This is a genomic window from Bradyrhizobium agreste, from assembly GCF_016031625.1.
Taxonomy (GTDB): Bacteria; Pseudomonadota; Alphaproteobacteria; order Rhizobiales; family Xanthobacteraceae; genus Bradyrhizobium; species Bradyrhizobium agreste.
On record NZ_JACCHP010000003.1, the window covers coordinates 393,845 to 441,604 of the forward strand.

The following is a 47,760-nucleotide window of genomic DNA, read 5'->3' on the forward strand; positions in this document are numbered from 1 at the left end:
GCTCGACTGCGTCCCGTTGTCGATGCCGCCATGGCCGGGATCGATCACCACCACCGGGCGACCATCAGCCTTCTGCTGCCCGGCATCCGGGGCTGGCGCGCTGGGAACCGTGGCAGGCGGCGCTTCTGCGATCGCGGGCCGCAGCTCGGGACGGTTCTCGGGGGCAAGCGAGGACACGAAGGCGGTGCGGTCGACCTCCTCCAGTTCGAGCACGAGCCGCGCCGGCTGGCCGTTGGCCGCCTCCAGCACATAGGAATTGGCGATCTTCGCCGGCCCGGTCAGGTCGAACACGATTCGCGAGCCGCCCGGCATGACGAGCCCGTAGCGGAACGCCTTGACCAGCCCCCGCCCCCCAGTTCCAGTCCCGGCGGGCAGCTGAAAATTCACCTGCGGCACGTCCACCACCACACGATAGGGGTCGGCCAGCGTGACGGCGCGGAAGGTGACGGTCTGGTCGAGGTCGAGGATGAAGCGGGTCTGCTTGCCGTCGCCGGCCAGCCGCGCGGCCGAGGCGACCGGAAAATTCGCCGCGACGGCAGCAGGTTGCGGCCGGCTTTCCGCAGCGATCAGGCGCGAGGAATCAGCACACGGCAATGCCGCGATGCACAGCAACACGCCCCCCAGCAAAATCCGTCGATTTGTGCGGCTCGCCACCGATTCCGTGCCTCCGAGCAGCTCTCTTAACGCAATAGAACCACAGGGTTAATCGATCCTAAATGACAGAAGCGCGAAACTCGCCGACTGTGACCGCCGTGCGACGCTCCCTTGCACGAATGGCTCATTCCTCGTATGTACGGAATGCTGACGGCCGATATTTCCGGTTGTGTCGCATTCAGCCTCCCGGTGCAGCGCCGGAACTCTCAACGTTTGAGAATTCCAGCGTTTTCCGTTTCCCTCTAAGACCAGCGCGGTGCGCGGCAGCGAGGTGAAGCGGGTCAAGCCCCGACGGCGGACGGTCTCGGGTTACCACTCATGTTGCCGGGACGGTTCTGACAGCGGCGTAACCAATTACCCGCGCCCTTGATCCCAAGGGGGCGGTTCGTGATCCCAAGGCGAGCGCGCTCGCGCCGTGCCTGGCCAGCAGCAACTGATTGAAGGGCGGCCTCGCCGCCCAGTGTTTCATACGGGCCGACGCTTGATGCGCCAGACTATGCCGACGAAATCTGAAGGAGCATTCGCGACGCTGCGGAGTGACAATCCCGCGCGTCGCAATGGTCCTGAAGCTTCCGGTTCGGCAAGGCGCGAGAGACGGCGCTTCGGCCTTCCTCTCACCCCCGAATCAGGTGGACCGTCGCGTCACCCGGCGGCGCGGTACGCGCCCACGGCTTATCGCGTCCGCCGCCGCCAAGAGTTAAGACATGCCCAACAAGATGTTGATCGATGCCACCCACCCGGAAGAGACCCGGGTCGTCGTGGTCCGCGGCAATCGCGTCGAAGAGTTTGATTTCGAGACCGCGCAACGCAAGCAGCTGCGCGGGAATATCTACCTCGCCAAGGTCACAAGGGTCGAACCCTCGCTCCAGGCCGCCTTCGTCGAATATGGCGGCAATCGCCACGGCTTCCTCGCCTTCAGCGAAATCCATCCCGACTACTACCAGATCCCGGTCGCCGACCGGCAGGCGCTGATCGAGGCCGAGGAACAGGCCCATCGCGAGGCCGAGGAAGAGAGCGAGAATCGCTCGCACGGGCGTCGCCGCTCGCGCCACCGCAACGCCCGCCGACGCGGTCATGGCGAGCGCGTGCGCAGCGACATCGTCGAGGGCCTTGAGGCCGGCGCCGATCCCGCCGCCCAGCCGGTCGAAGGTGCCGCGCTGCCGGAGCATGCCGAGGGCACCCTGCACGAGGGCGAGCATCTGCATACCGATGCGGAGCATCACGGCGAGCACGAGGGCCACGATCACGATCATGGCGACCATGATCATGACGAACATCGTCATGCCCACGATGACGAGAACCATCACGCTCACGATGATGCCCACGGCCGCGCGGACGAGCGCGATCATCACGATCATGATCACGCCGACGAGACGCCCGCGCCCGTCGCGGCGGTCGGCGCCGAGCCCGCGGTCGAGACCGTTGCCGAGCCGCAGCCGGCGCCAACCTTCGAGACTCCCGCTCCCGAAGCTCAGCCCACGGAAGCGCAGGCGGAGCCTCTGGCCGAAGCCGTGGCATCGGCCGAGCCGGCCGATGCCGTCTACGCCGCCGGCGAAAGCACTGAAGCCCCGCATGCGGACGCCGTGGAGGCAGCCGACGAGGACGACGATGAGGACGAGGACGGCGAGGATGCCGAAGAGGAAGTCGTCGAATCCGTCGGCGGCGACGACGTGCTGGAGGAGGTGCCGGAGCGCACCTTCCGCCCGCGCCGTCAATACAAGATCCAGGAAGTCATCAAGCGCCGCCAGGTGATGCTGGTTCAGGTCGTCAAGGAAGAGCGCGGCAACAAGGGCGCGGCGCTGACGACCTACCTGTCGCTCGCCGGCCGCTACGCCGTCCTGATGCCGAACACCGCGCGCGGCGGCGGCATCAGCCGCAAGATCACCAGCGCGCAGGACCGCTCGCGCCTGAAGGAAGTGGTGCAGGACCTCGACGTGCCCGAGGGCATGGGCATCATCCTGCGCACCGCGGGCGCCGCCCGCACCAAGCCCGAGATCAAGCGCGACTTCGAATATCTGATCCGGATGTGGGAGACGGTGCGCGACCTCACGCTGAAATCGCAGGCCCCGACCCTCGTCTACGAGGAAGGTTCGCTGATCAAGCGCTCGCTGCGCGACCTCTACAACAAGGAGATCGACGAGATTCTGGTCGCCGGCGAAGCCGGATACCGCGAAGCGCGCGACTTCATGAAGATGCTGATGCCCGCCAATGTCGGCGCGGTGAAGCAATATCGCGACGGCCAGCCGCTGTTCTCGCGCATGGGCGTCGAGAGCCAGCTCGATGCGATGTTCTCGCCGACCGTCCAGCTGCGCTCCGGCGGCTACATCGTCATCAACCAGACCGAGGCGCTGGTCTCGATCGACGTCAACTCGGGACGATCGACGCGCGAGCACCATATCGAGGACACCGCGCTCAAGACCAACATGGAAGCGGCCGAAGAGGTCGCCCGCCAGCTCCGCTTGCGCGACCTCGCCGGCCTGATCGTCATCGATTTCATCGACATGGACGAGAAGCGCAACAACCGGGCGGTGGAGCGCAAGCTGTCCGACTGCCTCAGGCAGGATCGCGCGCGCATCCAGGTCGGCCGCATCTCGCATTTCGGCCTGCTCGAGATGTCGCGCCAGCGCATCCGCGCCAGCGTGCTGGAATCTTCGACCGATCCGTGCCCGCATTGCGGCGGCACCGGCCACGTCCGCTCGGTGTCTTCGGTGGCGCTGCAGCTCTTGCGCGGCCTCGAAGAGATCCTGATGAAGGGCGCGACCCACAATCTCGTGGTCCGCACCCGCACCGACGTCGCGCTCTATGTGCTGAACCACAAGCGCGGCCATCTGCGCGATCTCGAGAACGGCTTCAAGGTCACGCTGTCGGTGATCGCCGACGCAAGCGTCAGCGGCCCGCAGGCCTATGTGATCGACCGCGGCGAGCAGGTGCATACGCTCGAAGCCGCCAAGGCGCTGCTCGCAGCCCAAGCCGCTGCGAGCCCGCCGCCGCTGGCCGAAGAGGCCTATGACGACGAGGACAGCTTCGACCTGGAGACCGAATCCGAGGTCGAAACCGAGGAGACCGAAGGCCTTGCCGACGAGCAGGCTGGCGGCGAGGCAGCCTCGGAGCAGGACGGCCAGCGCCGCAAGCGCCGTCGCCGCCGGCGCGGCCGCGGCGGCCAGCGCGAAGGTGAGCTGCGCGAGGATACGGTGCCGACCCTGCCCGAGCCGGCGATGATCGCCGGCGAAGCCGAGGATGAGACCCAGTCCGAGCAGGACGGTGAGGAAGGCGAGGAACAGGCGGCCCGTGGCGAGCAGCAAGGCGGCGGTGAGCGCCGACGCCGGCGCGGTCGCCGCGGCGGACGCCGCCGTCGCGGGGGCGGCGAGGAAGGTCTTGCCGGCTCCATCAGCGACGAGCTCGGCACCGGCCAGCCGCCGGAAGCTGCCGACGCAGTGGCCGATTTCGACGGCTTCGGCAGCCAGGCTTCGCCCTCGATCGCAGAGGCCGAGCCGACCGGCGAGCCGCAAGTTGCGCAGCCTGAGCCGCACGCGGAGATACAGACCGAGGCGCCGGCCCAGCCGGAGCCCGCTCCTGCGGCGACGACCGCAACGCCGGACGAAGAGCCTGCCGCCGACAAGGCCGCGCGGCGCCGCTCCACCGTGCGCGAAAAGGTGAGCTTCCTGCTGAACAGCCAGCCCGAGCCCGCAACGCCGGCGGCGCAGGCGACCGAGCCGGTTGCTGCGCCCGCGCCGGCACCTGAGCCCGCGCCGGAGGCGGCAAGCGAAACCCCGGCCGCCCCGCGCCGCGCCGGCTGGTGGTCACGCCGTTTCGGCGGCGGCGAGTAAAGGGACAAATGGAATTGAAACCGCCCGGCCCAACCGGGCGGTTTTGATTTGATGAGGTCAGTTGCGATGCAAAGCGCGATCATTCTCGGCGGCGGCATGGTAGGCGTGGGCGCGGCGCTGCATCTGCAGCAGCGCAGCTGGTCGGTAACGCTGGTCGATCGCCGGGAGCCGGGCCGCGAGACCAGCTACGGCAATGCCGGAATGATCCAGGCCGAAGCGGTACGCCCCTATCCGATGCCGCGCGACCTCGCTTCGCTCTTGAAGATCGCGACCGGCCGCACCAACGACGTGCGCTACAGCCTCTCCTCGCTGCATCTCCACATCGAGCCCCTGCTCCGCTATTGGTGGCATTCGGCGCCGAAGCGGCATCGCGAGGCGATCGAGGCGTGGGCACGGCTGATCGCCTACGCAACGGCCGAGCACGACATCCTGATCCGCGAGGCGCATGCCGACAATCTCATCCGCCGCGCCGGCTACCGAGCGCTATTTCGCGATCGCGCTTCGTTGGATCTGTCGATCAAGGCCGCCGAGGAAGATCAGCGCGAATTCGGCGTGAACTATCGCGTGTTGTCGGGCAGCGAGCTTGCCAGGGCCGAGCCGATCCTGCGCGACGATCTCCCGGGAGCGATCCATTGGCTCGACACCTGGACCGTGTCCGACCCCGGCGCGCTGGTCACCGCCTATGCCGAGCTGTTCGCGCGGCTCGGCGGCAGGATCGCGCTCGGTGATGCGCAGTCGCTGCAACAGACCGCGACCGGCTGGTCGGTCGACACCGACCAGGGCCACATCGATGCTCCCCACGCCGTCGTGACGCTCGGGCCGTGGTCGCCCGATCTGTTGTACAAATTCGGCTATCGCATCCCTCTGGTGCGCAAGCGCGGCTACCACATGCATTACAGCGGCGGCGCTTCGCTGGACCTGCCGCTGGTCGACAAGGCCCGTGGCTACGCCATGGGGCCGATGGCCAGGGGCATCCGCATCACCACCGGCGCCGAATTGACGGGCGCGGACGCGCTCGCAACACCGGTGCAGCTCGCCAGCGCCGAAGCCTCCGCACGCGAGCTGATCGACCTCGGCAAACGCATCGAGCCGGATCCGTGGTTCGGCACGAGGCCCTGCACGCCCGACATGCTGCCGGTGCTCGGCCCCGCCCCGCGCCACCCGGGCCTCTGGATGAATTTCGGCCATGGCCATCAGGGCTTCACACTGGGCCCGGCGACCGGACGCCTGCTCGCGGAGATGATGAGCGGCGAAACGCCGGCGGTCGATCCCACGCCGTACCGGCCCGAGCGGTTCTAGCCCTGAAAAAGGGCTGATCGAGGATCTCGACCAGCCCTTTTCTTCAAGGCCTGACAGCGCAGCTTGCGCTGCCGGATCAGTCCGTCGTGATCGCCGTCTCCATGTCGGTCGGATCGATCTGCTTGGTGAGGTTGGTGTTGAGCTTGTCGCGGTCGAGCTCGCCTTCCCACCAGGCGACGATCACGCAGGCGACGCCGTTGCCGCACAGGTTGGTCAGCGCGCGGCACTCGCTCATGAACTTGTCGATGCCGAGCACGATCGCCATGCCCGGCACGAGGCGCGGGTCGACCACCGCGAGCGTCGCCGCCAGCGTGATGAAGCCCGCGCCAGTGATGCCGGAGGCGCCCTTCGAGGTCAGCATCGCCACCACCAGGATGGTCATCTGCTGGCCGAAGGAGAGATCGACGCCGAGCGCCTGCGCGATGAACAGCGTCGCCAGCGTCATGTAGATGTTGGTGCCGTCGAGGTTGAACGAGTAGCCCGTGGGCACGACGAGGCCGACCACCGACTTGGAGCAGCCGAGCCGCTCCAGCTTCTCCATCAAGGACGGCAGCGCGCTTTCCGAGGACGAGGTGCCAAGCACGATCAAGAGCTCGTCCTTGATGTAGGCGAGGAACTTGAAGATCGAGAACCCGGCCATGCGCGCGATGAGGCCGAGCACGACGAACACGAACAGCGCCGCGGTGACGTAGAACGTCGCGATCAAGCCGAGCAGATTGAGGATCGCGCCGGTGCCGAACTTGCCGATCGTATAAGCCATCGCACCGAAGGCGCCGATCGGCGCCGCGCGCATCACGATCGAGATGACGCCGAACACCGCGTGCGCGGCATCGTCGATGAAGCTGCGGATGGTGTGGCCGCGCTCACCGAGGCTCATCAAGGCGAAGCCGAACAGCACCGCGAACAGCAGCACCTGAAGGATCTCGCCTTGCGCGAAGGCGCCGACCACGGTGTCGGGAATGATGTGCAGCACGAAGTCGACGGACTTCTGCGCCTTGGCTTGGTCGGCAAATTTGGCAACCGCCTCCGCGCTAGCCGCGGCGTTACCGAAACCGGAGCCCGGCTTGACGAGATTGCCGACGACGAGACCGATCACCAGCGCGAAGGTCGAGACGACCTCGAAATAGACCAGCGCCTTGACGCCGATGCGTCCGACCTTCTTGGCGTCCTGGATGTGGGCGATGCCGGAGACGACGGTGCAGAAGATGATCGGGGCGATCACCATCTTGATCAGCTTGATGAAGCCGTCGCCGAGCGCCTTGATCCATTCGTTGGTGGCGACGGTTGGCCACAGCCATCCGACGATGGCGCCGAGCACGATGGCGATCAGCACCTGGACGTAGAGGATTTTGTACCACGGCTTGGCGACAGGCTGCGCGACCGGCGCCCCCGCCATCGTTGTCGTCGTCATCGGTTTCACTCCCCCTCACAACATGTGGCCAGCCAAGATCAACTTGGCCAGCCCTGTCAATTGGAACCGCGCGCGTTGGCGCCTTTTACCCGCGGCGCTCGACGAGCCGGCGCGCTGCCGGCACCAGGGTCGCGCCGAGCGCATTCTTGACCAGCGAGGCCGCAATGAACGGCACGATGCCGACCTGCCAGGCCTTGGCGGCGCCGAGACCGAGGCCGAATGCCAGCCAGCCGAACCCGGTCGCGAGAATGACGACGTGGCCCGCAGCCATCGCCGCAAACAACAGCATCACGCTGCGATCCCAGCTGCGCTCGGTGAGCCAGCCGGTGACGAACGCAGCCAGCACGAAGCCGAACAGATAGCCCGCGGTCGGGCCGACCAGCGGTGCGATCCCACCCACGGGCCCGGCGAACACCGGCAACCCGATCGCGCCCTCGGCGAGGTAAGCGATCATGGTTGCGCTGCCAAGGCGCCAGCCATAGGCGGCGCCGATCATCAGCACCACCAGCGTCTGCAGCGTCATCGGCACGTAGGGCAGCGGCAGATTCACCTTGGCTGACAGCGCCATCAACGCGGTGCCGAGCGCGATCAGCACGATGGCACGCAGCGTGCCGACGGCTTCGCCCGGTCGGGTCGGCCACATCAATGCAGCGAGAGAAGAATGTGGCGCAGTGGTGGACGGGGCGGAACGGTCAGGCACGTCGAACTCCGGAAGGCTGTCGAAAAACTGGCGGCTATTTAAGCCAGTGAGCGATCCGGTCAACTGCCTCCCGCATCTCATCGAGCGAGCGTGCATAGGAAAAGCGGATGAATGAACGGCCATGGACAGGGTCGAAGTCGACGCCGGGCGTTGCCGCCACGCGCGCCTGCTCCAGCATCTGCTTGGCGAACTCGAAACTGTCCGAGGTGAAGTCCGAGACGTCGGCATAAAGATAGAAGGCGCCGTCAGCCGGCAGGAATCTCGTCAGTCCGGCCTTGGGCAAACCTTCGATCAGGACACGCCGGTTTTCCTGATAGCCGTGCTTGATCGCCTCCATCTCCGCCGCGCCGTCAAAGGCAGCCTCCGCCGCGATCTGCGACAGCGAGGGCACCGAGATCGAGAGGTTCTGCTGCAGCCGCTCGATCGGCCGCACCAGGATCTCGGGCACCACCATCCAGCCGACGCGCCAACCGGTCATGCAAAAATATTTCGAGAAAGAGTTGATCACGAGCGCGTGCTCGGACAGCGCCGCCGCCGTCACGGCCGGAAACGCGTAATCGAGCCCGTGATAGATCTCATCGGAGATGAAGCGGATGCCGGCCTCTTCCGCCGCCGCGATCAGGCCGGTGAGCGCTTCGCGGGACATCATCGTGCCCGTCGGATTGGCGGGGCTGCCGACCAGAACACCCTTCAGCGGCGCCTTGCGATGGGCCGCGAGCAGCGCCTCGCCGGTCAGCGCGTGACGCGTCTCGTTCGTGGTCTCGATCAGCACCGGCTCGCAGCCGAGCGCGGTCAGGATGTGTCGATACGGCGGATAGCCCGGCACCGTCACGGCAACGCGATCGCCGGGCTCGAACATCGACAGGAAAGCCAGGATGAAGCCGCCCGACGAGCCCGTCGTCACCACGATCCGCTCGGGGCTGACCTCGCAGCCATAGGTGTCGCGATAATGGCGCGCGATGCGCGCGCGCAAGGAGGGGATGCCGAGCGCCGAGGTGTAGTCGATTCGTCCAGCCTCGAGCGCCGCATGGGCGGCCGCGATCGCGGTCTTGGGCGCGCCGGCCGCGGGCTGGCCGACCTCCATATGGATCACATGACCGCCGGCAGCCTCGATTCGGGCCGCCGCGGCCATGACGTCCATCACCATGAACGGGGGAACATCGCTGCGGCGGGAGGGCTCGAGCCATTGCCCCAACCGGTTCCTCAATGTCGCGTCGTGCATCGATTTCTGCTATTGGCTGGCGAACCGGTCCATCCGGTCCGAAAATGGGGCGCTTGCGCCCCAGACTGGCCGCATTGTACGGCTCATAAGGGCACCGTTCACTAGGGCATATCGCGTATCCGGTCCGCCGCCAATCACCAAAACCAATCACGAAACTGCTTGACCAAGACCACTTGACCGAGCCCCTTTTGACCAAGACCGCTTGATGTCGCCCCAGATCGCATTGCGCAAGAAGGCCTCCGCCCTCACCGCCCTCGTCACGGCCACGGCGATCGCGCTGACGCCGTTCTCGGCCGCGCGCGCGCAGGCCAAGGGGCCGCCGGTCCTGCGCGACACCGAGACCGAGCAGCTGTTGCGCGAATACACGCGCCCGATCCTGCGCGTTGCGGGCCTGGAGAAGCAGAACATCCAGATGGTGATCATCAACGACGGCTCGTTCAACGCGTTCGTCGCGGACGGCCGCCGTATCTTCGTCAATTGGGGCGCGATCCTGCAATCGGAGACGCCGAACCAGATCATCGGTGTGCTCGCGCACGAGACCGGACATCTGGCCGGCGGCCATCTGTCCAAGCTGCGCGAGCAGCTCGCCGCCGCCCAGACCCAGATGATCATCGCGATGCTGCTCGGCGCCGGCGCGATCGCCGCGGGCAGCACCCAGCGCAGCAGCACAGGCAACAACGGACTCGCCAATGCCGGCGCCGCCGCGATCGCCGCTCCGCAGGAGGTGATCCGCCGCTCGCTGCTGTCCTACCAGCGCCAGCAGGAGGAGAACGCCGACCGTGCCGGCGTGAAATTCCTGGCTGCGACCCAGCAATCGCCCAAGGGCATGTACGAGACGTTCAAGCGCTTCACCAGCGAGAGCCTGTTCGCCGCGCGCGGTGCCGATCCCTACCTGCAGTCGCATCCGATGCCGGCCGAGCGCGTCGCCGCGCTCCAGGAGTTCGCAAGCTCCAGCCCCTACTGGAACAAGAAGGACGATCCCGCGCTCCAGCTCCGGCACGACATGGTCCGCGCCAAGATCTCCGCCTTCATGGAGCGGCCGGAGACGGTGTACCGCCGCTATCCCCAGACCAACGACAGCCTGCCGGCGCGTTATGCCCGCGCCATCAGCACCTACCTGCACGGCGATCTGCGCAGCGCCCTCGCCCAGATCGACGCGCTGATCCAGGTGCAGCCGAACAACCCGTATTTCTACGAGGTGCGCGGCCAGGCGCTGCTCGAAAGCGGCAAGGCGGCCGAAGCAATCGCTCCCCTGCGCAAGGCCGTCGCCCTCTCGAACAACGCCCCCCTCATCGAGATGTTACTTGGGCAGGCTCTGGTCGGAACCGATAATAAGGCCTACACCGACGAGGCCGTTCGGATTCTCCGCGCCGCGGTGGCCCGGGAGCCTGAGGCGGCGCTCGGTTATACCCAGCTCGCGATGGCCTATGGCCGGAAGGGAGATTATGCGGAGGCAGATCTCGCCTCGGCCCAAGCCGCATATTTGCGCGGCGACAACAAGACCGCCCGCGAGCTTGCCACGCGCGCGAAAACCCGTTTCGCCATCGGCACGCCCGGATGGGTCAAGGCCGACGACATCGTCGCGGCGAAGCCGCCGCGCAACTGACGCAACTCGAACGATGCCCGACCACGACGTCACGACACCGGGCTTAAAACGGTCGAGACGTTTCTCGAAACCTGCTTTTGCTTTGGATAAGAGGATTTGACTATGCCTTCGCTGCGCCTGCTCGCTCCTGCCTTGTTCGCGCTCGCCCTGTTCGGCGCAGCCGCGCCCGCCTCGGCCGACAGCTTCTCCGACAGCCAGCGCACCGAGATCGAGAGGATCATCAAGAACTATCTCGTCAGCCATCCCGAGGTGCTCGAGGAGGCCATGGCCGAGCTCAGCAAGCGCCAGGCCGCCGCCGAAACGCAGAAGCACGAAGCCAGCATCGCGCAGAACGCCGAGGCGATCTTCAACTCGCCGCGCCAGGTCGTGCTCGGCAACAGGGACGGCGACGTCACCTTCGTCGAGTTCTTCGACTACAATTGCGGCTATTGCAAACGCGCGATGGACGACATGCTGACCCTCATGAAGGGCGATCCGAAGCTGAAGGTCGTGCTCAAGGAGTTTCCGGTGCTGAGCCAGGGCTCGGTCGAAGCGGCGCAGGTCGCGGTCGCCGTGCGCATGCAGGACCCCTCCGGCAAGAAATATCTCGACTTCCACCAGAAGCTGCTCGGCGGCCGCGGCGCCGCCGACAAGGCTCGCGCGATGCAGGCCGCCAAGGAAGCCGGTCTCGACACGGCTCGCATCGAGAAGGACATCGCCAGCCCCGAGGTGCGCGCCACCATCGAGGAGAATTTCAAGCTCGCTGAAGCGATGGGCATGAACGGCACGCCGAGCTACGTGATCGGCAAGCAGATCGTGATCGGCGCTGTTGGCGTCGAAAGCCTCAGGGAAAAGATCGGCATTGCCCGCTGCGGCAAAGCGACCTGCTGAGCGACACGACATTGCGTCGAAAGAGGCCGGCCCACAGCCGGCTTCTTTTTTGCGCGGTTCGGACCGTCGCGGTTTGTCGCGGTGCGGGCGGGACCGTTCATCCGGCGTTCAACAAACAAAGCTCGTCGGAACCTCCTGGATTTCGGAACGACCGCGCTCTCCTTTCGTTGTCGGCGCGGGCAATGACGCGAAGAAACACGTGAGGAGAGGTTCAAATGACTAATCGCTTTTTGGTCTCGGTTGCAGCCTTGGCGCTGATCGCTGGCACCGGTTTCGCCAATGCGCAAGGAACCGGAACCAAGGACTACGGAAGTGGCCAGCAGACTCAGCACAGCACGCAGCCTTCTGGCGAGCGCAGCGGCTCCATGGGCAAGCAAGAGTCCATGGACAAGCAAGATAAGCATGACAAGGGAACGGTCGGTCAGGCCGGCGGCATGAAGGACCAGCCGAGCGCTCAGGACAAGTCGACTCAGTCCGACAAGATGAACAAGGACCAGCCGGGTGCGACGCATGAGAAGTCGACGCAGTCGGAGAAGTCGTCGACGGTCGGCCAGAGCCCGCGGAGCGACGAGAAGTCTAAGGGTAGCATGAGCAAGGAAACCGAGACCAAGGGCAGCAAAGACATGAAGGCCCAAGGTCAGGAAGACCGCAGCGGTATGAATGCGCCTGGCCACCAGGGTTCGCAAAGCCAGACCCAGACCCAGACCGGGACCGAGCGGTCGCAGACGACGACCGGCCAGGCTGGCGCGGCCGCCAAGCTCTCGACCGAGCAGCGGACGCAGATCACCTCAGTGATCCGTGAGGAGAAGGTGGCGCCCGTGACCAATGTGAACTTCTCGATCTCGGTCGGCACCCGCATCCCGCGTGAGGGCATTACCCTTCACGCCCTGCCGTCCCGGGTCGTGAGCATCTATCCGGAGTGGCGGACCTACAAGTACATCCTGGTCCGCGATGAGATCGTCATCATCAATCCGGACACCTACGAGATCGTGGCCGTCCTGAACGTCTAAGGCCGGACACCGGCAATTCTCGGGGGCGGGCAGCTTGCCCGCCCCTTTGCATGCGCTCGGCAGCCACGCTTCCGCCTGGTTAACAAGCAATTTCCGTAGTTTCCACACAGGTTTTTGCGCACTGGATGAGGTACTTGAACCTGCCCTCGAGGCCGTTCAAGGCTTCCCCTTACGCGCTTTGTTACCTATAACCGCCGCCACGCCGAAACACACCTCTTCCGGGATTGGAATGGCCGAACCTGACACGATCCTCGTCCTGAACGGGCCGAACCTCAACATGCTGGGAACCCGGGAGCCCGAAAAGTATGGCCATGCGACGTTGGCCGACGTCGAGGCGCTGTGCCGGGAAACCGCCGCGACGTTCGGCCTGAAGGCGGATTGTCGGCAGTCCAACCGCGAAGGCGAGCTGATCGACTTCATCCACGAGGCGCATCGGCGCAAGATGAAGGGCATCATCATCAATGCCGGCGGCTATTCCCACACCTCGATCGCACTGCACGATGCGCTGCTCGCGGTGCAGATTCCGACGGTCGAGGTGCATGTGACCAACATCCACGCCCGCGAGAGTTTTCGTCACCATTCCTACACCGCGCGCGCGGCTTTCGCCTCGCTCTGCGGTTTCGGCCTCGAAGGCTACCGCCTCGCCATCCAGGGCCTTGCCGCCAAGCTCGGCATCAAGCCCAACGCCTGACGCTCCCTTCCATCAGAATATTCGGATCAAACAACATGGCGCGCCAGCCAGACGACAAAGCAGCCGCAAAGTTTTCCAGCGAGGATTCGGCGCTCGTTCGCGAGCTAGCACTTCTGCTCGATGAGACCAGCCTCACCGAGATCGAGATCGAGCGGGCGGGCCTGCGCCTGCGCGTCGCCCGCAACATCAGCGTCGCCGCGACCATGCCGATGCCGGTAGCGGCCGCGCCCGCCGCGCTTCCGGCGGCCGTAAGCACCGCCGCGGCCGCCCCTGCCGCGGCCGACCTGTCGAAGCATCCGGGCGCCGTGATCTCGCCGATGGTCGGCACCGCCTATTGGGCGCCGGAGCCGGGCGCAAAGCCGTTCATCGACGTCGGCACCAAGGTCTCGGTCGGCCAGACCCTGCTGATCATCGAAGCCATGAAGACGATGAACCAGATCCCCTCGCCGCGCGCCGGCACGGTGACGCAGATCCTGGTCGAGGACGGCCAGCCGGTCGAGTACGGCGAGCCGCTGGTGATTATTGAGTGATGCGAATGGGAAATAGCGGATAGCGAATCGCATCAGCCTTCCCTACTCGCCATTCGCCACTCGCCATTCGCTGCAGGACAACATGTTCGACAAGATCCTCATAGCCAATCGCGGCGAGATCGCCCTTCGCATCCTCAGGGCCTGCAAGGAGCTCGGGATCGCCACCGTCGCCGTGCACTCCACCGCCGACGCCGATGCCATGCATGTGCGGCTGTCGGACGAGAGCGTCTGCATCGGGCCGCCGGCGTCCAAGGACAGCTATCTCAACGTGCCCGCCCTGCTCGCGGCCTGCGAGATCACCGGCGCCGATGCCGTGCATCCCGGTTATGGCTTTCTCTCCGAGAACGCGCGCTTTGCGGAAATCCTCGCCGAGCACAATCTGCACTTCATCGGTCCGAAGGCCGAGCACATCCGCCTGATGGGCGACAAGATCGAGGCCAAGAAGACCGCCAAGCGCCTCGGCATCCCCGTGGTGCCCGGCTCGGACGGCGCCGTCGGCCCTGACGACGACGCGATGGCGATCGCGAGGAAAATCGGCTTCCCCGTGCTGGTGAAGGCGGCGGCAGGCGGCGGCGGCCGCGGCATGAAGGTCGCGCACAGCGAGGCCGACCTGCAGCTGGCGCTGTCGACGGCGGCCAACGAGGCCAAATCCGCCTTTGGCGATGCCTCCGTCTACCTGGAAAAATACCTGCAGAAGCCGCGCCACATCGAGATCCAGATCCTCGGCGACGGCCGCGGCGGCGCGATCCATCTCGGCGAACGCGACTGCTCGCTGCAGCGCCGCCACCAGAAGGTCTGGGAAGAAGGCCCCTCGCCCGTGCTCGCCGCCGCCGCGCGGGCCAAAATCGGCGAGACCTGCGCGAAAGCGATGCGCGAGATGAAATATCTCGGCGTCGGCACCATCGAGTTCCTGTACGAGGACGGCGAGTTCTACTTCATCGAGATGAACACCCGCATCCAGGTGGAGCATCCCGTCACCGAGAGCATCACCGACATCGACCTCGTGCTGGAGCAGATCCGCATCGCCGCCGGCGGCGACCTGCCGGCCAGGCAGGACGAGGTCCAGGTCATCGGGCACGCGATCGAGTGCCGCATCAACGCCGAAAATCCGCAGACCTTCCGCCCCTCGCCCGGCCGGATCCTGCAATATCATCCGCCCGGCGGCCTCGGGGTGCGGATCGATTCCGCCGTCTACCAGGGCTACACCATCCCGCCCTATTACGATTCCCTCGTCGGCAAGCTGATCGTGCACGGCAAGACCCGCGCCGAGTGCCTGATGCGGCTGCGGCGGGCGCTGGACGAGATGGTGGTCGAGGGCATCGAGACCACGCTGCCGCTGTTCCGTGCGCTGGTGCGCGAGGCCGACATCATCAACGGCGACTACCACATCCACTGGCTGGAGCAGTACCTTGCCGGCAAGGCGGAACCCGCCCCGCGATAATCACCCCTCATGGAACCCTTGGCCCTCAATCGCGTTCTGGAGGGTTTGGGCCAGTTCCGAAGGGGCGTTTTGATCTCCATTGCACGAACAACAGGTGAACCGTCGTGACGGCTGAAGGCCAGCGACGGCGCGCATTCTGGCAGATCCTGCTGTTCGCAGCGGGCCTTTTGGTGCTGACCGTGATCAGCGCCGGCTCTGTCTACCTCGTCAACAAGGCGCGGGAAGACAGCAAATGGGTGGTCCACACCATCGAGGCGGAGAACCAGATCAACAACTTGCTGCTCGAAGTCCGGCGCGCCGAAAGCGCCCTGCGCGGCTACCTCCTGACAGTGGGACCCGAATTCCAGGCAGATTACGAAAAAGCCGCTGCTGCGATCATTCCCGCGCTCGACAGGGTCACGCGCCTGACCCGCGACAACCCCGCGCAGCGAGAGAATATCGAGAAGTTGAGCGCGGCGCTCGAGACTCGTCTGGGCCAATTCGCGCGCGAAATCGCTGCCATCAGGCAGGGCCAGCCGGATATGGCGACAGCACTGGCACGGGAGGCCGCGGCCCAGGGCGCCACCACCATGATCGGCAATGCGGCACGGGCAATGATCGAGGAAGAGGAGCGTCTGTTCCGGCTCCGCTCGGCGAATGCCGACCACAGCCAGACCCTCGCCGCCTCGATGACCGGCATCGGCTCCGGTCTCGTCGTGGTGCTGGCGTTGATCTCGATCTGGCTGGTGCGGCGCTCGGGAAGCGCCCGCGACGAGGCCGAGGCGCGCCTGCGCGATGCCAACCTCAACCTGGAGGCCGTCGTCGACGAACGCACGGCGGACCTGCGCGAAGCCAACGACGAGATCCAGCGCTTTGCCTATATCATCAGCCACGATCTGCGCTCGCCGCTCGTCAACATCATGGGCTTCACCAGCGAGCTCGAAGAGCTCGGCGGCGACGTCTTCCGCCGCATCGGCAGCCTCGCGCACGCCCCGGCGGGAGAAGCGCCGCTCGCGCCGGCCGCGCCGGGCGGAGTCGCGCTCGAAGGCGCCGACAAGCAGCTCGCGGAGGATTTCTCCGAAGCGCTCGGCTTCATCAAATCGTCGATCGCCAAGATGGACCGGCTGATCTCGGCCATCCTCAACCTCACCCGCGAGGGCCGGCGCGACTTCCAGCCGGTGAAGATCGATACGCGCGAGCTGATCGAGGCCATCGTGACGACGCTGGCGCACCAGGCCGCCGAGGCGCAGGCCGAGATTCACGTCGAGCCGCTGCCGGACCTCGTCAGCGACCGTCTCGCCCTCGAGCAGATCTTCTCCAACCTGATCGACAACGCGATCAAATATCTCAGGCCCGGCGTCCCCGGCGAGATCAGAATCCGCGGGCGAACCAAGCTCGGCTACGCTATCTTCGAGATCAGCGATAACGGCCGCGGCATCGATCCCAAGGACCACCAGCGGATATTCGACCTGTTCCGCCGCGCAGGAACCCAGGACAAGCCCGGCCAGGGCATCGGTCTTGCGCATGTGCGTGCACTTGTGCGTCGCCTCGGCGGCACCATGTCGGTATCATCGGAACTGAACGCGGGCAGCACCTTCACCATCACGCTGCCGATCGCCTGGAACGTGAGCAACCGGAACAGAGATCGATGACCCAGCCTGTCACCATCATCATGATCGAGGACGACGAGGGCCATGCCCGCCTGATCGAGCGCAACATCCGCCGCTCGGGCGTCAACAACGAGATCGTCTCCTTCCAGAACGGCACGGATGCGATGAAGCATCTGTTCGGCGCCGACGGCTCCGGGGTCGTGCAGAAAGGCAACGCGCTCCTGATCCTGCTCGACCTCAACCTCCCCGACATGACCGGGATCGACATCCTGAAACACATCAAGGAGAACAAATACCTGAAGGCCTCGCCCGTGGTGGTGCTGACCACCACCGACGATTCCCAGGAGATCAAGCGCTGCTACGAGCTCGGCTGCAACGTCTACATCACCAAGCCCGTCAACTACGAGAATTTCGCCAACGCCATCCGGCAGCTCGGGCTGTTCTTCTCGGTCATCCAGGTCCCGCCCGCCGCCACATGAACCAGCACACGCCGACACTGCTCTACATTGACGACGACGAGGCGCTGGCGCGCCTGGTCGATCGCGGCCTGACGCGGCGCGGCTTTCGGGTCGTCCTTGCCGCGAGCGGCGAGGAAGGTCTCGAGCGCATCCGCCGCGCCGCCACCCAGGACAGCGCCGAAGGCGGCATCGACGTCGTCGCGCTCGATCAGTACATGCCGGGCCTCGACGGGCTCGAGACGCTCGAGCAGATCATGGCGATCCCTGACGCGCCGCCGGTCGTGTTCGTCACCGCCTCACAGGATTCCAGCATCGCGGTGACGGCGCTCAAGGCAGGAGCGGCCGACTATCTGGTCAAGGACGTCCAGGGCGACTTCATCCCGCTCCTCCACGTCGCCGCCGAAGGCGCGCTGCGCCAGGCCGAGCTGCAGCGCGCACGCGAGGAGGCCGAGGCGGAGATCCACGCCTCGCGCGACCGCTACGCGGCGCTCGCCGCCGAGCGCGAGCTGCTGCTGCGCGAGGTCAACCACCGCGTCGGCAACTCGCTCCAGATCATCGCCTCGCTGCTGCACCTGCAGGCGAGCTCCGCCGCACAGGACGAGGTCAAGGCGGCGCTGACCAATGCGATGGGCCGCGTCGCCGCGGTGGCGCAGGTGCACCGCCGCCTCTACACCTCGCAGGACCTCAAGAGCGTGGTCCTCAATCAATATCTGGACTCGCTGCTCGAGGACCTTCGCCGATCGGCCGAAGGCAACCGCATGTCGCGCCTGACGCTGAAGGCCGAACCGATCGAGATCGATCCGGACCGCGCGGTCGCCGTCGGCATCATCGTCAACGAGCTGGTGATGAACGCGGTGAAATACGCCTATCCCGATGGCGCCGGCCCGATCCATGTCGAGCTGATCTCGCAAGGCGACGATCTCCTGCTCTCGATCACCGACGACGGCGTCGGCGACAACGCCAAGGCCGATCCACGCTCCACCGGCATGGGCCAGCGCATCGTCGCGGCCATGGCCTCCAAGCTCGACGCCACGGTCGAGCGCGATCCCACGCATTCCGGAACCCGGGTCGTGCTGAAGTTCGGCCGCGTGCCCGCAAGCGTCGGCAAGACCAGCACCGCTGCGGCGAGCTGAGCGGTCCGGCCGCCGCCCATCGCAACTGCGTTGCGATCCTGCTATGATGGCAAGCCATGACTTCGCGCGACTCCGCCCCGTCTGAAATCACGCCGGCCGTGCTGCTGCGCGCTTATGCCTGTGGCATCTTTCCGATGGCGGAAAGCGCCGACGATCCGACCCTGTTCTGGGTCGAGCCGGAGCTGCGCGGCATCATCCCGCTCGACGGCTTTCGCGTCGCCTCGCGCCTCGCGCGCACGGTGCGCTCGGATCAGTTTCGCGTCACCGTTAACACCGCGTTCAAGGCGACCATCGCCGGCTGCGCGGCGCCGCAAGTGGGACGCGAGGACACCTGGATCAACAAGCGCATCCGCGACCTCTATGGCGGGCTGTTCGAGCTCGGCCATTGCCACAGCGTCGAGGCCTGGCAGGGCGACGAACTCGTCGGCGGGCTCTATGGCGTCAGCCTGGGGCGGGCCTTTTTCGGCGAGAGCATGTTCCACAATGTGCGCGATGCCTCGAAGGTCGCGCTGGTGCATCTGGTTGCGCGGCTCATTCACGGCGGCTTCGAGCTGCTCGACACCCAATATGTCACCGAGCACCTGAAGAGTTTCGGCGCAGTCGAGGTGTCGCGGCGACGCTACACCACGCTGCTCGACAAGGCGCTGGCGGGCGAACCCGGCGATTTCCTGAGGCTCTCCGCCGGCGAAGCGATCCCGGGCGCACGCGCCCTCGAGATCATCGCCTCGCGGCAGTAACGAACAGCTCGGCTAGCGGCCAAACCCGGGGATGCCGAACAGGCCCGGACGCTGCTCCGGCGGTGGAGGCGGTGGCGGCGCCGATTGCTGCTGCTGAATCGGCGGCAGCGGCTGCGGCGGGCGCTGCTGCACTTGCTTGGGCGCCGCCTTCTTCTGCGCGGGCGGCGGTGGCGGCGGCTTCGCCGCGGCCGGATCCGGTGCCGCCGTCGCCACGGTCTGCTGCGGCTCTTTGCAGTCGGTCAGCCAGATGTCGTAGATCGGATGCTCGACGCCGTGCAGACCGGGGCTCGCCGCGTACATCCAGCCCGAGAAGATCCGCTTCACCTCGCCCTGCAAGGTGATCTCGTCGACCTCGACGAAGGCGTCGGTGTTGGCCGCTTCCGTCGCCGGCCGCGTGTAGCAGGCGTTGGTTTTGACGCGGAGCGCACCGAACTGGACGGTCTCGCCGATCTCCTCGTCGAAATTGATGATGCGGCCGGTGATCTTGTCGAGGCCGGAGAAGGTCGCCTTCTTGTTCACGATCTTCTGGGCCGGCGGCTCGGTCACGACCTCGTCGCCCGGCTGCAGGCTGGCCGGCGCCTGGGGCACGGCGCCGCCCGGGCCGCCCTTCTGCTGGGGCTGGCGCTGACCGGGCGCCCCCGGAGGCCCTTGCGGGCCCGGCGGAGCGATCGCGGCGGAGGGCGGCTGGTTTGGCGGCGCGAGGGTCGAGCCCGGCGGCGGCGCCAGGGGCTGCGTCTCGACCGGCCCCGGCATCACGTTGCCCTGCCGGCCCGGAGGCGGCATCGGGCGCGACGGCAGCACCCGGCCCTGCGGCGGCAGCTCCGGCACCTCTTCGTCGTCCTCGGGCATTGGCTGCGGCTGGGGCTGGCCGCGCGGAATATTGCCGGGCGGCCGCAGCGGCGGCGGATCGGAGAAGATCGTGCCGATCTGCGCACTCGCCGGCGTCGCAGCCGTCAGCGCGGTGGCGGCCAAAAGCGCCGCAAGACCGGTCAGGGAAAAGGTTTTGAACATCTCGCGCGGCTTCAACAGCGAATCGGGCTCGTTGGACATTCTATAGGGGGTACCGCCGCTCGCAGGCCCTCCGGTTAACACGCCGAATACGGCGGGGGAAGGGCGGCAACCCTGCCCCTCCCCGGCGCGGTCTGGCCAGGCCGGCTCCCGGATGGGATAGTCGTGAGCCCCCCGGGGCCGAAGACGGGTACGCGCCCGAACCGACAATCCCGACAGAGATGCCCTCCTCCCTCCGAGCCGTCCTCGCCCTTCCCCTGCGCGCCCTCGCTTGGCTTGGCGGCCAGGGCACGCGCGCGGTGGCGGCAATCGCCTTCATGGCGGTCGCGGTGCCGCCGCTCGGCGCGCTGCTGCGCCCCTATGTCACCGAGGCGATCTTCCTTCTGCTCTGCATCTCCTTCATGCGCGTCGATCTCGTGGCGCTGTACGGACATCTGCGCCGGCCGGCGCTGGTCGGGGCCGCCACGGCCTGGACCACGATCGGTGTGCCGCTGATCGTCGCCCTGCTCGCCCATGGAAGCGGGCTCGATCGAAGCTCACCCGGTCTCTTCCTCGCGCTGATGCTCCAGGGCATGGCGTCGCCGATGATGGCAGCGCCCGCGCTCGCCGCGCTGATCGGCCTCGACGCCACGCTGCCGCTGGTCACGCTGGTCGCCGCGACCGCGCTCGTGCCCTTCACCGCCTCGCTGTTCGCGAGCCTCTTTCTCGGCGGCATGCTCAGCATCTCGCCGCTCGCACTCGGCCTGAAACTGCTCGGCATCCTCGCCGCATCGCTGCTGGCCGCAACACTCATCCGCCGCCTGTTCGGCACCGAGGCGATCCAGCGCCACAGGCAGCCGATCGACGGCTTCAACATCCTCATCCTGCTGGTGTTCGCATCCGCCGTCATGGGCGACGTGGCGCACGATTTCGTCGCCGATCCGCTGTTTGCGATCGCGGTCGCGCTGCTCGCCTTCGCGGTCTATTTCACCCTGCTCGCCGTCACGACACTCATCTTTCGCCGCGCCGGCACCGAGCGCGCCTTCGCGATCGGGCTGATGGTGTCACAGCGCAATCTCGGCCTGATGCTGGCGGCCACCGCCGGCGCGTTGCCACCCACGACCTGGCTCTATTTCGCGCTGACGCAGTTTCCGATTCACCTTGCGCCCTACATGCTGATGCCGATCGCGCGGCGATTGACAGCGCGCGCGGACAGATTGCGTGGGGCGGCGGCAAATAGCACGACCTAGGCATGTCTCATCAAGTCGGGATATCTGTTTTCGAGATAAATTGGGCAGCGCCCCGATGTCATTTCCAGACCATTGCGAAAATTGGTCCGACGAGTTCCTATAGTCTTGCGTTGCTGCCCGTGATCAAATGCAACGTTTCAGCGAGTACAAAGTGGAGCGAGAATGAGGCGGCGGGAGTTGTTGCTTATTGCCATGCTCGGCGCCGGATATTTTCCCCAGGTGCTTCGCGCTCAACCCGCAAAGGGCAAAATAGGTTATCTGCATCCCGTTACGGCAAGTCGAAATCATATCACTTTCTCGGTACTTGAAGCGGAGTGGCGCCGTCTTGGGTATGTTGAGGGAGAAACCGTTTTGCCTCTCGCCGCAAACGGCGAACTGCAACAGCTTCCCGCACTCGTCCGACAACTGACCGGCAAGGGGGTGGGCGTCATCATTGCGGTCGGGTACGAGGCCGTCCGCGCCGCAGCTAGCGGGGCCCCAAACACTGCAATAGTGGCAATTGATCTCGAGACTGATCCTCTTCAAACCGGTCTCATTCGCAGCGTCGCGAGGCCCGGCGGCAACATAACAGGTCTCTTTCTGGATACGCCTGTCCTAGCGGCCAAGTGGATCCAGCTGATGCGCGAGATGGTTCCAGACTTGGACCGTATCGTTTTTGCCTGGCAGCCGTCAGCCGGAAAAAGCCAGCTCGATGTGGCACTTCGTGTCGCCCAGAACCTCCGGGTCGAAACGACCGTTGTAGAGTTTGGCGTCAATGACGATTTCCCGATGCTACTCTCGGCCTTGGCCGGACCGAAACGCACTGGCATCATCCAGCTCGGAGGCCCGGGGATTACCACGGTCGCAGAGAAATTCGTTGCCGCCGCAGTCCAGCACAATCTGCCGACCCTTTCGTTTCTCGGTGAAGCGGCAAGGCGCGGATTCTTGATGAGCTATGGGCCGAACCAGAAGGATTATTTTCCCCGTGCGGTTCAATTGGCTGATCGAATATTGCATGGCGAGAAAGCAGCCGAGCTCCCGGTGGAGCGTCCCTCCAAATTCGAATTCGTGGTGAACTTGAGGACGGCAAGAGCGCTGAATCTGACAGTGCCACCGGCTCTCCTGGTTCGGGCGGACGAAGTTATCGAATAAGTTCCGCTGCCGATCTGCAGACAGGCAGGCGGCTCGCGCGGGCCAAGTTCACGAGCACCCGCCCCTACCCCGCCCGCGCCGCGCGCCGCAGCGCCTGCGGTGGCTGGCCATAGGCGCGGATGAAGGCGCGTCGCATCCGCTCGGGATCGCGGAAGCCGGTCACCTCCGCCACGCGCTCGATCGCCTCGCGCGAGGACTGCACGCGCTCGCGCGCGACTTCGAGCCTGAGCCGCTCGATCGCCTTGGACGGCGTCGTGCCGGTCTCGGCGGCAAAGGCGCGGGCGAAGTGCCGGGCGCTCATGCCGGCGCGGTCGGCGAGATCCTCCACGGTCAGCGGCGCATCGAGGTTTTCGCGCGCCCAGGCTAGCAGCGCGCCGAAGCGCCCGTTCGGCGCCTTCAGCTCCAGCAGCGACGAGAATTGCGACTGCCCGCCGCTGCGGCGGTGATAGAGCACGAGCTGGCGCGCGGTCGCTTGCGCGATCTCCTCGCCATGATCCTCGGTGACCATCGCGAGCGCGAGATCGATGCCGGCGGAGATCCCGGCCGAGGTCCAGATTTTGCCATCGCGGGTGAAAATCCGGTCCGGCTCGAACTTGATCTTGGGAAAGCGCGCGACGAACTCGCGCGTCCGTCCCCAATGGGTGGTGGCGCGGCGGCCGTCGAGCAGCCCCGCCTCGGCGAGCAGGAAGGCGCCGGAGCAGACGCTTGCGACCCGCACGCCGCGCCTTGCCAGCCGCTGCACGAAGGCCCGCGTGATCTCGCAGCGCGCGGCCTCCGCGACGCCCATGCCGCCGGCCACGACCAGCGTCGTGATCGCGTTCGCGGTCTTGAAGTCACGCGCCATCATCTCGACACCCGACGTGCTGCGCACCAGCCCCGGCTTGGCGGCCAGCACGCGGATGGCCGGCGCCTTGCCGAGGCAGCGCGCTGCGATCTCGAACGCGGAGATCGGCCCCGCGGCATCGAGCAGCTGGAAGTCCGGAAAGATCAGGATGCCGATCATGGGCCAAGCCGTAGCGTATGTCCGAAAGCGAGGGAATTATGCCATTTCGGACAGTACGGCACCATGCCATTCTGCCGGCGTCAAGCGCATTGTCGGAGGCTCCCATGTCGTCACCGCTCCAGATCGGAATCCTGGTATTTCCGCGCGTCACCCAGCTCGACTTCACCGGCCCCTTGCAGGTGTTCGCCATGGTTCCTGGCGCGAAGCTGCACCTGATCTGGAAGCGGATCGAGCCGGTGCCGAGCGATTCCGTGCTGACGCTGACGCCGACCACGACCTTTGCGGAATGCCCCCAGCTCGATGTCATCTGCGTACCCGGCGGCCAGGGCACCAACGACCTTGTCAATGACGAGGACGTGCTCGAATTCCTGCGCAAGCAGGCGGCAGGCGCCAAATACGTCACCTCGGTGTGCACGGGATCGCTGGCCCTCGGCGCCGCCGGCCTCTTGAAGGGCTACCGCGCCGCCACCCATTGGAGCGCAATGGAGATGCTCACACAGTTCGGCGCGATCCCGACGAAGACCCGCGTCTGCGTCGATCGCAACCGCGTCACCGGCGGCGGCGTCACCGCCGGCATCGACTTCGCGCTGACGCTGGTCTCGATCCTGGTCGATCGCACCACGGCCGAAGCGATCCAGCTCCAGATGGAATACAATCCGGCCCCGCCGTTCAATGCGGGATCGCCCGACACCGCGCCGGCCGAGGTGCTGGCGCTGCTGAGGGAGCGCGGCGCGCAAAACCAGGCGCGGCGGCTCGAGGCGGTGAAGCGCGCGGCTGAGAGGGTGAACTAGGCTCTCCTCTCGTGTCCCGGACGCGGTGCGGCGCGAAGTGCCGCTCCGCAGAGCCGGGACCCAGAAAGCTACGAAATACAGCCAGGCGAGATGGGACCCGGCTCAGCAGCGCACCGCTCGCTGGACGATGCTTCGCATCGCCAGGGAAGCGCTGCGCTGCGTCCGGGGCACAAAGCCCGGCAACAGAAAAAGGCCGCTCGGTTTCCCGAGCGGCCTTTCCTGTCTCACGGTGGCTGCACATTCACATCGGGCGATGTCGGAGCTTCCAGACCGGGGGCCTATCTCCCGATCGAGTCCTTCCTCGGCGGCCGCTGCATCTCGGGACAGTCGCGAACTGTTGCCCGAACCGAACGCGATGGTCTCCCATCTCCGTAAGATGCGATCATTGAGCCGCATTGCCCGCCTCGAGGCAATTCCCGCGCAAGCGGCATCCCCGCTGTTCCCGTTGTCCACAGCGGCGTGGCGCGGATGCATGTGCATCCGCTTTGGACGATGGTGGTTCGCGGGTGGACCGAAAGGCTAGCCGGGCGTCCAGGGCTGATAGTCACCGGTCGCCTTGGGACGCTTGCCGCTGGCGAGCGTCGAGCCGGAGGGCCGGTAGGCCTTGGCCGTGCCGGTGAGATTGGGCTGATGCGGCTTTTCCCACTCGCGCGGCTGGTAATTGATCTCGGTCGGCGGCTTGTCGACGACGTGATGGATCCAGCCATGCCAGGACGGCGGAATCCGGCTCGCTTCCGCATAGCCGTTATAGATCACCCAGCGCCGCTCGAAGCCGAGCGTCGGATCGATCGCCCCGCCCCGCGTGCGGTAGTAACGGTTGCCCTGCTCGTCCTCGCCGACCAGCTCGCCGTACCGCTTGGTCCAGAGCTGGGTGCCAAACGTCTGGCCATTCCACCAGGTGAAGAACTTGAGGAAGAATTGTTTCATGCGGCAAGGGCCCTGCTTCGTCGGGTCCTGATGCCATCCGGGCGGCGAAATGTCCAGTTCGGCAGGCGTGGCGGCGCCCCCACAAATCCGCCTGCCGCGCACGCCCCTGCCGCAAAGCGGACGCGATTCATTCATGCCCGGTACAGCGGCAGGGCCTGAGGCTCCATTCGCGCGCAAACCGGCGTGATCCCTGGAACCGCCGCGCTTTCGCAGGGTTGCTTTCCGGGAAAGGAGTTTAACCATGAACAGTCTGAAATTGTTGAGTGCCGCCGCGACGGTGGCGTTGGTTCTTCCCTTGGCGAGCCCGAGCATTGCGCAGCAGAGTCGTGCAGCCGCGGTCGGAGCGGGCGGTGGTGCCGCGATCGGCGGCGGTGGCGGCGGTGCTCACGTCGGTGGCGGTGGCTTCGGTGGCGGCGCGCGCATGGGTGGCGGCGGCGCGGCCTTCCATGGCGGCGGCGGCAATTTCGGAGGCGGCGCGGCGATGCGCCCAGGCGGAGGCAGTTCGCAGCCGGCACTGCGGTCCGCCCGAGCGGCGGCACCTTTGTTGGTGGCGCGGCAACGCGCGCCGGTATCTCGCCGACGTTCAGCGGAACGCGCAGCGTCGCGACCGCCTCGCCGGGCACCTGGAGTGGCAGCGGCGGCACGTGGACCGGCAGCGGCGGAACGTGGAGCAGCGGTTGGCGTCACCACCACCACCACCGCGGCGGCTTCTGGCCGGGCTTCGTCGCCGGCGCCGCAATCGGAGGCCTCGGCTCCTACGCTTATTACGGCGGTGGGTACGGCTATTATGACGATCCGTATTACTATGACAGCTACTACGACGAGCCGACGGTTGCGGTGGTGCCGGATGTCGGCGGCGATTCCGCGGCCTATTGCGCGCAGCGCTATAGATCGTACGACCCAGCCTCGGGCACCTATCTCGGCTACGACGGCCTGCGGCATCCTTGCCCGTAAGCAGATCGCCAAGAAACAGATTGCCGAGGCGTGAGGCAGAAGGCGTCGCAGCGATGCGGCGCCTTTTTCGCAATCGGCGTTGTCCCCACCGGCTCAATCACGCTGACGCGCGCGAGGATACATACAAATCGATGCAAATGGATCTTTATGCACTGAACCGTGCATATCCTTCACGATCCAATCCCAAATTGACCGGACCCACGATTCGCGGATATCACAAATCACAGTGGGGACTTCGATCTTCTGGGAAGTGTCATGCCGCGTATTCTCGTGGTTGATGACGATCCGATGGTCGGCGCGACCATCGAGGTCCTACTCCAACGTCAGGGCTTCGACGTCACGCTCACCGACGGCGGCGAAACAGGACTGGCTGCGCTGGAATCGCAAGCCTTCGACGTGATGCTGGTCGACATCTTCATGCCGCACATGCGCGGCTTCGAATCCATCCGCATCTTTCACGAGCGCGCTCCTGCCACGCCGCTGATCGCGATGTCGGGTTACGCCTTCGCCTCGTCCGCCTCGCCCTCTCCCGATTTTCTCCGCATGGCGCTGGAACTCGGCGCAACGCGCTGCCTGCGCAAGCCGTTCACGCCCGAAGCGCTGCTGACCACGATCCGGGAATGCCTTGCGGGCGCGAGCGCGCCGCCCAAGGACAAGAAAGAAGCCCCTTGATTCCAACGCAGCGCGTCATTCTCGGTGTCGGACTTGCCATCCTCCTGATCATCACCGCGGCCTCGATCGCCCTCGACGTCAAGTCGCGGTCCGATGCGGCCGCGGTGAACCACACCGTCCAGGTGCAGAAGAAGATCTCCGATCTGCGGGTGCTGCTGCGCCGCGCCGAGAGCGCCGCGCGCGGCTACGAGCTCTATCGCACGCAGGGCTTCAGCGACGAGTTCCAGGCGGTGCACGCCCTGATCGCGCCGGCCCTCGCCGAGCTCAAGCGCGACGTGCGCGACAGTCCCGATCAGGTCGCGCTGCTGGAGGGCACCGAGCCGCTGGCGTTGCGCCGGATCGAGATCGCCGCCACCGCGATGCGCCTGCGGGCCGCGAACGACCAAGCCGGCATTGCCGCGCTCAACAGCAAGGCCGAGGGCCGCGGCCTCATGGACACGGTGATGGGCAATCTCGACCGTCTGAGCGCGGAGGAAGAACGCCTGCTCGCCGCCCGCTCCCAGGATTCGCGCCGCACCGGCATCGTGCTGCTCGGCATCGACGTCGCCGGCGCCGTGCTGATCCTGCTCCTGGTCGCATTGGTGATGCGCGAAAGCCGCCGCACCACGGGTGAGCTGCAAAATTCGCTGGAGCAGACCCAGGCCGCCAAGGCGACGCTCGAGGCGGCGGTGGCCGAGCGCACCGAGCACCTCGTCACCGCGCATGACGAACTGCGCCTGTCGGTCAACGTGCTCCAGAGCACGTTTCGCAGCATGGCGGAGGCGGTGCTGGTCATCGACGCCGAGGGCACCGTGCTCCTGTCCAATCCGGCCGCCGAGCGCATGCTATTGCATCGCACCGGCATGAACGTCGGCAATCTTCGCGCGCTGTCCGACGTGTTTCACGGCGATGGCGTCACGCCGCTTCCGGCCGACGAGCTGCCGTCGACGCGCGTGCTGCGCGGCGAGCAGTTCGAAGAGCTGGAGATGATCGTCCGCCCGCACAGCGGCAACCCGCCGCGCCATCTCATGGTCAGCGGCCGGCCGATGCGGGACGGGCAAGGCAACATCTCCGGCGCGGTGCTGGTCTATCACGATGCGACGACCTCGCGCGAGACCGAGCGGCAGCTGCACCAGTCGCAGAAGCTGGATGCGATCGGCAAGCTGACCGGCGGCGTCGCGCACGACTTCAACAACATGCTCACCGTGATCTCCGGCAACACCGAGACGCTGGTGGAGAGATTGAAGGACCAGCCGGAGCTGCAGCGCACGGCCCGGCTGATCGACGATGCCGCCGAGCGCTGCGCCGAGCTGATCCAGCACCTCTTGGCATTCGCGCGCCGGCAGCCGCTCGAGCCGCGCAACGTCGACATCAACGCCGCGATCTCGGACATCGCAAAGCTTCTGCGCCCCACGCTCGGCGAGCAGATCCAGATCGAGACCGTGCTGGAACAGGGGCCGATGACGACGCATATCGATCCGTCCAGGCTCACCAATGCCGTGCTCAACATGGCAATCAACGCCCGCGACGCCATGCCGAACGGCGGCAAGCTGCTGCTGGAGACCCACCGCGTCATGCTCGACGAGGCCTATGCGCAGGCCAATGCGGACGTGACGCCCGGGCCTTACATCATGCTCGCTGTCAGCGACACCGGCACCGGCATGCCCCCCGACGTGCAGCAGAAGGCGTTCGAGCCCTTCTTCACCACCAAGGAGGTCGGCAAGGGATCCGGCCTCGGCCTCTCCATGGTCTACGGCTTCGTCAAGCAGTCCGGCGGCCACATCAAGATCTACAGCGAGGAAGGCCACGGCACCACGATCAAGCTCTATCTGCCGCCGGGCGAAGGCGCGGCGGACATCGCAACCGGCGTCACGCCGCAGGCCGAAGGCGGCGCCGAGACCATTTTCGTGGTCGAGGACGATTCCCTGGTCCGCAACTTCGTCACCGCGCAGCTCCAGAGCCTCGGCTACAAGACGGTCGCCGCGCCGGACAGCAAGGCTGCGCTCGACCTGATCGAGGCGGGGCAAGGCTTCGACCTGCTGTTCACCGACGTCGTCATCCCCGGCGGCATGAGCGGCCGGGAGCTTGCCGAAGAGGTGGCGAGGCGCCGGCCAGGCGCGAAGGTGCTGTACACGTCCGGCTATACCGACAACGCCATCGTCCATCACGGCAAGCTGGACGACGGCGTGCTGCTGCTGACCAAGCCCTATCGAAGAAACCAGCTCGCGGAGATGATCCGCAAGGCGCTGAACGGCGGAGGGATAGCGGCGAACTAGCGCGTGAACTGCCGAAGTCGCGCGGCAGTCACACGATCTCTGAGTTCGAGGGCACTGGCTCAAGATGTGAGTTCCAGTTGTTCTCGTAGCTCGCCCGGATCCGCGCGGAGGTGTTCCGACACCACGTTATGCAGCGAGTAAGGCCGTTTTGATCCCGATCGGGTCGGTCTCAAGCAAAAATCAAGCCCATCTCAAGGAGAAATCGTCTCACCAGCCCAGTCTCTGAGCATGCTCTCGGCGACAAATGTTGGAGCCGGTGTCGTGGCAGTCCGCTTGCAGAGCGCGATACCGAGCGCAGTCACCAGATGCACAGCTACGATTTTGGTCTGCGGCCGGAATTGACGGCGCAGCTTCGACAGGTGCTCGCATGAAAAGACGAGAGTTCATCTTGTTGATTGGTGGAGGACTGGTCTGGCCTGCGATCGCACGGGCGCAGGGCGGAGCCAAGCTGCATCGTATCTTCTGGGTCTCGACCCAATCCGAACCGGATCCCTTCCTGGACGGCTTTCGCGAGGGAATGCGCGCGCTGGGTTACGTTGAGGGCAGGACCGTAACTTTGGAGACGCATTATGCCCCTGAAAATCCGCAGGCACTGCGCAAGATCGTCTCCGAGTTGCCGCGAGGGGATGTTGACCTTGTGGTCTCGAGCGGTCCGGCGACACGCGTCATGACTGCAATCACCGACGTCCCCGTGCTGTTTGCATTGAGCGGTGACCCCGTCGCTCTGGGCGTGGTGAAGAGCCTTGCTCACCCCGGCACCAATTTCACAGGCAGCACATTCCTGTCGCTCGAGCTGGCAGGAAAGCGCGTCGAACTGCTCAAGGACCTTTATCCAAAGCTGCGAAAACTGGCGGTCCTCTCGAACACGGATCATCCGGGAGAGCCACTGGAATGGCGTGCGACTTTGGAGTCGTGCCGGAATCTCGGGATTGATGCAGCCTACGTCCCCTTCTGCGGCGCTCGCGAAATCGAGAATGGGTTGATGGCTGCCGGCAAGGTGAACGCGGATGCTCTCCTCGTGTTTCCCGATGCCGTGACGCTGGTGCATCGTGCGAGGATTGCGGAGCTTGCAATCGCGCACCGGCTGCCTTCGATGTTTGGCTGGTCTGAATATTGTGACGCTGGAGGTCTCTTGAGTTACGGGGCAAACCAGCGCACGACCTATTTTCGGCTTGCCACTTATGCGGATCGCATCCTGCGCGGTGAAGATCCGTCAGATCTTCCGGTGATGCGTCCCGAAAAGTTTGAACTGGCAGTCAATCTGAAAACAGCCAGGCTTCTGGGGATCGACCTGGATATGTCGTCGATCCTGTTTCGCGCCAGCAAGGTGATTTCCTGAGATAGTCATGACGGACGGTGCTGCGCAGTCCTCTTCGTGTACGATGCCTCCGCGTCGTTCGCTGTTCTGCAAGTACTTCGCGACGTTGTTTGTCGCTGCCGTGGTGCCTCTGATACTCGGCGCGGCGATCGAGGCTTCTTTCGGTTACCGAGACCAGCGCCGCCAGATCAGCGCGGTGCTGCAGGCCGATGCTCGCGCGGCGTCCGACAGGATCGAGGCGTTCACCGATGGCATCCGAGATCAGTTGGGTTGGATGGTGCAGCTTCCCTGGTCTGCCGGAGACGATGCGCAACATAAGATCGATGCCTTGCGCCTCCTCCAGCAGGTGCCTGCAATCGTTTCGGTTTCGCTTCTGGATGAGACCGGCACCGAACGGGTCTTTGTTTCCAGGCTGCTTCTGAATCGGACCGGGCGCGGCATTGATATGTCTACGGATCCCGCTGTTCAGGGCGCACGCGGCAACAAAGTCTGGTACGGACCGGTTCAGTACCAGCGAGATTCAGAGCCCTATATGAGGGTCGCGGTTGCCGGGAGCCTGCCTGCCGCAGGGGTTGCGATCGCCGAGGTCAATCTGAAGCTGATCTGGGATGTCATCGCAGCCATTAGGATTGGCGAGACCGGCTACGCCATAGTTGTCGATGATTCCGGTCATCTGATCGCACATCCCGATATTAGTCGGGTCCTGCGCGGCCGCGCCAGCTCGGGCAGTTTTGGCCGGATCAAGCATCTCGTTGGCGCGGCGAGCGGAGCGGCGGTGATAACCGGGGAGCGAGGCAACCCGGTGGTGGCACTATCCGTTCAGGCCGCCGATTTGGGATGGACGGTGATCGCGATGCAGCCAACCTCGGAAGCCTTTGCCTCAATTCGCGCGGCCTTGTGGCGCTCCTCAATCCTCATTGCCTTTGGTGTTCTTATCGCGCTGGCGCTCGCCTATTGGCGCGCGCACAGAATGTCCGGCCCGATCAAGCAACTGGAAGAGGGCGTGGAGCGGATCAGAACCGGACAATTCGAGCATCGCATCAAGATCTTCAGCGGTGACGAGTTTCAGCAATTGGCGTTGCGCTTCAATGAAATGGCTTCCGAACTGGCGATCTCACAGCAGAAATCTGCGCGGATCGAACGGCTGAAGCAGTTCCTGCCATCACAGGTCGCCGAATTGGTCGAACATTCTCATGAACTGCTCGAAGCGCAGCGACGTGAAGTGGCTGTCATTTTTGGCGACTTACGCGGCTTCACGGCGTTCTCCACGCGCAATGAACCTGACGTCATCATGGCGGTCATGCGAGATTACTACGCGGCCGTCGGCGCCGTGACGACTCGTCACGAGGCAACGCTCATAGGCTTTGATGGCGACGGAGTCATGCTCCTGGTCAATGCTCCGGTCGCATGCGAACAGCCGGCAACTCAAGCGGTCCGACTCGCGATCGACCTGCAAATGACGGTGCAGTCCCTTGCCGGCAGATGGTGTGACGCCGGCCACGCGATCGGCTTTGGTGTGGGCGTTGCCATGGGACCGGCAACGGTAGGCACGGTTGGCTACAACGGTCGGCTGGACTACACGGCGATGGGAGCCGTGGTGAATTTGGCGTCGCGGCTCTGCAATCTCGCGAAGGACGCGCAGATCCTGGCTGATCCCACGATCGCCGGGAAGGTAAGGGATAGCGTTCCGTTGGCATCGCTCGGACAGCGGAATATCAAAGGCTACGACCAGGCTCTGGAAGTCTTTGCTGTCGCACCTGCTATGCTGCCGTTGAAACCGCCGGGCTCGGCACAACGCGGGCGAGAGAAAGAGCCTCAGGACCACTGACACCCCGGCGTCCGGACACCTAAAGCGCGATGCGATTAGGATCAATCGTCATCACGCTTTAGGTTATTGTTTGACCATGATCTTTTCGGAAAACCGCTACACACTTTTCCGGATCATGCTCTAGCGCGTTGCCATCACCACGGCGGCCAGCGTGAGCAGCAGCGCTGCGATCTGCCCTGCCCCGAGCTGCTCGCCAAGCGCGACCGCGGATGCCACGACGCCGATCACCGGCACCGCCATGGTGCCGATTGCGGCCACCGAGGCCGGCAGGCGCGCCAGCGCTGCGAACCAGCTGACATAGGCGATGCAGAACTGCCCGACGACCGAATAGACCAAAAGCCACCAGCCGAGCGGCGTCACATGCGACAAATGCGTGGTCTCGATCAAGAGGCCGACGATCGAGATCGGCAGGCAGCCGATCCCGATCTGCCAGGCCGCCGCGGTGATCGGCGGCAGGTGAATCGGGTACTTCTTCGAGAGCACCGTGCCGAGGGCGAAGCCGAACGCACCGGCGAGCACCATGATGATGCCCGGCAGCTTCGAAGTGCTGGCGGCAATGCCGTTGCCGCCCATGATCGAGGCGAGCCCCGCGAAAGCCAGCACCAGGGCGAGCGTGCGCAACAGCGTCGGCCGCTCCCCCAGCACCGGCCAGGCGATGATCGAGGCCCAGACCGGCATCGTGTAGGCGATCAGCGCCGCCTCGCTCGCCGGCAGCCAGAGCAGTGCCAGGCCCATCAGCACCATCCAGCCGGTGACGTTGAGCGCGGCTGCGGTGAGCAGGCGCGGCCAGACCGCGCCCGGAACGCGCAGGCTTTGCCGGCGCAACACCGCAAGCAGCGCCAGCAGCAGCGCGCCGAGCACGCCGGTGACCCCGCGCAGCGTCAAAGGCGGCAGCTCGGCGAGCAAGAATTTCGTCACCGGCCAGTTGAAGCCCCAGCCGACCGACGTGATCGCAAGGAACATCAGGCCGGCCGGGGCGATGCGCGGCCGCACGCCCGGCGGGGTCGAATCAAGCATTTGGGTAACCCGGCAAATCTGGGGGTCAGCTTGGCCCGGATTCGCCGCTCCCACCACCGCTTCGGCGGGCATGTCTGCTCTCACCTTCCGTAGGGCTACGTGAGTCCTGCTGACGCAATCCCGTTGCTCAAAAATATAGCTGCCCTGTGAACAGCGGGATGAAGGCTCCGCATCATCACGGCATGCAAATTTTTTCGGTTGGGAATCCCTGAGGACTCACTGATACTTGGGTCCACGACAGGCGCGGCGAAGACCCCTGTTATCCCCCACAATCCACCATATTTAGTATTTGATTCAGGAACTCGCACTAGTTCTTGACGGGCGCAACGGAGAGTCCTAGCTTTCGGTCCGTTCGGCGCGAGTGAGTTTGCGTCCCGCCGGCACTCCCCCAAAGGGTCTCGCAAATTTCAGCTCCGCCAGCCGGCCAAAGGCTGCGGATGAGGGCTTGTCTGCCCTCGGAATGCGAGACTCCTAGGGCGCCAGAACGGGCCGGCAAAAGGCTCGGATGGCATCGATGACGAAGTGACGTTGTGGGGCGTTGAACGCATGTCGCGCACATCCCCTTGGGGGCGGATGGGTGTGGACATGCCGGCGGGACGATCGATGCGACGCATCGAGGTCGCGCCGGGAAAAAAAACAGGGCCGGATCCACCGGCTGAACTGCGGTGCCCAAGGCCGAACGGCTAAAGGCGCCCGCGAGATGCAATGACGACCCGGCACGCCCCGAGCGAGGGGCGGGACCGGTCAAAGAAAATGACGGGGCAAGACGATGCGGATTGAGCGGCGCCACACCACTTCGGGACAGTCACCTTATGCGGGAATCGAATTCCGCCTGACCACGTCGGAGATTCGCAATCCCGACGGCTCGGTCGTGTTCAAGCTTGATAACGTCGAGGTGCCGAGCGAATGGTCGCAGGTCGCCTCCGACGTGCTGGCCCAGAAATATTTCCGCAAGGCTGGCGTTGCCGCGCGCCTGAAGAAGGTCGAGGAGGAATCCGTCCCCTCCTTCCTGTGGCGCTCCGTGCCCGACACCGAGGCCCTCAGCCAGCTGCCCGAGAAGGAGCGCTATGTCAGCGAGCTCAGCGCCAAGCAGGTGTTCGACCGCCTCGCCGGCTGCTGGACCTATTGGGGCTGGAAGGGCGGCTATTTCACTGGCGATGACGACGCCCAGGCCTTCTATGACGAGCTCCGCTACATGCTCGCCATGCAGATGGTCGCGCCGAACTCGCCGCAATGGTTCAACACCGGCCTGCACTGGGCCTATGGCATCGACGGCCCCGGCCAGGGCCATTATTACGTCGACCCCTTCACGGGCAAGCTGACCAAGTCCAAGTCGGCCTACGAGCATCCGCAGCCGCATGCCTGCTTCATCCAGGGCGTCGGTGACGACCTCGTCAACGAAGGCGGCATCATGGACCTCTGGGTTCGCGAGGCGCGCCTGTTCAAATACGGCTCCGGCACCGGCTCCAACTTCTCGCGCCTGCGCGGCGAAGGCGAAAAGCTCTCCGGCGGCGGCCGCTCGTCCGGCCTGATGAGCTTCCTCAAGATCGGTGACCGTGCCGCGGGCGCGATCAAGAGCGGCGGCACCACGCGCCGCGCCGCCAAGATGGTCGTGGTCGACGTCGATCACCCCGACATCGAGACCTATATCGACTGGAAGGTGAAGGAGGAGCAGAAGGTCGCCGCCCTCGTCACGGGCTCCAAGATCAATCAGAAGCACCTCAAGGCGGTGCTGAAGGCCTGCGTCAACTGCGAAGGCTCGGGCGACGATTGCTTCGACCCCGAGAAGAACCCGGCGCTCCGCCGCGAGATCAAGCTCGCGCGCCGCAGCCTCGTGCCCGACAACTACATCAAGCGCGTCATCCAGTTTGCCAAGCAAGGCTACAAGGACATCCAGTTCGACACCTACGACACCGACTGGGACAGCGAGGCCTATCTCACGGTATCCGGGCAGAACTCCAACAACTCGGTCTCGCTGAGGGACGACTTCCTGCGCGCGGTCGAGACCGACGGCGACTGGAATCTGACCGCCCGCACCTCCAAGAAGGTGACGAAGACGCTGAAGGCGCGCGATCTCTGGGAGAAGATCGGCTACGCCGCCTGGGCCTCGGCCGATCCGGGCCTGCACTTCAACACCACGATGAACGACTGGCACACCTGCAAGGCGTCCGGCGACATCCGCGCCTCCAATCCGTGCTCGGAATACATGTTCCTGGACGACACGGCGTGCAATCTCGCCTCGGCGAACCTGCTGACGTTCTACAACACCGAGACCAAGCGCTTCGACGTCGAGGGCTATGAGCACCTCTGCCGGCTCTGGACCATCGTGCTGGAAATCTCGGTCATGATGGCGCAGTTCCCGTCCAAGGCGATCGCCGAGCTCTCCTACGAGTTTCGCACGCTCGGCCTCGGCTACGCCAATATCGGCGGCCTCCTGATGACCATGGGCCTGCCCTATGACAGCAAGGAAGGCCGCGCGCTCTGCGGCGCGCTGACCGCGGTGATGACCGGCATCACCTACAAGACCTCCGCGGAAATGGCTGCTGAACTGGGCACCTTCCCCGGCTACAAGAAGAACGCCCAGCACATGCTGCGCGTGATCCGCAACCACCGCCGCGCCGCGCACGGCCAGGCGTCGGGCTATGAAGCGCTCAGCGTCAACCCGGTGCCGCTCGACCTCGTCTCCTGCCCGCAAGCCGACCTCGTCAGCCATGCGCAGGCGGCCTGGGATGCCGCGCTCGAGCTCGGCGAGAAGCACGGCTATCGCAACGCCCAGACCACGGTGATCGCGCCGACCGGCACGATCGGCCTCGTCATGGATTGCGACACCACCGGCATCGAACCCGACTTCGCGCTCGTCAAGTTCAAGAAGCTCGCCGGCGGCGGCTACTTCAAGATCATCAACCGCGCCGTGCCATCAGCGCTGCGCGCGCTAGGCTATCGCGAGAGCGAGATCGCGGAGATCGAAGCCTATGCCGTCGGCCACGGCTCGCTGGCGAACGCCCCCGGCATCAACGTCAGCACCCTGAAGGCCAAGGGCTTCACCGATGAGGCGATCGCCAAGGTCGAGAAGGCCCTGCCGACCGCCTTCGACATCAAGTTCGCCTTCAACAAGTGGACCTTTGGCGAGGACTTCATCCGCGACCAGCTTGGCATCGGCGCGGAAGCCATTGCGGCTCCGGGCTTCGACCTGCTCCAGGCCGTCGGCTTCACCAAGCGCGAGATCGAGGCGGCCAACGTCCATATCTGCGGCGCGATGACGGTCGAGGGAGCTCCCCACCTCAAGGCAGAACATTACGCGGTGTTCGACTGCGCTAACCCCTGCGGCAAGATCGGCAAGCGCTATCTGTCGGTCGAGAGCCACATCCGGATGATGGCCGCGGCCCAGCCCTTCATCTCGGGCGCGATCTCCAAGACCATCAACATGCCGAACGACGCCACGGTGGAAGACTGCAAGTCCGCCTACATGCTGTCGTGGAAGCTCGCGCTGAAAGCCAACGCGCTCTATCGCGACGGCTCGAAGCTCTCACAGCCGCTCAACTCGCAGCTCATCAGCGACGATGAGGACGAGGACGATGCGGTCGAGCTGCTGCACGAGAAGCCGATGGCGGCGCGCGCCACGCACGTGGCCGAAAAGGTCGTCGAGAAGCTGGTCGAGCGCATCGTCGTGATGCGCGAGCGCGAGAAGATGCCCGATCGCCGCAAGGGCTACACCCAGAAGGCGGTGGTCGGCGGCCACAAGGTCTATCTCCGTACCGGCGAATACGATGACGGCCGCCTGGGCGAGATCTTCATCGACATGCACAAGGAAGGCGCGGCGCTGCGCTCCTTCATCAACAACTTCGCCATCGCGGTGTCGCTCGGCCTGCAATACGGCGTGCCGCTCGACGAATATGTCGATGCCTTCACCTTCACCCGCTTCGAGCCGGCGGGCCCCGTGCAGGGCAACGACAGCATCAAGTACGCGACCTCGATCCTCGACTACGTCTTCCGCGAGCTTGCGGTGAGCTATCTCTCCCGCTTCGACCTCGCCCACGTCGATCCCAACGAGACGGGCTTTGACGCGCTCGGCAAGGGCGTCGAGGAAGGCAAGGAGCCGGACGAGGACGGCGGCCACCACGCCACCAAGCTGGTCTCGCGCGGCCTCACCCGCTCGCGCACGGACAACCTCGTCGTGATGCGCGGCGGCTCGACCGCGGTCAGCCAAGGCAACGACAGCGCGCCCTCCGGCGGCAGCCGGGTTACCGCCCTCGCCGCCCACGGCACCTCGTCCCGCCTCAGTGACACCATCGAAGGCGCCGTCGCCCTGAAGCAGGAAGCTCAGCACGACCTGTCGCCGACGGAGAAGCTCGAGCAACTGCAGTGGAGCAAGGCCGGCAGCGCCGCAGTCGCCGCGCCCAGCAAGGCCGAACGCCGCGCCGAAGCCAAGGCCAAGGGCTACGAGGGCGAGATGTGCAGCGAGTGCGGCAACTTCACGCTGGTGCGGAATGGGACGTGCATGAAGTGCGATACGTGCGGCAGCACGACGGGGTGTTCGTAACGGACCAGAACGCAACAACTATTCATCCCCGGGCTGAACCGGGCATCAAAAAGGGCGGCCGAACGGCCGCCCTTTCGCCATTTATGGCTTTTCCAAAATCAATCATTATGACAACCTCGGAGGGTATTACATAGCACGCAGGCCTATTACTAGCTCATACCGATTAGGAGTTGGATCGTGACTAGCCAACCCGACGCCTTCCTAAGCTACACACGCCTTGATGATGAGTTCTTTGGTGGCGCGATTACAGGAATTACGGTGACAGTGCACTAAACTTGCTCGCTCCGTCCTGCCCATCTGCGACTCGCGTCTGATGCGCGGCGTCAATTGAGCGCACCTTCACCGCAGCCGGCTTCGGTGCTCATCAATACCCCGCCTCCGATATTGCCTTTGCGATCGAGCCCTTCCCTCCTAAACTCCCACCACCACCGGCATGAGTTTCGACGGGCCCGGTGGAAGCGGAGTAGACTTATGCCCAAACCGGAAAGCTTCCCGATCGAAAACATCTTCGTTCCCACGAAGCAGAAGAAGACCCTCAAGCCCGAGATCGTCGGGGAGATCGCGGAAAGTATTCTGGACATCGGACAACAGTCCCCCATTGCCGTTCGGCGCGACGGCGACCGCCTCGTTCTGGTCGAGGGACTGCATCGGTTAGAGGCCTGCAAGGCGCTCGGCGAGACGACCATTCTCGGGGTTGTCGTCACGGCGGAGTTTGCTGAGCACAAGCCGCAGCTCGCCGAACGACCGGAAGTCGAGGCAGAGCGCATCAAGATGGCGCGGTTGAAGCAGTTGCGCCTGGAGAAGGAAGCCGCGGAGGCATCGACTTCTGCCTTGAAGGGAGTCCACACGACGGAAGCGCCGCGCATCCGTCCGACGAAAGGCGTCCGCGACAATCCGAAGGCATCAGCGGGCCAGACTGCGAAAGCGAAGCCCAAGACATTGTCGGACTGGATCACGCAGCAAAAGGGCAGCGGCGGCCGCTATTGATGGCCGACTCCAGCTCGTAGGATGGGTAGAGCACTTGCGAAACCCATCACTGGAGGTGGCAATCGATGGGTTTCGCTACGCTCTACCCATCCTACGAGCTATGCTAAAATGGCAACAAAGGCGGCCATCCCGCAAGTATCTGGAACGGCGACTTCTTGCCGGATGCATCGAAGATGCGGCAAAATCTCACCACATGGCCGCCACGCAAGCGACAGCTCACAATCGCGATTTCAGCGCAAATGCGACGGAGGCTCTCAGCTTCATCGATATTCAGGAGCCATTTGCAATGTTGAGTGCGGTGGAAAATAAGCCAGCGGGGAAATCCGGCCGGCGCGGCGGCAAGAAGAAGTCGGGACAACGGAACGGGGCCGGCGAGCAACGCGCAGGTGCCCCGCATCAACTGCCGGATGCCTCGGCGGAGACCAGGCAAGAGACCGAGCATGTGACCGAGCAAGAGACGAGCCGACAGATCAGTGCGGAGATACCTTCGGCTGCAGCCTTGCCGGGCGAGGCGTCCGGGATGGAGATCGCTGCAAGCCCGCCGGTCGCACCGGTCGAACCCTTCCAGGCCAGCACGCAGGCGATTGCCGACGCCTATGGCGACTACATCAGGACATCACTGGAGCAAGCCTGGAGCTTCCTGGGAAAGCTCGCGATGGCGCGTTCACCCGTCGAGGCCTTTGAGCTTCAGATGGCGTACGCGAAACAGGCGTGCGAGCAGTTTGTCGCCGAATCCCAGAAGATCACCGAGTTGCATGAACAATTGACCAGACAAAGGGTCATGCATCTTGAGGGGTTTGTGGCCAGGCTCACCCAGACGACGCTCGAAATCCGCGCGATACGTCACTAGCGACAGAAGCGCATTGCGGCGCCGCCGGGCTGGACTCCCCGGGGATGGGCAATATCCTTGCGAAACCCTTTCGTTGATGGTCCGCGCGCCAAAAGGTGGGTTACGCTGCGCGAGCTGCGCTTTGCGCCGTCGCGGAGCTAACCCACCCTACGCGCTTAAGGACCGCCTGGAGTTCAGTACCCTGATTTCGAGCCCGTGGTCGGCCTCGTGCTTGCGCCAGTGGTTTGTCCTGTGGTTTGTCCTGGAGCGTAGCTCGACGCGCCTGGGCGGGTGCTCTTCGAGGCCTTCGCGTGGTGCTTCTTCATCTTGTGCCCGGGAGCGTAGCTGGAAGCGCCCGGCTCGCCTGTCTTGGAACCCATTTGCTGCATCTGATGACCTGGCGTCTTGCTCGATACACCCTGAGCAAATACGGCTGGGGCTGTAGCCATGACAACGGCAGCCGAAAGCGCGATGATCATTGCTTTCATGTTGTCCTCCTCGAACAAGCCCCTCAAAAGAAACGGAATGAACCAGCGCCGGTTCCCTTCAGCGAGCGTTCATGGTGAGACCAGCGCCGCTCAACTGGTCCCTTTCGCCGCCGCAACGCGATGAACGGCGAGCTTAGCCCGGATGAGCAAAGCGACATCCGGGGCGCGATCAGCGCCTTCCCCAGGAGATCTTCCCACCTCGAAGGAAGCCATCTCCCTGACCCATCTTTCATTTTCGCACTCCGGCCTGCCAGGCGTCGATGGCTTTCGATAGTTCGTCGAACGTCACGATACGATCGATGACGAGATTGTGGATGACGGATACATCCACCGCGTCGAACAACGCCTGCAGGTGCACGCGCCATTTTGGCTCGGAAATCTCGCCCTTCAGGCATGCCAGCAGCGTCCATTCGTCAATGCTGACAGGCATCGGCGCGTTGATCGTCACCACGGCTGAAGTCAGTTCGCGAACGCATCTTTCTCTGATGCCATTCGGAGCAGGCCTCAACCGGAATTACGGTAAGACCGCAGCCCGTAGGATGCCGCTGCCGGCGTACGCCGCAGTTCCGTGCGCGTCATCAAACTCTCTCCTGAATTCCTGCATATCTCTGCCATCTACCAAAGGTAGATTGCTCCCGGTGAAGCGTGGTCAACAACGCGACTTGCAAGAACACTGCATGCGCCAGCCCCGCTTCCGACAATGAAATGGGAGTGACGCCATGCGATATCTGCCGAACGACACCATCGACGTCCTGCTCGACCAGTTTGGTCAAATCGAAACCCTCTACGGCGATCCGAATTTTCCGACCACGACGGATGCCTGGGGCGGCAACGACACCGTGACGGTAACCGTCGCCCAGCCGGAAGCAGAGGTCACGATCTTCGGCGAGGACAACACGACGTTGCATGGTCAGTCCCACGGCGGCAACGACACGCTTACGGTCAACTTCAATTACGGCTGGAACGACGGCCTCGTGGTCGGCGATGCCCAGGCGATGACCGACGATGCCAGGGGCGGCAACGACACGATCAGTGTCGAGTCAGACTCGCTGTACACCAACGTGCAGGCCTTCGGCGACGTTGCTGGCGACATGTCGGGAAATTCGCACGGCGGCAGCGACGTCATCGTCGGCACGGTGGGTTGGCGGGGCTACACAAATGTGTACGCCGGCGATGCCGGCGGTTCCATCAGTGGTACGGCGCATGGCGGCAACGACACGCTCGACATCACTCTGGACACCCGAGAGGGCTCGGCGAAGGCCAGCGGTGATGCCATCGGCTCCATCGGCGGCGATGCGCATGGCGGCAACGACAACATCACTTTCACCATCAGCACCGAGAATGTCTGGGCCGGCGGAGCTGTGTATGGAGATTCGACGTCACTGACCGACAATGCCCAAGGGGGAGATGACATTATCACCCTCATGGCCAAAGGCCCCGACACCACCGAGTATGCGCGCACTGTGCTCTTCGGCGATGCTCCGACCATGTCTGGCAACGCTAAAGGCGGCAACGACATCCTCAACGGCGCGGCTACCAACGACTTCCTGTATGGCGATGGGAGGATCTATGCCCCCGCAACGCCGGGCTCGATCACCGGCGGCAGGGATATCCTCAACGGCGGCGCCGGCGATGACCAGCTCTCCGGCGGCGGCAACAGCGACAGCTTCGTCTTCAACACCGGCTCCGGCAACGACCTGATCACCGATTTCGATCAGGGCAACAAGGCGGTCGGCAGCACCGCGACCGAGCACGACCTGATCAACGTGCACGATTACGGGTTTGCGGATTGGGCGGCGCTGTCGAGCCTGATCAGCGACAATGCTGCCGGCGATGCCGTAATCCATCTGTCGGCGAGCGACACCATCACGCTGGACGGGGTCCAGGCGGCCAACCTGCGTCCAACCGACTTCATCATCTGAGGAAACTGAATCAAAAGCGGCGATGTCGCTCCACGGCACATGGGGCGACATCGCAGGAATGTTTCGGCGCCTGGCATCCTTAGATATCGCTTCGCTGATGGGCTCGACATTACGGTGACATGCACCAATCTATCCGCATCCCCGCCTGCCAACCCGCCCTCTTGCATTAAGTGCACTGGCGCATGGACTATCGGTTTCGCATCCCCTCGCCCCATCCTGCGCAGGGGTATCGCATATGGGTGAACGATGCTGCGGCGTCGGGACTGGGCTCCCTCCCCCGCGCGGGCCATCCTGCGCAAGACCAAACCAGATCACAACTGTTCCTGCAGGATCGGCGCACCGAGTTCGTCGAAACGGAAGAGCTGAAAGATCCGCTGGCCGTTGAAGTCGAGGACTCTCAGATCGTCGGTCTCGTGCAGATTGCTTTCGACCGCACGAAAATGCCCGCCATAGCGCTCCCTGGCGAGCGACAACGGAACCTCGAACGCAACGAACTTGCCGATCCCTTTCTGTCTGAGCACCTCGAGAAGCTTCTGATCCCTCAGGGACTCATGCGAGGTGAGAATGAGCAGCGGACCGCTCGCCGTGAGCAGCAAAAGCGACTTCATCGGAGCCTCCTTCCGGTTGGACTGAGCCCTCCGTGTCCATTTTAGCCCGTGGGATGGGCGGGGCGAAGCGCTACCATCCTGCGGGCTGCGGAACCAATCGTCGTCCATCGTCTTGACTTAAGTTGCCTCCCTTTGCGGTGGCAGAAGACGATTAAGAGGCGAAAATGGTCCTGATGGGCCTTGGCGCGCTACTCATCCTTGGCGGGCTCCTGTACACGGCACGCGCCACCATTTGGCGGGGACCGCTTAGTGGTCGGGATTCCTCCGGGCGGGTCCGCGACACGCTCGAGCCGCCACGGCGCGGCTTGGGATTCCTCGGTTTGGGCGCGAATTGGCCCGGTGTGCTTCTGATGGCCGCCGGGGCAATGCTCATGGCATCCGGCGCCAGCTTCTAGCCGCCGGGATGAATGGAGCGATCTAAATTACGGTGACAGCGCCGGATCGGCGGACCTGACGCCAAGGCGGCTGCAATCGGCATGCTGTTGACCAGATGTCCGCAGGCGGATGCCTCTGCTTCGCGCTTCAGGCCACAGCTTCCGTATCCGGTATCGAACGTTTTCCGTCGTCTAGATCTCGGGACCCAGAACTTCCGTCGCTAGGCGTCCGGCTTCCCGCCGCAAAAATGTCATGCACCAGCCCGAGCTTCCCAAGCCCCAGAATGATCAGTCCATTGATGTCGATCTCGTACCAGGCGTGCGACAGGTACGCATCCCGCGGAAAGCGGTGATGGTTGTTGTGCAGCCCCTCGCCGAAGGTGAGCAGCGTGGTCACCAGCTCGTTGGTCGTGCCGTCATGGGTCTCGAAGCGGCGGTAGCCCCAGCGGCCGTCGCTGTGGCAGACCGAGTTCACCAGGGAGGTGGCCATGGTCATGAGGTAGCTGCGGAACAGGCCGGAGAACAGGATGCAGCCGATCATCGTGTGCACGCCGCCGAAGGCGTAGCCGATGCCGCCTGGAATGATCAGCGCCGAGAGCGCGTACCAGTACCATCGCGTCCTGGTGAAGAACATCGCGATCGGGTCGGCCAGGATGTCCTTGGCGTAGTAGGTGGCGTCGGTGGTCTCGCGGTCCCACACCCAGCCGCCTTGCGCATGCGACATGCCCTTGGCGAAGCTGGTATAGGCGTTGCCGGAGCCGTCATAGTATGGGCTGTGGACGTCGCCGGGCCGGTCGGAGTGAAGATGGTGCCGCCGGTGGTTGCTCACCCATTTCACGATGGAGCCCTGCACCGCCATGGTCGCGAGCGCGGCGAAGATCGTCCGCATCACCGGACCGCAGCGAAAGCTGCGGTGCACGAAGTAGCGATGCATGAAGCCGATTCCGATCGTGGACAGCACGAACGTGCCGGCGAACACCGAAACCTCGACCCAGCCGATGCCTTGCCAGAACGCCCAGACCAGCGCCGCGATCGAGCCGCCGATCATGAGCGCGAATGAGATGTAGGAGTCGCGAAACTTGGCGTCGACCACCGGACCTTCGGTCAGCACGCCCGGCGGCATCTTCGGCTCCGAAAGCTGCTCGGACACAACGCTCTCAACCACGGTCATTTCAGCCGATCCAATCAAGCAAATGCGCTCTTCTGCAGTGCAACGTACAGCCGAGGGTTGTTTTGAGCAAGGACCCGTTCGGCCTTGGGAGCACGGAGCTGCGCGCCTGAAAAGACGCGGCCAGAGGGAGGGCAATGCACTGTTGGCGACGCCTGGACGCATGCCTCATCCTTCGAGACGACCGCTTCCAGCGGTCTCAGGATGAGGCTAAGCAGCACTGTGCCCGTTGAAACTGCTGCCACACATTCCGCCCTCATCCTGAAGGAGCCCGCCTCAAGCGAGCGTCTCGACGGATGGCCGCGGGCCCCGCCCTCAAATGCGACAGGCCAGCGATCGGAGGCAAGTGACGCCGAATTTTCGGGCTTTGTGCGCAGCGTTAACCAAATCCACGGTCTCCGCGATTACGCCCACAGCCCAACTTCACTGAAGCCGCAAAGCTATGTCGCCAGGCTCAACGCGATGAAGCGGCAGTTCTACGGCTGCGGCGGAGGACGGCGGGTTAGATCACAAGCTTGCAGGCCGCAGGATGGGTGGAGCGACTTGGCTCGACCAGCGGACGCGATCGTCACCGACGCCGCGCGCGACGGCCGGTTCGGCAAGAGCTCCACCCATCCTGCGAACTACACTCTACGCCCGCCTCACCGTATCTCGCTCATCGTCACCTTGGCGGCGATCCCGGTCAGTTCGGGCTCTTGCGGCGCGAGCTCCTCATCGGAAGATGGGCCGACCGAGACTTCGGTCATTCTGCGCTTGACCTGTTCGCAGGTCTTGCGGACGTCTTCGGTGAACAGCGCGCATTCTTCGATGCGCTTGAAGATCTTCCGTCCCTCTTCACGATATCCCGCCGCCGTTTCTCGCATGAAGGCGATCGCATCATGAACCTGGGCTGTCAGCGCCTCACATTTTTGCGCGGCGTCGATCAACTCGGTGCCCATGGCCTCGATCTCTTTTGCAGCGGATTCATAGTCGCGGATGACCGCCTCTGCACTGAGCGCGCCGACGCGCGACACGCCCGCGGTGTGCTCGACGTAATCAGGTAAAGCAACTGAAGTAATGGAGCTTCCCGAGCGGATCGACGCAATGTCCGCTTCGAGTTGAACCAAGTTCACTCCTTCCCGTCTGCGCAATTGTTCAACACTTGCCATGACTGATCCTCCCAATACGCGCCCAGAACCCCAAGCAGCATTGGGTTTATTACGGGGATAAGTACCGTTCTACCCCGATGTATTGTTGACAGTCTCAGCTTTGCCATTTTTTCCCAATCACTGACTGCGCACGCAGAGATAATGGCTTATCAGAACTCAACTTCTCCGTGTCAGGTTGGCGAAGATGGTTGATTTCGCAACAACTCGACCTATCCAAAGACAAATGAGCCCGTCCGAATGGCTGAACGAGCGGGAATAGCTTTAGATTGAATCGGTTGCCGCGGCTCTTCACCTCTCCCGCCCGCGGGGCCCGCTTGCGGGAGAGGGTCGCGGAGAGGGTGTTTCCGCAATGGGACAATCCCCAAGAGGAGAAAGCCCTCACCCGGCGCGCGGGACGATGCTTCGCATCGCCCGGACGCGCCGACCTCTCCCGCGGGCGGGCGCAAGCGGGAGAGGGAGTGCACTTCCATCGGCGCAGCGATCGAGCCTCATCTCATCAGGCTTTAGGCCGGATCGAGCGTGGCGAGATCGAGGGCTGCCGCACGTGCAGGACCCGTCATCGGCGGCGCTTTGCGCCGACGGCGAGTTATTCAGTTCTGCGTCCGCCGCTTGCCGATCGTCACATGTTTAGAATGTGATCGTTACTCACCACCAATACGGCCACCGCCATCCCTCATAGCGAACGTACGACGGCACCAGCGGCGGGCCGTAGGGATCGACCCGGTCGTCTTCAGGGCGATAGCGATATCGTGGAACAATATTGTAATCCCACGGCGTCGGCCTAAGCACGGGCGCCGTGACGATCAGCCTTTGCTGCGGCTGGCGAACGACGACAGCCTTCCGCGTCCGGGCTTCAGCACCTGAAATCCCAAGGCTGCACAGCACCAGTGCCGTTCCGAGCGCACACGCGATGATCTTTTTCTTCATGCGTTGGTCTCCTTCCCCAAGAGAGTGCAAAAGGACGCAAAGCAAGGCAAGCCAATTCGCCATCGACGTTGCTTGAATGAACGCTGTCGGCTCTGGCAGCGAGCGTAGCGCCAATGGAGCGGAGCACAATCCGGGACCAATGTGCCTTGTGGCAACATCCCGGATTACGCTGCGCTCCATCTGGGCTATGCGGACTCACACCGCATCCACCTCCTCAGGCGCCGCGCCGGCAACGAGCCCATCGAGACCGACCATCAACAAATCCGCGATGTGCATCAGCTGGTAGAGCGGAATATCCGCTTCGCCCTGCTCGGCCTGCGCCAGGAAGCTGGGCGCAACACCGATGTGCTCGGCCAGCTGGGGCTCGGTGTAGCCGCGGGTCTCGCGCGCAGCCTTGACGCGCGCGCCGATGCCGAGCCGGTGCCGGGTCTGCTCCTCCACAGTCATCATCACCGCCTGCTCGTGCGCGCTCGCATAACCGTCCTCGAACGCGCTGCCGATCAGCCGGCCCTTGCGCCAGGCGACGCGGCAGCCCTTGCGCAGGCCGCTCCTGAAGATCAGCGTGAAGTGCGCGGCGACCCATAGCGATGAATTGAGCTCCAGCCGCGCGCCGGTGGCGGAGACGTCGCGGATCGTGCAGGGCACGCTGACGGTGCTGCCGCTGCCGTTGTCGAATTCGACGATGCCGGTCCTCAGCGTGTGATGCCTGACTGCGGCGCGATGATCGCTCATGACGGTTCCCGAAGCGCAAATCTATCGGGGCCAAGATAGCGCAGAATTTTGCCGCAACTCCTAAACGTCGGACGCGACGGCCGGGACTGGACGGCATGGTAAAGAAATCCCTCTCTTCCTGCGAAAGCTACTCGCGCGCGCGGCGCAGGGCGTGATCCAGCTTCTGCCTCTGCTTGTCCCAGCGCTCCTGCTCGGCTTCTGCGCGCGCGTCGAGCGCGGCCCGCTCGGCTTCGATCGCCTCGGCCTTCGCTTCGTGCTCGCGCCGCGCCTTGTCGAGCGCGGCTTCTGCCGCGGCAACCGCCTTGTCGCGGCGCGCGCGCTCTTTGGCGCGGGTGGCCTCCTCCTTGGCACGCGCTGCCTCGCGGCGTCGCTCCTCCTTCTCGAACGCTGCGGCGGCCTTGCGGGCGACCGTATCATCGATCTCCCGGCTTGCTTTCCGCTCCGCCTTCGCAGGACGCTTCTGCGATCCCGATTTGCTCTTCGACTTTCTCCCGGCCCTCGCCTCGCCCTCGCCGAGCTCGGTCGGCAGCTCCGCGCTCTCGGTGAACGGGCCGTCCGAGCCGACCGGGCGCCTGAGCACCACGCCCGGCTTCGCCATGGTCGCGGCCACGACATCAGGGTCGTCGGTCTCCTTGGCAACGCCCTGATGGAACAGATTGGAGCTGGCGCCCCAGGCGGCCAGCGCCGCCTTCATCGAGGGCGCGGCAATCGCCTGATCGTAGAAGC

38 protein-coding genes and 1 pseudogene (1 of these 39 running past the window's edge) are annotated in these 47,760 nt (G+C 64.7%); 24 read left to right on the forward strand and 15 right to left on the reverse strand.

What is annotated here, in order from left to right:
• Positions 1-654 carry the 5' portion of an N-acetylmuramoyl-L-alanine amidase gene (locus tag HZZ13_RS06685; protein WP_197958830.1) on the reverse strand. The gene continues 642 nt to the left of window position 1, outside the view, so 654 of the gene's 1,296 nt are visible here — the first part of the coding sequence; it begins with the start codon at positions 652-654; its stop codon lies off the left edge, out of view.
• A gap of 704 nt (positions 655-1,358) precedes the next feature.
• Here HZZ13_RS06685 and HZZ13_RS06690 point away from each other — a divergent pair.
• Both HZZ13_RS06690 and HZZ13_RS06695 read left to right on the forward strand, forming a co-directional pair.
• A complete protein-coding gene (locus HZZ13_RS06690; RefSeq protein WP_197958831.1) occupies positions 1,359-4,481 on the forward strand; it encodes an Rne/Rng family ribonuclease in 3,123 nt (1,040 codons plus the stop codon).
• 66 nt (positions 4,482-4,547) lie between these two features.
• A complete protein-coding gene (locus HZZ13_RS06695) occupies positions 4,548-5,780 on the forward strand; it encodes an NAD(P)/FAD-dependent oxidoreductase (RefSeq protein WP_197958832.1) in 1,233 nt (410 codons plus the stop codon).
• Positions 5,781-5,856: 76 nt separating this feature from the next.
• On the opposite strand, the gene HZZ13_RS06700 is transcribed toward HZZ13_RS06695, so the two are convergent.
• The 3 genes from HZZ13_RS06700 to HZZ13_RS06710 form a co-directional block, all read right to left on the reverse strand.
• Positions 5,857-7,191, reverse strand: a complete 1,335-nt coding sequence (locus HZZ13_RS06700) for a dicarboxylate/amino acid:cation symporter (RefSeq protein WP_197958833.1) — start codon at positions 7,189-7,191, stop codon at positions 5,857-5,859.
• An 85-nt stretch (positions 7,192-7,276) separates the two neighbouring features.
• Complete coding sequence (locus HZZ13_RS06705; RefSeq protein ID WP_197958893.1) at positions 7,277-7,834, reverse strand: biotin transporter BioY; 558 nt, start codon at positions 7,832-7,834, stop codon at positions 7,277-7,279.
• A gap of 91 nt (positions 7,835-7,925) precedes the next feature.
• The gene (locus tag HZZ13_RS06710; protein ID WP_197958834.1) at positions 7,926-9,113 is read right to left on the reverse strand and encodes a pyridoxal phosphate-dependent aminotransferase; all 1,188 of its coding nucleotides are present in this window, start codon (positions 9,111-9,113) and stop codon (positions 7,926-7,928) included.
• 205 nt (positions 9,114-9,318) lie between these two features.
• Here HZZ13_RS06710 and HZZ13_RS06715 point away from each other — a divergent pair, with 205 nt between their 5' ends.
• The 10 genes from HZZ13_RS06715 to aat all read left to right on the forward strand — a co-directional run bounded on the left by HZZ13_RS06715 (position 9,319) and on the right by aat (position 19,178).
• On the forward strand, positions 9,319-10,719 hold the full coding sequence (locus tag HZZ13_RS06715; protein ID WP_197958835.1) for a M48 family metalloprotease: 1,401 nt from the start codon (positions 9,319-9,321) through the stop codon (positions 10,717-10,719).
• Between the two features lie 102 nt (positions 10,720-10,821).
• Positions 10,822-11,589 (forward strand): DsbA family protein, encoded by a 768-nt coding sequence (locus HZZ13_RS06720; RefSeq protein ID WP_197958836.1) that lies wholly within the window; start codon positions 10,822-10,824, stop codon positions 11,587-11,589.
• Between the two features lie 215 nt (positions 11,590-11,804).
• Positions 11,805-12,599 (forward strand): DUF1236 domain-containing protein, encoded by a 795-nt coding sequence (locus tag HZZ13_RS06725; protein WP_197958837.1) that lies wholly within the window; start codon positions 11,805-11,807, stop codon positions 12,597-12,599.
• Between the two features lie 229 nt (positions 12,600-12,828).
• Complete coding sequence (gene aroQ / locus HZZ13_RS06730; protein ID WP_197958838.1) at positions 12,829-13,290, forward strand: type II 3-dehydroquinate dehydratase; 462 nt, start codon at positions 12,829-12,831, stop codon at positions 13,288-13,290.
• A 35-nt stretch (positions 13,291-13,325) separates the two neighbouring features.
• Complete coding sequence (accB, locus tag HZZ13_RS06735) at positions 13,326-13,820, forward strand: acetyl-CoA carboxylase biotin carboxyl carrier protein (RefSeq protein WP_197958839.1); 495 nt, start codon at positions 13,326-13,328, stop codon at positions 13,818-13,820.
• An 82-nt stretch (positions 13,821-13,902) separates the two neighbouring features.
• Complete coding sequence (gene accC, locus HZZ13_RS06740) at positions 13,903-15,261, forward strand: acetyl-CoA carboxylase biotin carboxylase subunit (RefSeq protein ID WP_197958840.1); 1,359 nt, start codon at positions 13,903-13,905, stop codon at positions 15,259-15,261.
• A gap of 104 nt (positions 15,262-15,365) precedes the next feature.
• Positions 15,366-16,892 (forward strand): sensor histidine kinase, encoded by a 1,527-nt coding sequence (locus HZZ13_RS06745; protein WP_197958841.1) that lies wholly within the window; start codon positions 15,366-15,368, stop codon positions 16,890-16,892.
• Positions 16,889-17,329 carry a response regulator gene (locus HZZ13_RS06750; protein ID WP_197958842.1) on the forward strand — a complete coding sequence of 147 codons (441 nt, stop codon included), beginning with the start codon at positions 16,889-16,891 and terminating at the stop codon, positions 17,327-17,329. The genes HZZ13_RS06745 and HZZ13_RS06750 overlap by 4 nt, the downstream gene beginning before the upstream one ends.
• Positions 17,326-18,441 carry a sensor histidine kinase gene (locus HZZ13_RS06755; protein WP_197958843.1) on the forward strand — a complete coding sequence of 372 codons (1,116 nt, stop codon included), beginning with the start codon at positions 17,326-17,328 and terminating at the stop codon, positions 18,439-18,441. Before HZZ13_RS06750 ends, HZZ13_RS06755 begins: the two co-directional genes overlap by 4 nt.
• Before the next feature lie 56 nt (positions 18,442-18,497).
• Positions 18,498-19,178, forward strand: coding sequence for a leucyl/phenylalanyl-tRNA--protein transferase (gene aat / locus HZZ13_RS06760; protein ID WP_197958844.1), 681 nt, complete (start codon positions 18,498-18,500; stop codon positions 19,176-19,178).
• 12 nt (positions 19,179-19,190) lie between these two features.
• On the opposite strand, the gene HZZ13_RS06765 is transcribed toward aat, so the two are convergent.
• Positions 19,191-20,228, reverse strand: coding sequence for a DUF2155 domain-containing protein (locus tag HZZ13_RS06765; RefSeq protein WP_197958845.1), 1,038 nt, complete (start codon positions 20,226-20,228; stop codon positions 19,191-19,193).
• A gap of 179 nt (positions 20,229-20,407) precedes the next feature.
• Here HZZ13_RS06765 and HZZ13_RS06770 point away from each other — a divergent pair, with 179 nt between their 5' ends.
• Positions 20,408-21,415 (forward strand): bile acid:sodium symporter family protein, encoded by a 1,008-nt coding sequence (locus tag HZZ13_RS06770; protein WP_197958846.1) that lies wholly within the window; start codon positions 20,408-20,410, stop codon positions 21,413-21,415.
• 162 nt (positions 21,416-21,577) lie between these two features.
• Positions 21,578-22,546, forward strand: a complete 969-nt coding sequence (locus tag HZZ13_RS06775; RefSeq protein ID WP_197958847.1) for an ABC transporter substrate-binding protein — start codon at positions 21,578-21,580, stop codon at positions 22,544-22,546.
• Positions 22,547-22,610: 64 nt separating this feature from the next.
• Here the strand turns inward: HZZ13_RS06775 and HZZ13_RS06780 are convergent, their stop codons facing one another.
• Positions 22,611-23,549, reverse strand: a complete 939-nt coding sequence (locus HZZ13_RS06780; RefSeq protein WP_197958848.1) for a GlxA family transcriptional regulator — start codon at positions 23,547-23,549, stop codon at positions 22,611-22,613.
• A 104-nt stretch (positions 23,550-23,653) separates the two neighbouring features.
• On the opposite strand from HZZ13_RS06780, the gene HZZ13_RS06785 reads away from it, so the two are divergent.
• Positions 23,654-24,340, forward strand: a complete 687-nt coding sequence (locus HZZ13_RS06785) for a DJ-1/PfpI family protein (protein ID WP_197958849.1) — start codon at positions 23,654-23,656, stop codon at positions 24,338-24,340.
• A gap of 519 nt (positions 24,341-24,859) precedes the next feature.
• Here the strand turns inward: HZZ13_RS06785 and HZZ13_RS06790 are convergent.
• Positions 24,860-25,267, reverse strand: a complete 408-nt coding sequence (locus HZZ13_RS06790) for an NADH:ubiquinone oxidoreductase subunit NDUFA12 (RefSeq protein WP_197958850.1) — start codon at positions 25,265-25,267, stop codon at positions 24,860-24,862.
• 241 nt (positions 25,268-25,508) lie between these two features.
• Here HZZ13_RS06790 and HZZ13_RS06795 point away from each other — a divergent pair.
• From HZZ13_RS06795 to HZZ13_RS06815, 5 genes and pseudogenes are all read left to right on the forward strand, one after another.
• A pseudogene (locus HZZ13_RS06795) lies at positions 25,509-26,221 on the forward strand (BA14K family protein).
• A gap of 255 nt (positions 26,222-26,476) precedes the next feature.
• Positions 26,477-26,893, forward strand: coding sequence for a response regulator (locus HZZ13_RS06800; RefSeq protein WP_197958851.1), 417 nt, complete (start codon positions 26,477-26,479; stop codon positions 26,891-26,893).
• Positions 26,890-29,148 carry a CHASE3 domain-containing protein gene (locus HZZ13_RS06805; RefSeq protein ID WP_197958852.1) on the forward strand — a complete coding sequence of 753 codons (2,259 nt, stop codon included), beginning with the start codon at positions 26,890-26,892 and terminating at the stop codon, positions 29,146-29,148. The genes HZZ13_RS06800 and HZZ13_RS06805 overlap by 4 nt, the downstream gene beginning before the upstream one ends.
• A 367-nt stretch (positions 29,149-29,515) precedes the next feature.
• Positions 29,516-30,487, forward strand: a complete 972-nt coding sequence (locus HZZ13_RS06810) for an ABC transporter substrate-binding protein (protein WP_197958853.1) — start codon at positions 29,516-29,518, stop codon at positions 30,485-30,487.
• Between the two features lie 7 nt (positions 30,488-30,494).
• The gene (locus HZZ13_RS06815; RefSeq protein ID WP_197958854.1) at positions 30,495-32,294 is read left to right on the forward strand and encodes a cache domain-containing protein; all 1,800 of its coding nucleotides are present in this window, start codon (positions 30,495-30,497) and stop codon (positions 32,292-32,294) included.
• Between the two features lie 120 nt (positions 32,295-32,414).
• On the opposite strand, the gene HZZ13_RS06820 is transcribed toward HZZ13_RS06815, so the two are convergent.
• Positions 32,415-33,311: a DMT family transporter gene (locus tag HZZ13_RS06820; RefSeq protein WP_197958855.1), complete on the reverse strand. Its 897-nt coding sequence runs from the start codon at positions 33,309-33,311 to the stop codon at positions 32,415-32,417.
• A 769-nt stretch (positions 33,312-34,080) separates the two neighbouring features.
• Here HZZ13_RS06820 and HZZ13_RS06825 point away from each other — a divergent pair.
• From HZZ13_RS06825 to HZZ13_RS06835, 3 genes are all read left to right on the forward strand, one after another.
• Complete coding sequence (locus HZZ13_RS06825; RefSeq protein WP_197958856.1) at positions 34,081-37,851, forward strand: vitamin B12-dependent ribonucleotide reductase; 3,771 nt, start codon at positions 34,081-34,083, stop codon at positions 37,849-37,851.
• Positions 37,852-38,322: 471 nt separating this feature from the next.
• Entirely contained in the window at positions 38,323-38,838 is a 516-nt protein-coding gene (locus tag HZZ13_RS06830; RefSeq protein WP_197958857.1) for a ParB N-terminal domain-containing protein, read from the forward strand.
• Positions 38,839-39,031: 193 nt separating this feature from the next.
• Positions 39,032-39,688, forward strand: coding sequence for a phasin family protein (locus HZZ13_RS06835; protein WP_197958858.1), 657 nt, complete (start codon positions 39,032-39,034; stop codon positions 39,686-39,688).
• A 696-nt stretch (positions 39,689-40,384) separates the two neighbouring features.
• Here the strand turns inward: HZZ13_RS06835 and HZZ13_RS06840 are convergent.
• Positions 40,385-40,606: a hypothetical protein gene (locus HZZ13_RS06840; protein ID WP_197958859.1), complete on the reverse strand. Its 222-nt coding sequence runs from the start codon at positions 40,604-40,606 to the stop codon at positions 40,385-40,387.
• A gap of 268 nt (positions 40,607-40,874) precedes the next feature.
• On the opposite strand from HZZ13_RS06840, the gene HZZ13_RS06845 reads away from it, so the two are divergent.
• A complete protein-coding gene (locus HZZ13_RS06845; RefSeq protein WP_197958860.1) occupies positions 40,875-42,077 on the forward strand; it encodes a calcium-binding protein in 1,203 nt (400 codons plus the stop codon).
• Between the two features lie 311 nt (positions 42,078-42,388).
• On the opposite strand, the gene HZZ13_RS06850 is transcribed toward HZZ13_RS06845, so the two are convergent.
• The 6 genes from HZZ13_RS06850 to HZZ13_RS06875 all read right to left on the reverse strand — a co-directional run.
• Positions 42,389-42,685, reverse strand: a complete 297-nt coding sequence (locus HZZ13_RS06850; protein WP_197958861.1) for a cytosolic protein — start codon at positions 42,683-42,685, stop codon at positions 42,389-42,391.
• Positions 42,686-43,207: 522 nt separating this feature from the next.
• Positions 43,208-44,230: an acyl-CoA desaturase gene (locus HZZ13_RS06855; protein WP_197958862.1), complete on the reverse strand. Its 1,023-nt coding sequence runs from the start codon at positions 44,228-44,230 to the stop codon at positions 43,208-43,210.
• Positions 44,231-44,868: 638 nt separating this feature from the next.
• Positions 44,869-45,375: a hypothetical protein gene (locus tag HZZ13_RS06860; protein ID WP_197958863.1), complete on the reverse strand. Its 507-nt coding sequence runs from the start codon at positions 45,373-45,375 to the stop codon at positions 44,869-44,871.
• A 645-nt stretch (positions 45,376-46,020) separates the two neighbouring features.
• Positions 46,021-46,302, reverse strand: a complete 282-nt coding sequence (locus HZZ13_RS06865; RefSeq protein WP_197958864.1) for a hypothetical protein — start codon at positions 46,300-46,302, stop codon at positions 46,021-46,023.
• A 195-nt stretch (positions 46,303-46,497) separates the two neighbouring features.
• Positions 46,498-47,034: a helix-turn-helix domain-containing protein gene (locus tag HZZ13_RS06870; protein WP_197958865.1), complete on the reverse strand. Its 537-nt coding sequence runs from the start codon at positions 47,032-47,034 to the stop codon at positions 46,498-46,500.
• Between the two features lie 127 nt (positions 47,035-47,161).
• The coding region (locus tag HZZ13_RS06875) for a cell envelope biogenesis protein TolA (RefSeq protein ID WP_197958866.1) at positions 47,162-47,760 on the reverse strand (599 nt) is incomplete at its 5' end.

Bases quoted from the DNA above. Each gene is read 5' to 3' on its own strand.
- HZZ13_RS06845 (WP_197958860.1), top strand. From the start codon at position 40,875: ATGCGATATCTGCCGAACGACACCATCGACGTCCTGCTCGACCAGTTT.
- HZZ13_RS06780 (WP_197958848.1), bottom strand. From the start codon at position 23,549: ATGATCGGCATCCTGATCTTTCCGGACTTCCAGCTGCTCGATGCCGCG.
- HZZ13_RS06865 (WP_197958864.1), bottom strand. From the start codon at position 46,302: ATGAAGAAAAAGATCATCGCGTGTGCGCTCGGAACGGCACTGGTGCTG.
- accC (WP_197958840.1), top strand. From the start codon at position 13,903: ATGTTCGACAAGATCCTCATAGCCAATCGCGGCGAGATCGCCCTTCGC.
- HZZ13_RS06755 (WP_197958843.1), top strand. From the start codon at position 17,326: ATGAACCAGCACACGCCGACACTGCTCTACATTGACGACGACGAGGCG.
- HZZ13_RS06750 (WP_197958842.1), top strand. From the start codon at position 16,889: ATGACCCAGCCTGTCACCATCATCATGATCGAGGACGACGAGGGCCAT.
- HZZ13_RS06695 (WP_197958832.1), top strand. From the start codon at position 4,548: ATGCAAAGCGCGATCATTCTCGGCGGCGGCATGGTAGGCGTGGGCGCG.
- aroQ (WP_197958838.1), top strand. From the start codon at position 12,829: ATGGCCGAACCTGACACGATCCTCGTCCTGAACGGGCCGAACCTCAAC.
- HZZ13_RS06830 (WP_197958857.1), top strand. From the start codon at position 38,323: ATGCCCAAACCGGAAAGCTTCCCGATCGAAAACATCTTCGTTCCCACG.
- HZZ13_RS06700 (WP_197958833.1), bottom strand. From the start codon at position 7,191: ATGACGACGACAACGATGGCGGGGGCGCCGGTCGCGCAGCCTGTCGCC.
- HZZ13_RS06800 (WP_197958851.1), top strand. From the start codon at position 26,477: ATGCCGCGTATTCTCGTGGTTGATGACGATCCGATGGTCGGCGCGACC.
- HZZ13_RS06825 (WP_197958856.1), top strand. From the start codon at position 34,081: ATGCGGATTGAGCGGCGCCACACCACTTCGGGACAGTCACCTTATGCG.
- HZZ13_RS06775 (WP_197958847.1), top strand. From the start codon at position 21,578: ATGAGGCGGCGGGAGTTGTTGCTTATTGCCATGCTCGGCGCCGGATAT.
- HZZ13_RS06835 (WP_197958858.1), top strand. From the start codon at position 39,032: ATGGCCGCCACGCAAGCGACAGCTCACAATCGCGATTTCAGCGCAAAT.
- HZZ13_RS06870 (WP_197958865.1), bottom strand. From the start codon at position 47,034: ATGAGCGATCATCGCGCCGCAGTCAGGCATCACACGCTGAGGACCGGC.
- HZZ13_RS06690 (WP_197958831.1), top strand. From the start codon at position 1,359: ATGCCCAACAAGATGTTGATCGATGCCACCCACCCGGAAGAGACCCGG.
- aat (WP_197958844.1), top strand. From the start codon at position 18,498: ATGACTTCGCGCGACTCCGCCCCGTCTGAAATCACGCCGGCCGTGCTG.
- HZZ13_RS06785 (WP_197958849.1), top strand. From the start codon at position 23,654: ATGTCGTCACCGCTCCAGATCGGAATCCTGGTATTTCCGCGCGTCACC.
- accB (WP_197958839.1), top strand. From the start codon at position 13,326: ATGGCGCGCCAGCCAGACGACAAAGCAGCCGCAAAGTTTTCCAGCGAG.
- HZZ13_RS06820 (WP_197958855.1), bottom strand. From the start codon at position 33,311: ATGCTTGATTCGACCCCGCCGGGCGTGCGGCCGCGCATCGCCCCGGCC.
- HZZ13_RS06725 (WP_197958837.1), top strand. From the start codon at position 11,805: ATGACTAATCGCTTTTTGGTCTCGGTTGCAGCCTTGGCGCTGATCGCT.
- HZZ13_RS06850 (WP_197958861.1), bottom strand. From the start codon at position 42,685: ATGAAGTCGCTTTTGCTGCTCACGGCGAGCGGTCCGCTGCTCATTCTC.
- HZZ13_RS06720 (WP_197958836.1), top strand. From the start codon at position 10,822: ATGCCTTCGCTGCGCCTGCTCGCTCCTGCCTTGTTCGCGCTCGCCCTG.
- HZZ13_RS06770 (WP_197958846.1), top strand. From the start codon at position 20,408: ATGCCCTCCTCCCTCCGAGCCGTCCTCGCCCTTCCCCTGCGCGCCCTC.
- HZZ13_RS06860 (WP_197958863.1), bottom strand. From the start codon at position 45,375: ATGGCAAGTGTTGAACAATTGCGCAGACGGGAAGGAGTGAACTTGGTT.
- HZZ13_RS06765 (WP_197958845.1), bottom strand. From the start codon at position 20,228: ATGTCCAACGAGCCCGATTCGCTGTTGAAGCCGCGCGAGATGTTCAAA.
- HZZ13_RS06855 (WP_197958862.1), bottom strand. From the start codon at position 44,230: ATGACCGTGGTTGAGAGCGTTGTGTCCGAGCAGCTTTCGGAGCCGAAG.
- HZZ13_RS06815 (WP_197958854.1), top strand. From the start codon at position 30,495: ATGACGGACGGTGCTGCGCAGTCCTCTTCGTGTACGATGCCTCCGCGT.
- HZZ13_RS06705 (WP_197958893.1), bottom strand. From the start codon at position 7,834: ATGTGGCCGACCCGACCGGGCGAAGCCGTCGGCACGCTGCGTGCCATC.
- HZZ13_RS06710 (WP_197958834.1), bottom strand. From the start codon at position 9,113: ATGCACGACGCGACATTGAGGAACCGGTTGGGGCAATGGCTCGAGCCC.
- HZZ13_RS06715 (WP_197958835.1), top strand. From the start codon at position 9,319: ATGTCGCCCCAGATCGCATTGCGCAAGAAGGCCTCCGCCCTCACCGCC.
- HZZ13_RS06790 (WP_197958850.1), bottom strand. From the start codon at position 25,267: ATGAAACAATTCTTCCTCAAGTTCTTCACCTGGTGGAATGGCCAGACG.
- HZZ13_RS06810 (WP_197958853.1), top strand. From the start codon at position 29,516: ATGAAAAGACGAGAGTTCATCTTGTTGATTGGTGGAGGACTGGTCTGG.